Source organism: Streptomyces monticola (genome assembly GCF_042665355.1).
GTDB classification, from domain to species: domain Bacteria; phylum Actinomycetota; class Actinomycetes; order Streptomycetales; family Streptomycetaceae; genus Streptomyces; species Streptomyces monticola.
Map to the genome: position 1 here is coordinate 115344 of NZ_JBHTCF010000012.1, position 57671 is coordinate 173014.

At 70.9% G+C, this 57671-nt stretch carries 50 protein-coding genes and 1 pseudogene (2 of these 51 cut by a window edge); 10 read left to right on the forward strand and 41 right to left on the reverse strand.

Translation table 11 applies throughout. The features are described 5' to 3' along the window. The 3 genes in view from ACFQVC_RS25940 to ACFQVC_RS25950 are tightly spaced (at most 40 nt apart) and all read left to right on the forward strand, a layout consistent with a single transcriptional unit that may run on beyond the window. A protein-coding gene (locus ACFQVC_RS25940; RefSeq protein WP_381835207.1) for an ATP-dependent DNA ligase crosses the window boundary here: on the forward strand, positions 1-1456 show its 3' portion. The gene continues 98 nt to the left of window position 1, outside the view; only the last 1456 of its 1554 coding nucleotides appear in the window; its start codon lies off the left edge, out of view; its stop codon occupies positions 1454-1456. Between the two features lie 40 nt (positions 1457-1496). Next, a complete protein-coding gene (locus ACFQVC_RS25945) occupies positions 1497-2894 on the forward strand; it encodes a type I glutamate--ammonia ligase (RefSeq protein WP_381834921.1) in 1398 nt (465 codons plus the stop codon). A 1-nt stretch (position 2895) separates the two neighbouring features. After that, positions 2896-4062 (forward strand): amidohydrolase family protein, encoded by a 1167-nt coding sequence (locus ACFQVC_RS25950; protein ID WP_381834923.1) that lies wholly within the window; start codon positions 2896-2898, stop codon positions 4060-4062. 30 nt (positions 4063-4092) lie between these two features. Here the strand turns inward: ACFQVC_RS25950 and ACFQVC_RS25955 are convergent, their stop codons facing one another. Together ACFQVC_RS25955 and rpe are read right to left on the reverse strand one after the other, a co-directional pair. Next, complete coding sequence (locus ACFQVC_RS25955; RefSeq protein ID WP_381834925.1) at positions 4093-5139, reverse strand: sugar-binding transcriptional regulator; 1047 nt, start codon at positions 5137-5139, stop codon at positions 4093-4095. Between the two features lie 164 nt (positions 5140-5303). After that, positions 5304-5990: a ribulose-phosphate 3-epimerase gene (gene rpe, locus ACFQVC_RS25960; protein ID WP_381834927.1), complete on the reverse strand. Its 687-nt coding sequence runs from the start codon at positions 5988-5990 to the stop codon at positions 5304-5306. A 189-nt stretch (positions 5991-6179) separates the two neighbouring features. Between rpe and ACFQVC_RS25965 the strand changes: the two genes are divergently transcribed. Then, the gene (locus tag ACFQVC_RS25965) at positions 6180-6566 is read left to right on the forward strand and encodes a hypothetical protein (protein ID WP_381834929.1); all 387 of its coding nucleotides are present in this window, start codon (positions 6180-6182) and stop codon (positions 6564-6566) included. Positions 6567-6600: 34 nt separating this feature from the next. Here the strand turns inward: ACFQVC_RS25965 and ACFQVC_RS25970 are convergent, their stop codons facing one another. After that, the gene (locus ACFQVC_RS25970) at positions 6601-8031 is read right to left on the reverse strand and encodes an RsmB/NOP family class I SAM-dependent RNA methyltransferase (RefSeq protein WP_381834931.1); all 1431 of its coding nucleotides are present in this window, start codon (positions 8029-8031) and stop codon (positions 6601-6603) included. Positions 8032-8329: 298 nt separating this feature from the next. Beyond that, positions 8330-9262, reverse strand: coding sequence for a methionyl-tRNA formyltransferase (fmt, locus tag ACFQVC_RS25975; protein WP_381834933.1), 933 nt, complete (start codon positions 9260-9262; stop codon positions 8330-8332). Between the two features lie 270 nt (positions 9263-9532). Here fmt and ACFQVC_RS25980 point away from each other — a divergent pair, with 270 nt between their 5' ends. Continuing rightward, entirely contained in the window at positions 9533-10072 is a 540-nt protein-coding gene (locus tag ACFQVC_RS25980; RefSeq protein ID WP_381834935.1) for a hypothetical protein, read from the forward strand. Positions 10073-10400: 328 nt separating this feature from the next. On the opposite strand, the gene ACFQVC_RS25985 is transcribed toward ACFQVC_RS25980, so the two are convergent. The 16 genes from ACFQVC_RS25985 to pyrR all read right to left on the reverse strand — a co-directional run bounded on the left by ACFQVC_RS25985 (position 10401) and on the right by pyrR (position 29048). After that, positions 10401-12557 (reverse strand): primosomal protein N', encoded by a 2157-nt coding sequence (locus ACFQVC_RS25985; protein WP_381834937.1) that lies wholly within the window; start codon positions 12555-12557, stop codon positions 10401-10403. Between the two features lie 140 nt (positions 12558-12697). Continuing rightward, on the reverse strand, positions 12698-13906 hold the full coding sequence (gene metK, locus ACFQVC_RS25990; RefSeq protein WP_381834939.1) for a methionine adenosyltransferase: 1209 nt from the start codon (positions 13904-13906) through the stop codon (positions 12698-12700). Positions 13907-14146: 240 nt separating this feature from the next. Continuing rightward, on the reverse strand, positions 14147-15427 hold the full coding sequence (coaBC, locus tag ACFQVC_RS25995; protein ID WP_381834941.1) for a bifunctional phosphopantothenoylcysteine decarboxylase/phosphopantothenate--cysteine ligase CoaBC: 1281 nt from the start codon (positions 15425-15427) through the stop codon (positions 14147-14149). Positions 15428-15505: 78 nt separating this feature from the next. Then, on the reverse strand, positions 15506-15778 hold the full coding sequence (gene rpoZ / locus ACFQVC_RS26000; protein WP_005319902.1) for a DNA-directed RNA polymerase subunit omega: 273 nt from the start codon (positions 15776-15778) through the stop codon (positions 15506-15508). Between the two features lie 28 nt (positions 15779-15806). Next, positions 15807-16364: a guanylate kinase gene (gmk, locus tag ACFQVC_RS26005; protein ID WP_381834944.1), complete on the reverse strand. Its 558-nt coding sequence runs from the start codon at positions 16362-16364 to the stop codon at positions 15807-15809. Between the two features lie 38 nt (positions 16365-16402). Then, positions 16403-16726, reverse strand: a complete 324-nt coding sequence (locus tag ACFQVC_RS26010) for an integration host factor (protein WP_005319887.1) — start codon at positions 16724-16726, stop codon at positions 16403-16405. Positions 16727-16991: 265 nt separating this feature from the next. Then, positions 16992-17990 (reverse strand): dihydroorotate dehydrogenase, encoded by a 999-nt coding sequence (locus ACFQVC_RS26015; protein WP_381834946.1) that lies wholly within the window; start codon positions 17988-17990, stop codon positions 16992-16994. Beyond that, positions 17987-18859: a dihydroorotate dehydrogenase electron transfer subunit gene (locus tag ACFQVC_RS26020; protein ID WP_381834948.1), complete on the reverse strand. Its 873-nt coding sequence runs from the start codon at positions 18857-18859 to the stop codon at positions 17987-17989. Before ACFQVC_RS26020 ends, ACFQVC_RS26015 begins: the two co-directional genes overlap by 4 nt. Positions 18860-19069: 210 nt before the next feature. After that, on the reverse strand, positions 19070-19915 hold the full coding sequence (pyrF, locus tag ACFQVC_RS26025) for an orotidine-5'-phosphate decarboxylase (protein ID WP_381834950.1): 846 nt from the start codon (positions 19913-19915) through the stop codon (positions 19070-19072). After that, complete coding sequence (locus tag ACFQVC_RS26030) at positions 19912-21024, reverse strand: quinone-dependent dihydroorotate dehydrogenase (protein WP_381834952.1); 1113 nt, start codon at positions 21022-21024, stop codon at positions 19912-19914. The genes pyrF and ACFQVC_RS26030 overlap by 4 nt, the downstream gene beginning before the upstream one ends. Before the next feature lie 64 nt (positions 21025-21088). Next, entirely contained in the window at positions 21089-24397 is a 3309-nt protein-coding gene (carB, locus tag ACFQVC_RS26035) for a carbamoyl-phosphate synthase large subunit (RefSeq protein ID WP_381834954.1), read from the reverse strand. Then, positions 24390-25544 carry a glutamine-hydrolyzing carbamoyl-phosphate synthase small subunit gene (gene carA / locus ACFQVC_RS26040; protein WP_381834956.1) on the reverse strand — a complete coding sequence of 385 codons (1155 nt, stop codon included), beginning with the start codon at positions 25542-25544 and terminating at the stop codon, positions 24390-24392. Before carA ends, carB begins: the two co-directional genes overlap by 8 nt. After that, positions 25541-26110: a PH-like domain-containing protein gene (locus ACFQVC_RS26045; RefSeq protein WP_381834958.1), complete on the reverse strand. Its 570-nt coding sequence runs from the start codon at positions 26108-26110 to the stop codon at positions 25541-25543. Before ACFQVC_RS26045 ends, carA begins: the two co-directional genes overlap by 4 nt. After that, positions 26107-27393, reverse strand: a complete 1287-nt coding sequence (locus tag ACFQVC_RS26050; RefSeq protein ID WP_381834960.1) for a dihydroorotase — start codon at positions 27391-27393, stop codon at positions 26107-26109. The genes ACFQVC_RS26045 and ACFQVC_RS26050 overlap by 4 nt, the downstream gene beginning before the upstream one ends. Before the next feature lie 2 nt (positions 27394-27395). Further along, complete coding sequence (locus ACFQVC_RS26055) at positions 27396-28376, reverse strand: aspartate carbamoyltransferase catalytic subunit (protein ID WP_381834962.1); 981 nt, start codon at positions 28374-28376, stop codon at positions 27396-27398. Positions 28377-28469: 93 nt separating this feature from the next. After that, positions 28470-29048: a bifunctional pyr operon transcriptional regulator/uracil phosphoribosyltransferase PyrR gene (gene pyrR / locus ACFQVC_RS26060; RefSeq protein ID WP_381834964.1), complete on the reverse strand. Its 579-nt coding sequence runs from the start codon at positions 29046-29048 to the stop codon at positions 28470-28472. Between the two features lie 196 nt (positions 29049-29244). On the opposite strand from pyrR, the gene bldD reads away from it, so the two are divergent. Beyond that, the gene (gene bldD, locus ACFQVC_RS26065) at positions 29245-29745 is read left to right on the forward strand and encodes a transcriptional regulator BldD (RefSeq protein WP_030278578.1); all 501 of its coding nucleotides are present in this window, start codon (positions 29245-29247) and stop codon (positions 29743-29745) included. A gap of 250 nt (positions 29746-29995) precedes the next feature. Here the strand turns inward: bldD and nusB are convergent, their stop codons facing one another. The 13 genes from nusB to ACFQVC_RS26130 all read right to left on the reverse strand — a co-directional run bounded on the left by nusB (position 29996) and on the right by ACFQVC_RS26130 (position 42997). Then, positions 29996-30430, reverse strand: a complete 435-nt coding sequence (gene nusB / locus ACFQVC_RS26070; protein ID WP_381834967.1) for a transcription antitermination factor NusB — start codon at positions 30428-30430, stop codon at positions 29996-29998. A 2-nt stretch (positions 30431-30432) separates the two neighbouring features. Continuing rightward, on the reverse strand, positions 30433-30999 hold the full coding sequence (gene efp, locus ACFQVC_RS26075; RefSeq protein WP_381834969.1) for an elongation factor P: 567 nt from the start codon (positions 30997-30999) through the stop codon (positions 30433-30435). 52 nt (positions 31000-31051) lie between these two features. Continuing rightward, entirely contained in the window at positions 31052-32158 is a 1107-nt protein-coding gene (locus ACFQVC_RS26080; RefSeq protein ID WP_381834971.1) for an aminopeptidase P family protein, read from the reverse strand. A gap of 224 nt (positions 32159-32382) precedes the next feature. Next, on the reverse strand, positions 32383-33264 hold the full coding sequence (locus tag ACFQVC_RS26085) for a Pro-rich N-terminal domain-containing protein (RefSeq protein ID WP_381834973.1): 882 nt from the start codon (positions 33262-33264) through the stop codon (positions 32383-32385). A gap of 239 nt (positions 33265-33503) precedes the next feature. Next, entirely contained in the window at positions 33504-34589 is a 1086-nt protein-coding gene (gene aroB, locus ACFQVC_RS26090; RefSeq protein WP_381834975.1) for a 3-dehydroquinate synthase, read from the reverse strand. Next, complete coding sequence (locus ACFQVC_RS26095) at positions 34586-35101, reverse strand: shikimate kinase (RefSeq protein ID WP_381834977.1); 516 nt, start codon at positions 35099-35101, stop codon at positions 34586-34588. Before ACFQVC_RS26095 ends, aroB begins: the two co-directional genes overlap by 4 nt. Continuing rightward, positions 35098-36282 carry a chorismate synthase gene (gene aroC / locus ACFQVC_RS26100; RefSeq protein WP_381834979.1) on the reverse strand — a complete coding sequence of 395 codons (1185 nt, stop codon included), beginning with the start codon at positions 36280-36282 and terminating at the stop codon, positions 35098-35100. The genes ACFQVC_RS26095 and aroC overlap by 4 nt, the downstream gene beginning before the upstream one ends. Before the next feature lie 241 nt (positions 36283-36523). After that, entirely contained in the window at positions 36524-37354 is an 831-nt protein-coding gene (locus ACFQVC_RS26105; protein ID WP_381834980.1) for a shikimate dehydrogenase, read from the reverse strand. Then, positions 37351-38964 (reverse strand): endolytic transglycosylase MltG, encoded by a 1614-nt coding sequence (mltG, locus tag ACFQVC_RS26110; protein ID WP_381834981.1) that lies wholly within the window; start codon positions 38962-38964, stop codon positions 37351-37353. Before mltG ends, ACFQVC_RS26105 begins: the two co-directional genes overlap by 4 nt. A 125-nt stretch (positions 38965-39089) precedes the next feature. Further along, positions 39090-39566 (reverse strand): Holliday junction resolvase RuvX, encoded by a 477-nt coding sequence (gene ruvX, locus ACFQVC_RS26115; RefSeq protein WP_381834982.1) that lies wholly within the window; start codon positions 39564-39566, stop codon positions 39090-39092. Next, positions 39566-42235, reverse strand: coding sequence for an alanine--tRNA ligase (gene alaS, locus ACFQVC_RS26120; protein WP_381834984.1), 2670 nt, complete (start codon positions 42233-42235; stop codon positions 39566-39568). The genes ruvX and alaS overlap by 1 nt, the downstream gene beginning before the upstream one ends. After that, entirely contained in the window at positions 42235-42555 is a 321-nt protein-coding gene (locus tag ACFQVC_RS26125) for a DUF6167 family protein (RefSeq protein WP_381834986.1), read from the reverse strand. Before ACFQVC_RS26125 ends, alaS begins: the two co-directional genes overlap by 1 nt. 7 nt (positions 42556-42562) lie before the next feature. Then, positions 42563-42997 (reverse strand): DUF948 domain-containing protein, encoded by a 435-nt coding sequence (locus ACFQVC_RS26130; protein ID WP_381834988.1) that lies wholly within the window; start codon positions 42995-42997, stop codon positions 42563-42565. A 156-nt stretch (positions 42998-43153) separates the two neighbouring features. Here ACFQVC_RS26130 and ACFQVC_RS26135 point away from each other — a divergent pair, with 156 nt between their 5' ends. Further along, a complete protein-coding gene (locus ACFQVC_RS26135; protein ID WP_381834990.1) occupies positions 43154-45352 on the forward strand; it encodes an ATP-binding protein in 2199 nt (732 codons plus the stop codon). A gap of 27 nt (positions 45353-45379) precedes the next feature. On the opposite strand, the gene rpsD is transcribed toward ACFQVC_RS26135, so the two are convergent. Beyond that, positions 45380-45994, reverse strand: coding sequence for a 30S ribosomal protein S4 (gene rpsD / locus ACFQVC_RS26140; protein ID WP_381834992.1), 615 nt, complete (start codon positions 45992-45994; stop codon positions 45380-45382). Between the two features lie 191 nt (positions 45995-46185). Here rpsD and ACFQVC_RS26145 point away from each other — a divergent pair, with 191 nt between their 5' ends. After that, on the forward strand, positions 46186-46875 hold the full coding sequence (locus ACFQVC_RS26145; protein WP_381834994.1) for a DUF2470 domain-containing protein: 690 nt from the start codon (positions 46186-46188) through the stop codon (positions 46873-46875). An 18-nt stretch (positions 46876-46893) separates the two neighbouring features. Here ACFQVC_RS26145 and ACFQVC_RS26150 read toward each other — a convergent pair whose 3' ends face one another. From ACFQVC_RS26150 to ACFQVC_RS26170, 5 genes and pseudogenes are all read right to left on the reverse strand, one after another. Further along, positions 46894-47682 carry an HNH endonuclease family protein gene (locus ACFQVC_RS26150; RefSeq protein ID WP_381834996.1) on the reverse strand — a complete coding sequence of 263 codons (789 nt, stop codon included), beginning with the start codon at positions 47680-47682 and terminating at the stop codon, positions 46894-46896. Between the two features lie 235 nt (positions 47683-47917). Next, a pseudogene (locus ACFQVC_RS26155) lies at positions 47918-49276 on the reverse strand (replication-associated recombination protein A); the annotation flags it as partial. Positions 49277-49344: 68 nt separating this feature from the next. Next, on the reverse strand, positions 49345-49977 hold the full coding sequence (locus ACFQVC_RS26160; RefSeq protein WP_381834998.1) for a vitamin K epoxide reductase family protein: 633 nt from the start codon (positions 49975-49977) through the stop codon (positions 49345-49347). A 119-nt stretch (positions 49978-50096) separates the two neighbouring features. Continuing rightward, positions 50097-51359, reverse strand: a complete 1263-nt coding sequence (gene hisS, locus ACFQVC_RS26165) for a histidine--tRNA ligase (protein ID WP_381835000.1) — start codon at positions 51357-51359, stop codon at positions 50097-50099. 13 nt (positions 51360-51372) lie between these two features. Then, positions 51373-52089 carry an MBL fold metallo-hydrolase gene (locus ACFQVC_RS26170; RefSeq protein WP_381835002.1) on the reverse strand — a complete coding sequence of 239 codons (717 nt, stop codon included), beginning with the start codon at positions 52087-52089 and terminating at the stop codon, positions 51373-51375. 191 nt (positions 52090-52280) lie between these two features. Here ACFQVC_RS26170 and ACFQVC_RS26175 point away from each other — a divergent pair, with 191 nt between their 5' ends. Both ACFQVC_RS26175 and ACFQVC_RS26180 read left to right on the forward strand, forming a co-directional pair. Continuing rightward, positions 52281-53063, forward strand: a complete 783-nt coding sequence (locus tag ACFQVC_RS26175; protein WP_381835004.1) for a peptidylprolyl isomerase — start codon at positions 52281-52283, stop codon at positions 53061-53063. A 141-nt stretch (positions 53064-53204) separates the two neighbouring features. Further along, a complete protein-coding gene (locus ACFQVC_RS26180) occupies positions 53205-54437 on the forward strand; it encodes a DUF349 domain-containing protein (RefSeq protein ID WP_381835006.1) in 1233 nt (410 codons plus the stop codon). Between the two features lie 77 nt (positions 54438-54514). On the opposite strand, the gene ACFQVC_RS26185 is transcribed toward ACFQVC_RS26180, so the two are convergent. Continuing rightward, on the reverse strand, positions 54515-57118 hold the full coding sequence (locus ACFQVC_RS26185) for a RelA/SpoT family protein (RefSeq protein WP_381835008.1): 2604 nt from the start codon (positions 57116-57118) through the stop codon (positions 54515-54517). A gap of 169 nt (positions 57119-57287) precedes the next feature. Then, positions 57288-57671 carry the 3' portion of an adenine phosphoribosyltransferase gene (locus ACFQVC_RS26190; RefSeq protein ID WP_381835010.1) on the reverse strand. 156 nt of this gene lie beyond the right edge of the window, so the window shows 384 of its 540 coding nt (coding positions 157-540); the start codon falls outside the window, past its right edge; it ends in the stop codon at positions 57288-57290.

Below are 57671 nucleotides of genomic sequence, written 5' to 3' on the forward strand. Positions count from 1 at the left end.
GACGCCGGACGAAGCACCCCTGGTGGTCAGCTACCTCTCGGGCCGCCTGCCGCAGCGCAAAATCGGCGTCGGCTGGAGCTCCCTCAGACAGCCCCCGCCCCCGGCCGCCGAACCGACCATCCACGTACGCGAGCTGCACGAGACCTTCGACCGGATCGCCGCCGTCACGGGCAAGGGCGCACAGGGCGAGCGCAAACGCCTCCTCCACGATCTGCTCGCTGCCGCCACCGAGGACGAACAGCGGTTCCTGTCCGGGCTGCTGAGCGGAGAACTGCGCCAGGGCGCCCTGGACGCCATCGCCGCCGAGGGCCTGGCCGCGGCGGTCGGCGCCGAGCCCGCAGCCGTACGCCGGGCGGTGATGCTGGCGGGGCGTCTGGACGTCGTGGCGCAGGCCCTGACCGCGCAGGGGGTCGCGGCGCTCGACTCCTTCCGGCTCGACGTGGGGCGGCCGGTGCTCCCGATGCTCGCGAAGACCGCGAAGGACGTGGACGAGGCCCTCGACATGGTGGGCCCGTGCGCGGTGGAGGAGAAACTCGACGGGATCCGGGTGCAGGTGCACCGCAGCGGCGACGAGGTGCGGATCTTCACCCGCACCCTGGACGAGATCACCGCAAGACTGCCCGAAGTCGTGGCGGCGGCAAGGGAGTTGACCGCACAGCGGGCGGTGCTCGACGGGGAGGTGATCGCCTTGGACGACACGGGGCGGCCGCGGCCCTTCCAGGACATCGCGGGGCGCGTGGGCTCCCGGCTCGACGTGGCCGGCGCGCAGGCCTCACTGCCGCTGTTTCCGGTCTTCTTCGACCTGCTCTCCGTGGACGGCCGTGAGCTGCTCGACCTGCCGGCGCGCGAGCGGCACGCGGAGCTGGCCCGGATCGCACCGGAGCCACGCCGCGTGCGCCGTTGCCCGGTCGAGGACCCCGAGGATCCCCAACTCAGGGAGCAGGCGCGGACGTTCGCGGAACAGACGCTGGAACGCGGCCACGAGGGCGTGGTCGTCAAGGGTCTGGACGCACCGTACAGCGCCGGGCGCAGAGGCGCGTCGTGGGTGAAGGTGAAGCCCGTGCACACCTTGGACCTGGTGGTCCTGGCGGCCGAGTGGGGGCACGGCAGGCGCACCGGGAAACTGTCCAATCTGCATCTGGGCGCGCGCCGCGCCGACGGTTCCTTCGCCATGCTGGGCAAGACGTTCAAGGGCCTGACGGACGCGCTGCTGACCTGGCAGACGGAGCGCCTGCAGGAGCTGGCGGCCGACGGGGAGGGCACCGGGACCGACGCCGAGTGGGTGGTGCGGGTACGGCCCGAGCTCGTGGTAGAGGTGGCGTTCGACGGAGTGCAGCGCTCACCGCGCTATCCGGAGGGCGTGACGCTGCGCTTCGCGCGCGTGGTGCGCTACCGCGAGGACAAGACGGCCGCGCAGGCCGACACGGTCGAGACGGTGCTCGCCCTGCTGCGCTGACCACGCGAGCGGAGGGGCGGCCCCAACCGGGGAGGAAAGCATGGCCAGTTCACAGGAGACCGCAGAAGCCACCCTCGCGAAGGGCACGTCGGGCCCCGTGCCATCGGACCCCTTGCCGTCGGGCCCCGTGCCATCGGACCCGGCCCTTGCGGACCTCGCGCGGCGTGGTGTCCACGGCGTCGCCCTGACGTGGGTCGACAACGCCGGCATCGCCCGGGTGAAAGCGGTGCCCCTGGCCCGGCTCACGCACGCCGCGAAGCGCGGGGTCGGGATGTCACCCGTCTTCGACGTCTATCTGGTCGACGACTCCATGACCGCCACCCAGTACACGGGCGGCCCCGACGGCGATCTGCGGCTCGTACCGGATCTGCAGCGCCTCACCGTCCTGGCCGCGCAGCCCGGCTGGGCCTGGGCTCCCGTCGACCGCTTCGACCAGCGGGGCCGCCCCTACCCGGGCTGCCAGCGGCAGTTCGCCCGCCGGATGACCGAACGCGCCGCCGCCCGCGGCCTCGAGCTGCGGATGGGCTTCGAGACGGAGTGGGTGGTGCGCCGGGAAGGAGAGCCCGCGTGCCGGGGCCCGGCGTACGGCATGACGCGCGTCGTCGAGCTCTCGGCGTACACGGACGCCGTGCTGTCCGCCCTGGTCGCCCAGGGCCTGGACGTCCTGCAGATCCATCCCGAGTACACACCGGGGCAGTTCGAGGTGTCGGTGGCGCCCACCGACCCCGTGGGGGCGGCCGACCAAGCGGTCCTCGTACGGGAGACCATCCGCGCGGTCTCCCTGGCGCACGGACTGACGCCGGCGTTCGGCCCGGTGGTGGATCCGGGCGGCGTCGGCAACGGCCGGCATCTGCACCTGAGCCTGTGGCGGGACGGCCGCAATGTGCTGGCGGGCGGCGATGGCCCCTTCGGCCTGACGGCACCGGGCGAGGCCTTTCTTTCGGGAGTGCTCACTGCGCTCCCCGCCCTCCTCGCCGTCGGCGCCCCTTCCCCCGCGAGCTATCTGCGCCTGGAACCCTCCCGCTGGGCCGGCGCGTACCAGTGCTGGGGGCTCGAGAACCGCGAAGCCGCCCTCCGCTTCATCACCGGCGCCCCGGACGAGCAGCCGTCGGCGGCCAATGCCGAGGTGAAGTGCTTCGATCCGGCGGCCAATCCGTATCTCGTGGTCGGCTCGGTGATCGCGGCCGGGCTCGCCGCCCCGGACACGGACGCCACCCTGCCGTCGCCGGTCTCCGGGGACCCGGTGCACCAGGACCAGCCTCGACTGCCCACTTCCCTGCCGCGGTCCCTGGACCACTTCGGCTCCTCGCCCGTACTGCGCGAGGCGATGGGCGACGAGCTGTTCGAGGCGTTCGCCGCGGTGCGCGCGGCGGAGGCCGAGCTGTTCGACGGCGCCTCCCCCGAGGAACTGGCCGCCGCGACCAGGGAGCGCTACTGACATGGGCCCGCAGCCCGCGCCCCTTCCGGAGCTGCGTCTCGTCGACCACCACTGCCACGGAGTGCTGCGCACCCACCCCGACCGCACGGCCTTCGAGGCGCTCCTGACCGAGTCCGACGCACCCGCCGCCCCCGGCACGACGTTCTTCGACACCCAACTGGGCTTCGCCGTACGCCGGTTGTGCCCGCCGCTGCTCGGCCTCGACCCGCACTGCGCGCCGGAGCCGTATCTGGCGCGGCGCCGCGAACTGGGTGCCGAGGAGAGCGGCAGGCGGCTGCTGCGAGCGGCCGGGATCGCCGAGTTCCTGGTGGACACCGGCCTGCCGGGCGACCTCACGGAACCCCGGGAACTCGCGGCGCTCGGCGGCGGCCGGGCGCGCGAGATCGTCCGCCTGGAACACCTCGCCGAGCGGTGTGCCGACGGCATCGCCGACACCGACGACACCGCCGACACCGCCGCCCCGGAACGCTTCGTCACCGCCCTGGCCACCGGAATCCGGTCGGCCGCCCGCACGGCGGCCGGCTTCAAGTCGGTCGCCGCCTACCGGCACGGCCTGCATCTGGACCCCGACGAACCGCACCGTGACGAGGTACTGCGGGCGGCCGCCCACTGGCTCGACGGCCGCAGCACAGGCACCCGCCTGGGCGACCCCGTACTCCTGCGTCATCTGCTCTGGTCGGCGGCGCGCACCGGGCTTCCGCTGCAGCTGCACACCGGCTTCGGCGACCCTGATCTGCGTCTGCAGCACAGCGACCCGCTGCTCCTGACGGACTTCATCAAGGCGGTGCGCCCCACCGGCTGCACCCTGGTCCTGCTGCACGGCTACCCGTTCCACCGCAACGCGGGCTATCTCGCCCACGTCTTCCCGCATGTCTACGCGGACGTGGGTCTCGCCCTCACCCACACCGGCGCCCGCGCCACCGCCGTACTCGCCGAACTCCTCGAACTCACCCCGTTCGGCAAGCTCCTGTTCTCCACGGACGGCTACGGCCTGCCGGAGCTGTACGTCGTGGGGGCGCACCTCTTCCGCGAGGCGCTGGCGGAGCTGACCACGGCCCTGGTGGCCTCGGGCGCCTGGTCACGGCCGGACGCGGACCGGGTCGCGAACATGATCGCCTCGGGCAACGCACAGCGCGTCTACGGCACGACCGCGACCGCGACCGCCTAGACGGCACCGAGGCGCCGCGCACCCGAGGTCTCAGGGCCCGTCCGGGTCCGCCCGGTCGAGGGCGGGCCTGGGCGCGGTCCCGGCCGCGAGGAGATAGTCCGCCGCGGCGGTGTCCGTGACCAGGCTGGTCACGAGCCCGGACCGCAGGACGGCGTCGATCGCGCCGGCCTTGCGCTGTCCGCCCGCGATGGCGACGACTTCGGGGATCCGCCGCAGCCGGTCCGCCTCGACCGTGATGCACCGCTCGCCCAGGTCGCGCCCGACCCGCCGCCCGTCGGAGTCGAAGAGGTGCGCGGACATCTCGGCGGCGACACCGAGCGAGGCGTAGTGCGCGCGCTCCTCGTCCGTCAGCATGTCGTGCACGGTCGAGATGCCCGGCTCCCAGGAGCCGATGGACACCGCGGCCACGGTGACCTTGTCGAAGTACTCGAAGGCCCGCGCGATACCCGTCTGGTTGCGCAGGGCGGCGGCCGTCGCCGGGTCGGGCAGCAGCATCGGCGCGTAGATCGGGTGCGCCTCACCGCCGGAGACCTGTGCGGCCCGGCGGACCGCCTCGACGGAGCCGCGCTCGGCGGTCCCGGCGTCGTAGACACCGGTGAGCTGTACGACGGTGCAGGGCGGCAGGCGGTCGAGCGCCGCCGCCATGTGGATGGTGGAGCGGCCCCAGGCGAGGCCGAGCACATCGCCCTCGGTGACGAGCTCGCCGAGCAGATCGGCGGCCACCTCTCCGAGGTTCTCCGGGTCGGGCGACTCCTCGACGGCCTGCGCGGGCGACTCCACGACGACCGCGTGCCGCAGTCCGTAGCGGGCCCGCAGGCGGTCGGAGCGCTCGGCGTCGAGTTCGGCGGGGACGCGGATCTCGATCCGTACGAGATCCCGTTCCAAGGCGGTCTCCAGGACCCGCGCGACCTTGAAGCGGCTGACGCCGAACTCCTCCGCGATCTGGATCTTGGATTTGCCCTCGAGATAGAAGCGGCGGGCCATGGCCGCCGCCTGCACCAGCTCAGCGGGTCCCATCCGCAGGGCCGGCCTCCCCGCTGACATGCCAGTCACGGCGCTCTCCTCACTGCTGTTCACAAGCTCTGCTGTTCACAAGCGGTTGTTCACACGGCTGTGGTTCACAAGTTCACTCATCGGCTCGCCGTTCATCCTTGCAGATCCGGCGGTGCTTGATCAGTCCTGCCGGACCCCGTTCATCTGCCGGTGGCGCACAGGACGCGTGGGCGGTGGCCCCCGGTGGTTCAGTGCGCGCAGGCCCAGGCCGCGCCGGCGGTGGTCTGCTCGGCCTTGGCCCGCAGGGCGCGCACCGCATCGGCCGGGTCGTCCTTGCCGTAGACGGCGGAGCCCGCGACGAAGACATCGGCGCCGGCTTCGGCACACCGCTCGATGGTGGAGTCCGAGACACCGCCGTCGACCTGCAGCCACAGCTCAAGACCGTGCTTGGAGATCAGCTCCCGGGTCCTGCGGATCTTGGGCAGCATGATGTCGAGGAAGGCCTGACCGCCGAAGCCGGGCTCCACGGTCATGATCAGCAGCATGTCCAGCTCGGGCAGCAGATCCTCGTACGGCTCGATCGGGGTCGCGGGCTTGAGCGCCATGGAGGCCCTGGCGCCCTTGGCACGGATCTCCCTGGCCAGGCGCACGGGCGCGGCGGCGGCCTCGGCGTGGAAGGTCACGGAGCCGGCCCCCGCTTCGACGTACTGCGGCGCCCAGCGATCGGGGTCCTCGATCATCAGATGGCAGTCCAGGGGCGTGTCCGTCGCACGGCTCAGGGACTCTACGATCGGCACCCCGAGCGTCAGATTCGGCACGAAGTGGTTGTCCATCACGTCGACGTGGAGCCAGTCGGCACCTTCGACGGCCTTCGCCTCCTCCGCGAGGCGGGCGAAGTCGGCGGACAGGATGCTGGGGTTGATCTGAACTGCCATGCCCCAAGCCTGCCATGCCCGGCGCCGGTTGCCGTCCTTGTACCGTGCACCCACCCCGCCCCGGAGCCGCTGCCCCGGCGTCGCGGCCGGCACCGGGAGGCTGCCCGGGAGCGGCCTCCCGGCGCCCTTGTAGGCTCGCGTGGAACCGGGCACGGGGCAGTCCGTCCGGTCACGTCTCGGGAGGTACACGTGGCTGAATTCGTCATCATCGGCATCGGCGGACTCATCGTCCTCGGCATCATCGCCGTCGTAGTGGTCGCCGTGGTGCTGGCGACCCGCCGCAATCGCACGCAGACGCCGGGGCCCACGATGATGCCTCCGCCGGGCCAGCCCCCGATGGGTCAGCCCTCCATGGGTCAGCCCCCCATGGGCCAGCCCTCCATGGGGCAGCCCTCCATGGGGCAGCCCTCCATGGGGCAGCCGTACCAGCAGCTCCAGTACCCGCCGATGCCTCAGCCCGGCGGACAGCCCCAGCAGAACCCGTACACGCAGGACCCCGGCCAGTACGGCCAGCAGCCTCAGCAACCCCAGCAGCCGCCCCACCCGCCGCAGCAGCAGCCGCACCAGGGCCAGTAGCAGCCCCACTGCCGCTGCCCCGTGGCGGCTACGCCTACCGCGTGCGCCGCAGCACCGCCAGATACATCGCGTCGGTGCCGTGCAGATGCGGCCACAGCTGGACGTCGGGCCCGTCGCCGAGCGCGGGCACGCCCGGCAACAGCGGCCGTGCGTCGACGAGTTCGGCGCCGCCCTGCTTCTTCAGTACGTCATCCACCACGGCGCGCGTCTCGGCCAGATGCGGCGAGCACGTGGCGTAGCCGACGACTCCCCCGACGCGTACCGCCTTCAACGCCTCCCGCAGCAGGCCGCGTTGCAGCGGGGCGAAACCGTCCAGGTCATCGGGGCGGCGCCGCCAGCGGGCCTCGGGGCGGCGGCGCAGCGCGCCGAGGCCGGTGCAGGGCACGTCCATCAGGACACGGTCGAAGGTGCCGGGCCGCCAGGGCGGCCGGGTGCCGTCGGCGGCGATCACCTGGTAGGAGCCGGGGTTGCCGTCCAGCGCCTGGGCGACGAGACCGGCGCGGTGCGGCTGCTTCTCGGACGCCAGCAGCATCGCGCCCCGCTGGGCGGCGAGCCCGGCGAGCATCGCGGCCTTTCCGCCGGGGCCCGCGCAGCCGTCGAGCCAGCGTGCGTCGGAGCCTTCGACGGGCGCGTTGGCGAGGGCCAGCGCCACCAGCTGGCTGCCCTCGTCCTGCACTCCGGCCCGCCCCTCGCGCACCGCTTCGAGGGCTCCGGGCTCGCCGCCTTCGGTGAGCCGCACGGCATACGGCGACCAGCGGCCGGGCAGCGCGGTGTCCTCGGCGAGCCCGTCGAGGAGCTCGTCGGCGGTGATACGGCCCGGGCGGGCTACGAGGGTGACCTCGGGCCGCTCGTTGTCGGCCTCGAGCAGATCCTCGATACCGGCCCGGCCGCCGCCGAGCGAGTCCCACAGCGCGGACACCACCCAGCGCGGGTGCGAGTGCACGACGGCCAGGTGGTCCTCGGGATCCTCGTCGTACGGCGGCGCGACCTTCTCGAGCCAGCCGTCGAGGTCATGGGCCGCGACCTTCCGCAGGACCGCGTTGACGAACTTGGCCCGCCCGTCGCCGAGTACGACCCGGGCGAGCTCCACACTCGCGGACACCGCGGCGTGGGTGGGGATACGGGTGCCGAGCAGCTGGTGCGCGCCGAGGCTCAGCACGTCCAGGACCGGCGGGTCGACCTCGCGCAGCGGCCGGTCGATACAGGCCGCGATGATCGCGTCGTAGGTGCCCTGGCGGCGCAGCGTGCCGTACACGAGCTCGGTGGCGAGCGCGGCGTCACGGCTGTCGAACTCACCTTTTTCGCGCGCCTTGCGCAGCAGCGGCGGCAGCACGAGATTCGCGTAGGCATCCCGCTCGTCCACCGCCCGCAAGGCCTCGAAGGCAAGGATCCGCACGGGGTCCTTCTGCGGACGGCGGTAGGGCTTGGCGGGCTTACGGGGACGTCGACGAGGCTGCTCGTTCACGAAAAAGGTGCTCCGGATCTGGGATGACGTGCCTCCCAAGCCTACGCGCCCCTCCCCCACCAGACCTTCCGGCCCCGCAGTCCCCCGGAGTGCGGTTCGTCGCGCCCCAAAGGGGCGCGGGGCTGTGCCGATATGCGGCTCCGCCCCGCGCCGAGAGCTTGAGGGAGCGACCGGTTCGTCGCGCCCCAGAGGGGCGCGGGGAACTGCGCGACCAGCCACGACGCACCCGCAGACGCCCTACCGGACACAGCCCCGGCATAGCCGCACTCAGCGGGCGACGGGAAGATCCCGGCTGGACCTACACCCCAAGAACCTCGCCGGAGGCGATCCGCACGCCACGAGCCCAATCCGCCCCCCGCATAGGCTTCTTGCCCTGCGGCTGCACCCACAGCAGCTCGATGGCGTGGGAGCCCGTCCCCACGTACACGTTGTTCTTCCCGGCGGCGAGGGCCCCGGGCGCGAGATCGGTCCGGTCGGGCACCGGCGACGCGGCCACCAGCTTCAGACGCTCGCCGCGGAACACGGTCCAGGCCCCCGGCGCGGGCGTGCAGCCGCGCACCACACGGTCCACGCGCAGGGCGGGCGCCGCCCAGTCGACCTGGGCGTCCTCGACGGTGATCTTCGGCGCGAGGCTGACGCCGTCGACAGGCTGAGGCACGGCCTTCAGGGAGCCGTCCTCGATGCCGTCCATGGTCGCGGCGAGCAGCCCGGAGCCCGCGAAGGCCAGCCGGGTCAGCAGGTCACCGCTGGTGTCGGTGGGCCGCACCTGCTCGGTGACCGTGCCGAACACGGGCCCGGAGTCGAGCCCTTCCTCGATCTGGAAGGTGGACGCACCGGTGATCTCGTCGCCCGCCATGATCGAGTGCTGCACGGGCGCCGCACCGCGCCAGGCGGGCAGCAGCGAGAAGTGCAGATTGACCCAGCCACGCGCCGGCACATCGAGCGCGACCCGCGGCAGCAGCGCGCCGTACGCCACCACCGGGCAGCAGTCGGGGCCGATCTCCCGCAGCCGCGCCAGGAAGTCCTCGTCACGCGGCCGGCGGGGCTTGAGCACCTCGATCCCGGCCTCCTCGGCCCGCTGCGCGACCGGACTCGCGACCAGCCTGCGACCGCGTCCCGCGGGCGCGTCGGGCCGGGTGACGACGGCCGCCACCTCATGCCGGTCGGAGGCGATCAGGGCATCCAGGGCGGGAACGGCGACCTCGGGGGTGCCTGCGAAGACCAGCTTCATAGGTGGGCGACTGCCTCTCGGGCGGGGTACGTGACGAGCAGCGCACCAGTCTATGGGCCGCCCGCCGGGCGCGGCATACGCCTGTGGACAACGGTGCCTCCGGGGGCGTACGAGCGGCCGTGCGCCCTGCGCATATGCGCATACGCCCCTGCACCGTGACCACATCGACGGGTGGCGCGTTGGTCAAGAAGGAGTTGACCTCAACGGGTCGACGACACGGGCCGCACATGCGGCCCGATCCTTTTCAACGCCGGTTCGAGAGGCTTGTTCATGGCCGACCACGCAACCCACGACGCCCAGGCACGGGCCAGCCTGCACCTGCTGGTGCGGGACATCGAGCGGGTCCGCCGGCAGGTGGACGCGCTGCGCACCCTCACCGCCCAGTTGGGGAATGTCTACCGGCCGCGCCGGTCAGGGCCCTCCACGGGCTTCGTCGTGTACGGACGCGCGCCCGCCCCGACCGTCCGCCTCGCCCAGGAACTGCGGGACAGCGTCGAGACCCTGGTCACGGCCGCCGTGGACTTCGACCGCTCCCTCGGCTTCTCCTGGGACGCGGTGGGCTCGGCGCTCGGGGTCACCAAGCAGGCGGTGCACCGCAGGTACGGAGCCCGCCGGGCCACGACCCAGGCGGCCGCGGAGGCGGAGCGCGCCACGGAGACCGCGGGCACCCGGGCCGCGGTGCCCGTCGGTTCCCCCGGACTGCCGTCGGTGCCCGCCGCCCGCTCCATGCCGACCCAGCCGACCGCGGGCAGCCCAGGTCTGCGCGACGAAGCGCGTCCGGGCGCCTTCCCCGGCCCCCGCAACGGCTGATCCGACGCGAGCTCCCGCGCAGCAGTAACGCCGACGCTGCTGCAAGGGGCTCGCCGCCCCGTGAATGCCCCCGCTTCCACCCCCAGGGCGGGGGCATTCGCACGCGCGCACGGGCGCGAGTCCACGCCCAACTGCCGCGAGAACAACCGCGTACCGCACAATCGCGAGCCCCCGAGCCCCCGAGCCCCCGGGACCGCCAGACCGCCAGAGCGCCAGAGCGCCAGAGCAACCGGAAGCCGCTGAGAACCGTAAAAGCAACCGGAAGCCGCTCAGAACCGCCAGACCACAAGTGCGGCCGCGTACCGCAAAACTGAGCGAGCGCCGGGGGCTATCCGATGTCCGGCGGATCCACCCTGACCCGCACCACATCCCCCTCGCTGCGCCCCGCCCGGGCCATCCGCGCCGCCTGCGCCGTCTTCAGGGCGCCCGCGAGGGCGGCCCCGCTGCCGGGCGGCACCCGTACCAGGACCCGCTCCCACTGCTCGCCGGGCGGCGGAGCGCCAGGCCTGCGGGGCCTGCCCGGCTCCGTCACCGGTACGGACACAGGGCCCAACACCTCGGCGTCGCCGGGGAGTTCGGCCGCCGCGAGAAACTCCGCGAGCGCTTCGGGCCGGGCCGACACCGCCGCCATCCGGGACACCGGCGGGAAGCCGAGCTCGGCCCGCTCGGCGAGTTCGCGCACCGCGTGCCCTGCCGGATCCCAGCGCACCAGGGCCTGCACGGGCCGCAGGGTCGGCTCGGCGACGACCACCACGGTGCCGCCCGCGCCCTGCGGACGTACCAGCGAGGCGGCACCGAGCCAGCGCCGCAGGGCGTCCTCACCGGCACGCAGGTCGGGGCGGCCGAGCATGGCCCAGCCGTCGAGCAGCAGGGCCGCCGCGTACCCGCCGTCGGCGACGGGTTCGGCGCCCGGGGTGGAGACGACGAGGGCGGGAGCGTCGGGCACCGTGTCGAGCACCTGCTCGCGTCCCGAAGTCCGCACCGGCACCGCGGGAAAGGCCCGCCCCAGCTCCTCCGCGGTACGCCGCGCGCCCACGATCTGGGCCCGCAGCCGGAAGCCGCCGCACTCGCCGCAGTGCCACTCGCTCTCCCCCTGCCCGCACCACGCGCAGTGCAGCGGCCCGGCGTCCTGCGCCTCGAGGGGGCCGGCGCAGTGCCGGCAACGGGCGGGCTCACGGCAGCGCTCGCAGGCGAGCCGCGGTACGTAGCCACGCCTGGGCACCTGGACGAGGACCGGGCCGTTCCGCAGCCCGTCGCGCACGGCCTGCCAGGCGAGGCTGGGCAGCCGCGCGGCGCGCGCCGCCTCGTCGCGCGCCAGGTCGCCGTCGCCGACGGTCCGCACGAGGGGCGCGGCGCCGCGCACCTGCTCACGGTCGGCGGCCAGGGGCAGCGCCCAGCCGCTCTCGACCAGCTGCGCGGCCTCCACGGTGCAGCTCCAACTCCCGAGGAGAAAGGCGCACTTGTCGTGGGCGGCGCGCAGCAGCAGCACATCGCGCGCGTGCGGCTGGGGGGCGTGCGGTTCGCTGTGGCTGCCGTCGCCGTCGTCCCAGATCGCGACGAGTCCCAGATTCTGCACGGGCGCGAACATGGCGGCCCGGGTGCCCACCACGGCGCGCACGGACCCGCGCCGCACGGCCAGCCATTCGCGGTAGCGCTTCTCGGGGCCTGCGTCGGCGGTCAGGAGCGCGTGCCGCCCCTCTCCGAGCAGCGCCGTCAGGGCGGCGTCCACGCGCGCGGCGGCCCGTCCGTCGGGCACGACGACCAGGGCGCCACGGCCTGAGGCGAGCGTGGCCTGGACGGCGCGCGCCAGCTCATCGGCCCACTGCGGGCCCGGCAGCGCGTTCCACACGGCGCGCGGCGCACCCCCCTGCGCCAGCGCCTCGACGAAGGCCACGCCCCGCCCATAGCGCGCCCAGCTCCCGGCCTCAGGAGCGGGTGGCGCGGGCAGCGGCTCGGGCGAGGGCTTCTTCTCCGCCCGGGCGTTACGCGGCGGAATGGCCAGCTGCAGCACATCGGCGAGGCTCCCCGCGTACCGGTCGGCGACGGCGCGTGCGAGCCCGAGCAGCTCGGGGCTCAACACCGGCTCGGGCGAGACGACTTGGGCCAGCGCGGCCAGCGGCCCCGAATAGTCCGAGTCCGCGAGCCGCTCGATCACAAACCCGCTGATGAGCCCGCCGCCCTCGCGCCGCCCTCCGTGCACCTGATGCCGTCCGGCCCCGAACCGCACCCGCACCCGCACACCCGGCTGCGCGTCGGCGTCCAGCTCCTCAGGCACCGCGTAGTCGAAATACCGGTCGAGGTGCAGCACACCCTTGTCGACAAGCACCCGCGCGACCGGCAACTCCCCGGCCAGCGCGGCCCCCCGCCAGGTCCGCGGCTTCGCCCGCGGCACCTTGGCCTTGCGCACCGTCTCCCGAATGAGCGCGAGCTGCTCCGGCGCCGCGTCCTCCGCGTCACCGGGCTCCTGCTCGTTCTGGCTGCTCACAGCCAAATTCCTATCAGACCCCACCGACAACCAACCCGCCCAAGCCCTCTGAGCGGCGGTCCGCGAGCGGCGCAAACGCCGAGGCCCGGCTCCCCCAAAAAAGGGAACCGGGCCTCCAACTACCCGGAGAGCCGCCGGACTTAGAGCCCCGCAGCCTTCCGCAGTGCGTCCACGCGGTCCGTCTTCTCCCAGGTGAAGTCCGCGAGGCCGCGGCCGAAGTGGCCGTACGCCGCGGTCTGGGAGTAGATCGGGCGGAGCAGGTCGAGGTCGCGGATGATCGCGGCCGGGCGCAGGTCGAAGACCTGGGAGATGGCCTGCTCGATCTTCTCGACGTCCACCGTGGCGGTGCCGAAGGTCTCCACGAACAGGCCCACCGGCTCGGCCTTGCCGATCGCGTAGGCGACCTGGACCTCGCAGCGGGCGGCGAGACCCGCGGCCACGACGTTCTTGGCGACCCAGCGCATGGCGTAGGCGGCCGAGCGGTCGACCTTGGACGGGTCCTTGCCGGAGAAGGCGCCGCCGCCGTGGCGGGCCATACCGCCGTAGGTGTCGATGATGATCTTGCGGCCGGTCAGGCCCGCGTCACCCATCGGGCCGCCGATCTCGAAGCGACCGGTCGGGTTGACCAGGAGGCGGTAGCCCTCGGTCTCCAGCTTGATGCCGTCGTCCAGGAGCGCCTTGAGCTCCGGCTCGACCACGAACTCGCGGATGTCGGGCGCGAGCAGAGAGTCCAGGTCGATGTCGCTCGCGTGCTGCGAGGAGACCACGACGGTGTCGAGGCGGACCGCCTTGTCGCCGTCGTACTCGATGGTGACCTGGGTCTTACCGTCCGGGCGCAGATACGGGATCGTGCCGTTCTTGCGGACCTCGGACAGCCGGCTGGAGAGCCGGTGGGCCAGGTGGATCGGCAGCGGCATCAGCTCGGGCGTCTCGTCCGACGCGTAGCCGAACATCAGGCCCTGGTCGCCCGCGCCCTGCTTGTCCAGCTCGTCCTCGTCGCCCTCGACCCGCTTCTCGTACGCGGTGTCGACACCCTGCGCGATGTCCGGGGACTGCGCTCCGATGGAGACGGAGACGCCGCAGGAGGCGCCGTCGAAGCCCTTCTTCGACGAGTCGTAACCGATCTCGAGGATCTTGTCGCGCACCAGCTGCGCGATCGGCGCGTACGCCTTGGTCGTGACCTCACCGGCGACGTGCACCTGGCCGGTGGTGATCAGCGTCTCCACGGCGACCCGGGACGTCGGGTCCTCACGCAGAAGCGCATCGAGAATGGTGTCGCTGATCTGGTCAGCGATCTTGTCGGGGTGGCCCTCGGTCACAGACTCCGAGGTGAACAGACGACGGGACACAACGCTCCCTGGGGTTGCAGCGGCTGCTGGCTGATCATTGGCGGACCGGCCGGGAGCTGCGCCCGGCGTCGTTCCACAACCAGTTTATCGGTCGCCTCCGGCCACTGGACCACGCGTCTCGTTTGCTGGATGCCCAGTGACCTGCGGCACTGCATTCTGCGATACGAAGATAGGGCTCCACTAGAGGGCCTGTGACCGAATTCCTGGGGTTTGAGGCGCCCGATGGAGCGAAAGTTACATTCAGGCGAGGCGGCGGGAAACAAGGTTCCACACGATGTCCGCAAGTGCTTCCTTCGGACCGTGCGGTACGGGCGTCTCGGAACCGTCGGATCCGAGCACCACCGCTTCGTTCTCCTCGGCTCCGAAGGTCTTGCGCTCCCCGACCTCGTTGACGACCAGGAGATCGCAGCCCTTGCGCTCCAGCTTGGCCCGCCCGTTGGCCAGTACGTCATCGGTCTCCGCGGCGAAACCCACGACGACCTGACCGGCTCGGGGCCGGTCCCCGGCGATCTCGGCGAGGATGTCGGGGTTACGGACCAGGGTGATCGGCTCGGGCTCCAGGCCGTCCTTCTTCTTGATCTTTCCGGCGGCGTATGTCGCCGGGCGGAAGTCGGCGACGGCCGCGGCCATGACCACGGCGTCGGCGTCGGCGGCGGCCTTCAGGACGGCTTCGCGCAGCTGTACGGCGGTGCCCACCGGGACGACGTCGACGCCCGCGGGGTCCGGCAGCGCGGCGTTGGCGGCGATCAGCGTGACCCGGGCGCCGCGCGCCGCCGCGGTGCGGGCGAGCGCGTAGCCCTGCTTGCCGGAGGAGCGGTTGCCGAGGAAACGGACGGGGTCGAGGGGCTCACGGGTACCGCCCGCGCTGACCACCACGTGACGGCCCGCGAGATCGGCCTCGGCGCCTCCCCCGGCGAGCACCCGGCGGCACACCTCGAAGATCTCGCCGGGCTCGGGCAGCCGGCCCTTGCCGGTGTCCACACCGGTGAGGCGGCCGACGGCGGGCTCGATGACGACGGCGCCCCTGCGGCGCAGCGTCGTGACGTTCTCCTGCGTGGCCGGGTGCTCCCACATCTCGGTGTGCATGGCGGGTGCGAAGACCACCGGACAGCGGGCCGTGAGCAGGGTGTTCGTCAGCAGGTCGTCGGCGAGGCCATGGGCGGCCTTGGCGAGCATGTCGGCGGTGGCGGGGGCCACCACCACCAGGTCGGCGCCCTGCCCGATGCGGACGTGCGGGACCTCGTGGACATCGGACCAGACCTCGGTGGAGACGGGGTGGCCGGAGAGCGCGGACCAGGTGGCGGCGCCGACGAAGTGCAGCGCGGACTCGGTGGGCACGACGCGTACGTCATGACCGGACTCGGTGAGCCGCCGCAGCAGCTCGCACGCCTTGTAGGCGGCGATCCCGCCGCTGACCCCCAGAACGACCTTCGGCTTACGGCCCTTCTCCACTGCGCCCACTGCCTCGTCCACTACCTCTCCCCTGCTGGCGAACCGTACGTACCGAACCGTACGTCCCATGACACACCACAGGCCCGGCAGATGCTCTGCCGGGCCTGTGGTGAAAGAACTGGTGATTCCCGCTGAATTACCCGTCGATTACTGGGCCGGGCCCTCGATGGCCTCGGAGGTCAGCAGGCCTGCGTTGATCTCACGCAGGGCGATCGAGAGCGGCTTCTCGTGGACGTGGGTGTCCACCAGCGGACCGACGTACTCGAGGAGGCCCTCGCCGAGCTGCGAGTAGTACGCGTTGATCTGGCGGGCACGCTTGGCCGCGTAGATCACCAGGCTGTACTTCGAGTCGGTGGCTTCGAGGAGCTCGTCGATCGGCGGGTTGATGATGCCCTCGGGCGCGGTGATGGAAGAGGACACGCTCTACCTTCCGAAAGATGGGAAAAGATCAGACAACGTCCATCAAGGCTAGCAGCTCACGCGCCACGTCCTCGACGGAGGTGTTGACAAGGGTCGTATCGAACTCCGACTCGGCCGCGAGCTCCACCTGCGCCGCCGCGAGACGGCGCTCGATGACCTCGGGGGCCTCGGTACCGCGGCCGGTGAGCCGGCGCACCAGCTCGTCCCAGCTGGGCGGAGCCAGGAAGACCAGCTGGGCCTCCGGCATCGACTCCCGGACCAGACGGGCGCCCTGCAGATCGATCTCGAGCAGGACGGGCTCGCCCTTCTCCAGACGTTCGAGGACGGCGCCGCGCGGAGTGCCGTAGCGGTTGCCCGCGAATTCGGCCCACTCAAGCAGCTCGCCATTGGCGATCAGCTTGTCCATCTCCTCGTCGGTGACGAAGAAATACTGCACGCCGTGCCTCTCCCCGGGGCGCGGCTTGCGAGTGGTGGCCGATACCGAGAGCCAGACCTCGGGGTGTTCCTTGCGCATATGAGCGACGACCGTGCTCTTGCCGACCCCCGAGGGGCCGGAGAGCACGGTCAGCCGCGGACGTTCACTCATGCAGCGATTATCCAGGTTCTCAGGAGTGCCTGAGACCGTCAGGCGGCGCCGCCGCCGAACTCGCGCTCCAGGGAAGCGATCTGGTTGGAGCCGAGACCGCGCACCCGCCGGCTCTCGGAGATGCCGAGACGCTCCATGATCTGCTTGGCGCGGACCTTGCCGACGCCGGGCAGCGACTCGAGGAGGGCGGAGACCTTCATCTTGCCGATGACGTCATTCTCCTGACCCTGCTTGATGACCTCGTGAAGGGAGGCGCCGGAGTGCTTGAGTCGATTCTTGACCTCGGCCCGCTCCCGGCGAGCCGCGGCGGCCTTTTCGAGCGCGGCTGCGCGCTGTTCAGGGGTAAGGGGCGGAAGAGCCACGCCTACGTCACCTCGGTTGTCGAACTGTCGGATACGGACCGGTGAGGAACCTAGTCGCCCCACACCTGGGGAGCAACGAGCAACGCGCTTGCCCGTGCACTCTCGACGGAGACTAGCGGCCTGGACCGCCGGAGTCAGCGAGAACAGCGGAAAAGTCCTGGTCAGCCTCCGCTGAACTATACATATCTGGCATTTCGACCATGATTTGGGTCCCGAGTTGGCCGGGAGCCGGTCACAAAGCGCCTCCGCACATGCCGGATAAACGTCAAGACAGCCTCTGTGCGAGTCCGATGGCGTCTCTGAAAGAGCCGATCGACCGTTCCGCGAGCGCCGCGCGCAGCTCTTCGAGTACGCGGACGGGGGCCGAGGGGTCGTTGAAGATCGCCGTGCCCACGGCGACGCCCGAAGCGCCGGCGAGCACGAACTCCAGGGCGTCGCGGCCGGAGGCGATGCCGCCCATGCCGAGGATCGGCACCTCGCGCACCGCGCCGGACCGCATCGCCGCGTACACCTGGTACACGCAGCGCACCGCGACCGGTCTCACCGCCGGCCCCGAGAGGCCGCCGGTGACGCCCGCGAGGGCGGGGCGCAGGGTGTCGGTGTCGATGGCCGTGCCGAGGAGCGTGTTGATCATCGAGAGGCCATCGGCGCCCGCCTCCGTGCAGGCCGCGGCGATGTCGGCGATCGAGGTGACGTCGGGGGTGAGCTTGGCGTATACGGGCAGCGCCGGGTCGGCCGCGGCGCGGACCGCCTTGATCACGTCGTACGAGGAGACCGGGTCGCAGGCGAAGACGAGGCCGCGGTTGGCGACGTTGGGGCAGGAGATATTGGCCTCGATGCCCACGACGGCCGGCTGTCCGGCCAGACGGGCCGCGGCCTCGGCGAACTCCTCGGTGCGCTCCCCCGCCACCGACACCAGGACGCGGGCGCCGCGCTCGGCGAGCCACGGCAGCTCGTGCTCCACGAAGTGGTCGATGCCGGAGCCCTGCAGACCGATGGAGTTCAGCATGCCGCTGGGTGTCTCGGCCATCCTCGGGGTGGGCCGGCCCGAGCGCGGATACGGCATGATCGTCTTGGTCGTGACGGTGCCGAGCGCGGACAACGGCAGGAACCGGTCGAGTTCACGCCCGTAGCCCGCGCATCCCGAGGCGGTGCTCACGGGGTTGGGCAGCGTCACGGTCGCGCCGAGCGGGGCCGACATGTCGACATCGTGGGGTGCCAGTCCGGACGCGGGCCGGGGCGCGGGCCGGGGTGTGGACGTCATCGGGCCGCCTCCGTGGAGCTGTTGGTGTGCGGGGTCATGGCGGCGGCGCCCTCCAGGTCGGGCGGCAGCTTGCCCGCGTCCGCCCAGCGCACCTTCGTACCGTCGAAGACCGGGCCCGAGGTGCACGAGCGAAGGAAGCGTGTGGTCCCGTCGTCCCCCACGACCGGCAGGACACAGGTCATACAGACCCCGATGCCGCAGGCCATGGCCTCCTCGACGGCGGTGTGGCTGCGGGCTCCCGCGGCTGTGGCGAGCGCGGTGACGGCGCGCAGCATGCCCATGGGGCCGCAGGAGTGGACCTCGGTCGCGTCGAGGGCACGGAGCATGGCGGGCAGCGGGTCCGTGACGACGCCCTGTTCACCGTACGACCCGTCGTCGGTGACGACCGCGACGTGTGGCGTGAGGGCGCGGGCCAGATCGACTCCGAAGAGGCGGTCTGCGGTCGCGGCTCCCAGTACGAAGCCGACGCGGCCTCCGCGCGCGAGGATGCGCTCGGCGAGCGCGAACATCGGGGCGCTGCCGTAGCCGCCCGCGACCAGGACCGCCGCGACGGGCCCGGCGGGGAGCGGGAAGGGCGTGCCGAGCGGGGCGACCAGGTCGACGGTGTCGCCGGGGCGGTGCCGGGCGAGCGCTCTGGTGCCCCTGCCGTGCTCGGCGAAGACCAGCTCGAGGGTGTCCGCCGCCGGGTCGGCGCGGTGGATGGAGAAGGCGCGGCGCAGCAGCGTCGCGGAGTCGCGCCCGCCGATCGCCAGGGCGGCGAAGTGGCCGGGTGCGGCGTCCGCGGCGGCTCCGCCCGCGCGCAGGAGCAGGCGGTGGTAGGCGCCTGCGGGGGTGAGGGCGAGGATCTCGGCGGGGGTCTGGACCGGCACAGGGGGCTCCCTGGACGCGACGGGTTACGGGCCCCTTGATCCATCATCGGGCACGGGTACGGCCGTGCCCGGGCGCGAAGGTCCTGTACGGGTGCGCGAAGGTCCCCTTCCCCGGCCCTGTCGCCGGAAGGTCCTCTTCCCCGGCCCCGTCGCCGGAGGAGCAGGCAGATCGGCCCCTCCGGCGATGGCGGCAGTGGAGGCGTGACGGCCCTACGCCGCGGCGACCGCCGTCCGCACCTCGTCCGCGAACCGCTGCGCCGCGTCACGGAGACCCGCCACGTCCGGCCCGTGCCGCAGCACGCCCCGGCTCACGTTCGGTACGACGTTGCGTACGACGGAACCGAAGACCCGGGGCAGATCCGCCGGGGTCGCGCCCTGTGCCCCGATGCCGGGGGCGAGCAGCGGGCCGTTGATGTCCAGGTCGTACGAGGAGAGATCGCCGAGGGTCGCGCCGACTACCGCGCCGAAGGAGCCCATGGGCTCGGCCCCCGCGTTCTCCGCCGCGAGGTGGGCCAGCATCGTGGCGCCCACCGAGCGGCCGTCCACGCGCACCGCGTGCTGTACCTCGGCGCCCTCCGGGTTGGAGGTCAGGGCGAGCACGAAGAGGCCCGCGCCGCTCTCGCGCGCCAGGTCGACGGCGGGCTTGAGGGAGCCGTAGCCGAGGTAGGGCGACACGGTCAGGGCGTCCGAGAACAGCGGGGAGTCCTTGCGCAGGAAGGTCTCCGCGTACGCCGCCATCGTCGAGCCGATGTCACCGCGCTTGGCGTCCATGACGACCAGCGCGCCCGCGGCCCTGGCCTGCTCGACCGACTTCTCCAGTACGGCGATACCGCGCGAGCCGAAGCGCTCGAAGAAGGCCGACTGCGGCTTGAACACGGCCACCCGCTCGCCGAGCGCCTCGACGACGGTGCGCGAGAAGCGCTCCAGGCCGTCGACGGTGTCGGGCAGGCCCCAGGAGTCGAGCAGGGCCGCGTGCGGGTCGATGCCGACGCACAGCGGGCCGCGCTCGTCCATGACGCGGCGGAGCCGGGTGCCGAAGGACTCGGGTGTGCTCATGCTGCGGCCTTCTTCCTGACGTCGGCGCCGACGGCCTCGGCGAGGGTGGCGTACGGGCTGTTGTTCAGACGGGCCGCGAGGCCCTTGTGCATCGCGCGCATCCAGAAGGGCCCCTCGTAGATGAAGGCGCTGTAGCCCTGGACCAGGGTCGCTCCGGCGAGGATGCGCTGCCAGGCGTCCTCGGCGTTCTCGATGCCGCCGACGCCGACGAGCGTGATGTCGTCGCCCACGCGCGCGTAGAGGCGGCGCAGGACCTCCAGGGAGCGCTCCTTGAGGGGCGCTCCGGAGAGCCCTCCGGTCTCCTGCACGAGGGCCGGGTCCGACTGCAGGCCGAGGCCCTCGCGCGCGATGGTGGTGTTGGTGGCGATGATGCCGTCCAGGCCGAGTTCCACGGCGAGGTCGGCGACCGCGTCGATGTCCTCGTCCGCGAGGTCGGGGGCGATCTTCACCAGGAGCGGTACGCGGCGGCCGTCGACGCTGCGGTCCGCGGCCTCTCGTACGGCCGTGAGGAGCGGGCGCAGGGATTCGGTCGCCTGGAGGTTGCGCAGCCCCGGGGTGTTCGGGGACGACACGTTCACGACGAGGTAGTCGGCGTAACGGGCAAGCCGCTCCGCCGACTTGACGTAGTCGGCGGTCGCCTCCTCCTCGGGTACGACCTTGGTCTTGCCGATGTTGACGCCGACCGTGGTCCGGAAAACCGCCTTCCGCGCGGCGAGGCGTTCGGCGACGGCGGCGGAGCCCTCGTTGTTGAAGCCCATGCGGTTGATCAGGGCGCGGTCCTGCACCAGGCGGAAGAGGCGCTTCTTCGGGTTGCCGGGCTGCGGCTCGCCCGTGACCGTGCCGATCTCGATGTGGTCGAAGCCGAGCATCGTCATGCCGTCGACGGCCACGGCGTTCTTGTCGAACCCGGCGGCGAGCCCGAAGGGGCCGTGCATGCGCAGGCCGAGCGCCTCGGTGCGCAGTTCCTTGTGGCGGGGCGCGAGGGCCGCGGCGACGAAGGTGCGCAGGACCGGGATACGGGCGGCGAGCCGGATCCAGCGGAAGGCCAGGTAGTGGGCCTGCTCCGGGTCCATGCGCTTGAAGACGAGCTGGAAGAAGAGTTTGTACATCTCAAGTCCTCGGTGGGCCTCATGAAGAGGGGGACACCGTTTCCGGTGTCCCCCTCGTGGGCTGCTAGTCGCGAGCCGCGGTCAGGTGTTCCGCGTGTTCCTGCAGTGAACGCACGCCCACGTCACCGTGGTTGAGCGCGTCGATGCCCTGGACGGCGGCGGCGAGCGCCTGCACCGTCGTCAGGCACGGCACGGAGCGCGCCACGGCCGCCGTGCGGATGTCGTAGCCGTCGAGACGGCCGCCGGTGCCGTAGGGGGTGTTGACGATCAGGTCGACCCCGCCCTCGTGGATCAGCTGGACGATCGTCTTCTCGCCGTTCGGGCCCTCGCCCTCGGACTGCTTGCGCACGATCGTGGCGTTGATGCCGTTGCGCTTGAGCACCTCGGCCGTACCGGAGGTGGCGAGCAACTCGAAGCCGTGGGCGACGAGTTCACGCGCCGGGAAGATCATCGAGCGCTTGTCCCGGTTGGCGACCGAGATGAACGCCCGGCCCTTGGTGGGCAGCGGGCCGTACGCACCGGCCTGCGACTTGGCGTACGCCGTGCCGAAGACCGAGTCGATGCCCATGACCTCGCCGGTGGAACGCATCTCCGGGCCGAGGACCGTGTCGACGCCGCGGCCGTGGATGTCACGGAAGCGCGACCACGGCATGACGGCCTCCTTGACGGAGATCGGCGCGTCCATGGGGAGCGTGCCGCCGTCGCCCGTCGCCGGCAGCAGACCCTCCGCCCGCAGCTCGGCGATGGTCGCGCCGAGCGAGATCCGGGCGGCGGCCTTCGCCAGCGGCACCGCGGTCGCCTTCGAGGTGAAGGGGACGGTGCGCGAGGCACGCGGGTTCGCCTCGAGGACGTAGAGGATGTCGCCGGCCATCGCGAACTGGATGTTGATCAGTCCGCGGACGCCGACTCCCTTGGCGATGCCCTCGGTCGAGGCACGCAGGCGCTTGATGTCGAAGCCGCCGAGGGTGATCGGGGGCAGCGCGCACGCCGAGTCGCCGGAGTGGATACCGGCCTCCTCGATGTGCTCCATGACGCCGCCGAGGTAGAGCTCCTCGCCGTCGTAGAGCGCGTCGACGTCGATCTCGATGGCGTCGTCGAGAAAGCGGTCGACGAGGACCGGCCGCGAGGGGCTGATCTCGGTCGACTCCTCGATGTACGCGGACAGGCGGGCCTCGTCGTAGACGATCTCCATGCCGCGGCCGCCAAGGACGTACGACGGGCGTACGAGCACCGGGTAGCCGATCTCGTCGGCGATCGTCTTCGCCTCCGCGAACGTCGTGGCCGTGCCGTGCTTGGGCGCCGGAAGACCGGCCTCCGCCAGCACCCGGCCGAAGGCACCGCGGTCCTCGGCGGCGTGAATGGCCTCGGGCGAAGTGCCCACGACCGGGACGCCGTTGTCCTTGAGCGCCTGCGACAGACCGAGCGGGGTCTGGCCGCCGAGCTGCACGACGACACCGGCGAGCGGGCCCGCCTGCTGCTCGGCGTGCACGATCTCCAGGACGTCCTCGAGGGTGAGCGGCTCGAAGTAGAGCCGATCGGAGGTGTCGTAGTCCGTGGAGACGGTCTCGGGGTTGCAGTTGACCATCACGGTCTCGTAGCCCGCGTCGCTGAGCGCGAACGAGGCGTGGACGCAGGAGTAGTCGAACTCGATGCCCTGGCCGATCCGGTTCGGGCCCGAGCCCAGGATGATCACCGCGGGCTTCTCGCGCTTGGCGACCTCGGTCTCCTCGTCGTACGAGGAGTAGAAGTACGGGGTCTTGGCGGCGAATTCGGCGGCGCAGGTGTCGACCGTCTTGTAGACCGGGCGTACCCCGAGCGCGTGCCGGACCTCGCGCACGACGTCCTCGCGCAGGCCGCGGATCTCGGCGATCTGGTGGTCCGAGAAGCCGTGCCGCTTGGCCTCGGCGAGCAGATCGGCGTCCAGGCGCTCGGCGCCGGCCAGCTCGTCCGCGACCTCCTTGATGAGGAAGAGCTGGTCCACGAACCAGGGGTCGATCTTCGTGTAGTCGAAGATCTCCTGCGGCGTCGCACCGGCCCGGATGGCCTCCATGACGGTGTTGATACGGCCGTCGGTGGGCCGCACGGACGCTTCGAGGAGCTCCTTCTTGTCGCCGGTCTCCCCGGTGAAGGAGAACTGCGAGCCCTTCTTCTCCAGGGAGCGCAGCGCCTTCTGGAACGCCTCGGTGAAGTTACGGCCGATCGCCATGGCCTCGCCCACCGACTTCATGGTGGTGGTGAGGGTGTTGTCGGCGGACGGGAACTTCTCGAACGCGAACCGCGGCGCCTTGACCACGACGTAGTCGAGCGTCGGCTCGAAGGAGGCCGGGGTCTTCTCGGTGATGTCGTTCGGGATCTCGTCCAGCGTGTAGCCGACGGCCAGCTTGGCGGCGATCTTGGCGATCGGGAAGCCGGTGGCCTTCGAGGCGAGCGCCGAGGAACGCGACACACGCGGGTTCATCTCGATCACGATGACGCGGCCGTCGACCGGGTCGATCGCGAACTGGATGTTGCAGCCGCCGGTGTCGACACCGACCTCGCGGATGATCGCGATGCCCACGTCACGCAGCCGCTGGTACTCGCGGTCGGTCAGCGTCATCGCCGGGGCCACGGTGATCGAGTCGCCGGTGTGCACGCCCATCGGGTCGAAGTTCTCGATGGAGCAGACGACCACGACGTTGTCGTTCTTGTCGCGCATCAGCTCCAGCTCGTACTCCTTCCAGCCGAGGATGGACTCCTCGAGGAGCACCTCGGTGGTCGGCGAGAGCGTGAGGCCCTGTCCGGCGATCCGGCGCAGCTCCTCCTCGTCGTGTGCGAAGCCGGAGCCTGCGCCGCCCATGGTGAACGAGGGGCGGACGACGACGGGGTAGCCGCCGAGCTCCTCGACGCCCTTGAGGACGTCGTCCATGGAGTGGCAGATGTAGGAGCGGGCGGACTCGCCGTGCCCGATCTTCTTGTTGACCTCTTCGACGACGTCCTTGAAGAGGTCGCGGTCCTCGCCCTTGTTGATCGCCTCGACGTTGGCGCCGATGAGCTCGACGCCGTACTTCTCGAGAACGCCCTGCTCGTGCATGGAGATCGCCGTGTTGAGGGCCGTCTGACCGCCCAGAGTCGGCAGCAGGGCGTCCGGGCGCTCCTTGGCGATGATCTTCTCGACGAACTCCGGGGTGATCGGCTCGACGTACGTGGCGTCGGCGATCTCCGGGTCGGTCATGATCGTCGCCGGGTTGGAGTTGACCAGGATGACCCGCAGGCCCTCGGCCTTCAGGACACGGCAGGCCTGGGTGCCGGAGTAGTCGAACTCGGCGGCCTGGCCGATGACGATCGGGCCGGAGCCGATGACCAGGACGGACTGGATATCGGTGCGCTTAGGCACGCTCGGCCTCCATCAGGGATACGAAGCGGTCGAAGAGGTACGCGGCGTCGTGCGGGCCCGCGGCCGCCTCGGGGTGGTACTGGACGGAGAAGGCCGGCTGGTCGAGCAGCTGCAGGCCCTCCACGACCTGGTCGTTCAGGCATACGTGGGAGACCTCGGCCCGCCCGTAGGGGGTCTCGCTCACCTTGTCGAGGGGCGCGTCGACGGCGAAGCCGTGGTTGTGCGCGGTGACCTCGACCTTGCCGGTGGTGCGGTCCTGCACCGGCTGGTTGATGCCGCGGTGGCCGTACTTCAGCTTGAAGGTGCCGAAGCCGAGCGCGCGGCCCAGGATCTGGTTGCCGAAGCAGATGCCGAAGAGCGGTGTCTTGCGCTCCAGGACGCCCTGCATCACGGACACGGGATGGTCGGCGGTGGCCGGGTCACCCGGGCCGTTGGAGAAGAACACCCCGTCCGGGTTGACGGCGTACACATCCTCGACCGTCGCCGTGGCCGGAAGCACATGCACCTCGATGCCGCGCTCGGCCATGCGGTGCGGGGTCATGCCCTTGATGCCCAGGTCGACGGCGGCGACGGTGAACCGCTTCTCGCCGATCGCGGGGACGACGTACGCCTCCTTGGTGGCGACCTCCGCCGACAGGTTGGCGCCCTTCATCTGCGGGGCCTCCTGCACCCGGGCAAGCAGCGACGCGTCATCCGCGACCGCCTCGCCGGAGAAGATGCCGACGCGCATGGCGCCGCGCTCGCGCAGGTGCCGGGTCAGGGCGCGCGTGTCGACACCGGAGATACCGACGACGCCCTGCTTGGCGAGCTCCTCGTCGAGGGAGCGCTTGGCGCGCCAGTTGGAGGAGACCCGGGCGGGGTCGCGCACGACATAGCCGGCGACCCAGATCTGCCCGGACTCGGGGTCCTCGTCGTTGACGCCGGTGTTGCCGACGTGCGGAGCGGTCATGACGACGACCTGCCGGTGGTACGACGGGTCGGTCAGGGTCTCCTGGTAGCCGGTCATGCCGGTGGAGAACACGGCCTCGCCGAAGGTCTCCCCCACGGCCCCGTAGGCACGGCCGCGGAAGATGCGGCCGTCCTCCAGGACGAGTACGGCGGGAGCTGCTTTCTTTGGAGAAGCGGTTCCCCTGGTGGAGGTCGTCATCGTGCGGCGCCTTCCGTCGTTTCGTTGGTGTTCATGGAGTTGACCGCCTCGACCCAGGCCGCGTGCTCGGCGGCCCGGTCGGAGCGGAAGCCGGAGTCGAGCAGCTTGTCGCCGTGCGCCCAAGTGACGACGAGCAGCCCGCCTTCGGCGAGTACCTTGCCCGCGATGCCCTTGTCGAGCCGGGCCTCGCGCAGTGCGGCCGCGGGGACGAAGAAGTCGGCGGCCCCGGGGCGTACGACGCTCAGACCCTCGTCCGTGAGCGTCAGCTCGACCCGGCTGCGGGTGCCCAGGCCATGGGCCACGATCCGGTCGAGCCACTGCCCGGCGGTCGTGGAGCCGTGGTAGCGGCCGCTCAGCTCAAGTTTCGCCGGGCCGGTGCTTTCCGGCACGGCGGGCAGCTCGGGCAGATCGCCCTGGAGCGTGCCCCGCCATTTCCAGCCCTGGCGCATCAGCCAGTAGACGAGCGCCACGAAGAGCGCCAGGCCCACGAGCCAGCCGACGCGCGCGGCCCAGTCCGTCACTTCCGCCGACTTCTGTTCGGCGGCGAAAATCCAAGGTGTGCTCACGCCAGCTTCCCGTCGATGACCGTGGCCCGGCCCCGCAGGAAGGTGTGGGTGACACGACCCGGCAGCTCACGGCCCTCGTACGGGGTGTTGCGGCTGCGGGAGGCGAAGCCCGCGGGGTCCACGGCTCCACGGTAAGCCGGATCGACCAGGGTGAGGTTGGCGGGCTCACCCTCCGAGACGGGGCGGCCGTGGCCTTCGAGGCGGCCGATCTTCGCCGGGTTGACGGACATCCGCTCGGCGACGCCCGCCCAGTCGAGAAGGCCGGTGTCGACCATCGTCTGCTGGACGACGGACAGCGCGGTCTCCAGGCCGACCATGCCCATGGCGGCGGCGGCCCACTCGCAGTCCTTGTCCTCGCGCGGGTGCGGGGCGTGGTCGGTGGCGACGATGTCGATGGTGCCGTCGGCGAGCGCCTCGCGCAGGGCCATGACATCGGCCTCGGTGCGCAGCGGCGGGTTGACCTTGTAGACGGGGTTGTACGAGCGCACCAGCTCGTCGGTGAGGAGCAGGTGGTGCGGGGTCACCTCGGCGGTGACGTCGATGCCCTTGGACTTGGCCCAGCGCACGATCTCGACCGAGCCGGCGGTGGACAGGTGGCAGATGTGCACCCGGGAGCCGACATGGGCGGCGAGCAGCACATCGCGCGCGATGATCGACTCTTCGGCGACGGCGGGCCAGCCGCCCAGGCCGAGCTCGGCGGAGACGGTGCCCTCGTTCATCTGGGCGCCCTCCGTGAGGCGCGGCTCCTGCGCGTGCTGGGCGACGACTCCGTCGAAGGCCTTCACGTACTCCAGGGCCCGGCGCATGATCACGGCGTCGTCGACGCACTTGCCGTCGTCGGAGAAGACCATGACCCCGGCCGCGGAGTCGTGCATGGCGCCCAGCTCGGCGAGCTGTTTGCCCTCGAGGCCGACGGTGACGGCGCCGACCGGCTGCACATCGCAGTAGCCGGACTCGCGGCCGAGCCGCCAGACCTGCTCGACGACGCCCGCCGTGTCGGCGACCGGGAAGGTGTTGGCCATGGCGTGCACGGCGGTCCAGCCACCACGGGCGGCGGCCTTGGTGCCGGTCAGGACCGTCTCGGAGTCCTCACGGCCCGGCTCGCGCAGATGCGTGTGCAGATCGACGAGGCCCGGCAGCAGGATCTGGCCCCCGGCCTCGACGACGGTCGCGCCCTCGGCGCTCAGACCCGTGCCGACGGCCTCGATGGTCTCGCCGTCGATCAGTACGTCCTGCGCCTCGCCACCCAGGACCTTGGCACCACGGATAAGGATCTTGCTCATGGTTACTTGCTCTCCTCGGAACGGGCATGGGTGACGGCGGGCTCGTTGCCGCCCAGAAGCAGATAGAGGACGGCCATGCGCGTGTGGACGCCGTTGGCGACCTGCTCGATGGCCGTGCAGCGCTGGGAGTCGGCGACCTCGGCGGTGATCTCCATACCGCGGACCATCGGCCCGGGGTGCATCACGATGGCGTGCTCGGGCATCTTCGCCATGCGGTCGCCGTCGAGGCCGTAGCGGCGCGCGTACTCACGCTCGGTGGGGAAGAAGGCGGCGTTCATCCGCTCCCGCTGCACGCGCAGCATCATCACCGCGTCGGACTTCGACAGCACCTGGTCCAGGTCGTACGAGACCTCGCAGGGCCAGTTCTCGACGCCGACGGGCACCAGCGTGGGCGGCGCGACGAGGGTGACCTCGGCGCCGAGGGTGTGCAGCAGGTCGACGTTGGAGCGGGCGACCCGGCTGTGCAGGACGTCACCGACGACGGTGATCCGCTTGCCGCCGAGGTCCTGGCCGAGCCCGGCGTCGGGCCCGATGAGCCGGCGGCGCATGGTGAAGGCGTCGAGCAGGGCCTGAGTGGGGTGCTGGTGGGTGCCGTCACCGGCGTTGATCACGGCGGCGTCGATCCACCCGGAGGTGGCGAGCCGGTAGGGAGCGCCGGAGGCGCCGTGCCGGATGACCACGGCGTCCACGCCCATGGCCTCCAGGGTCTGCGCGGTGTCCTTCAGGGACTCGCCCTTGGAGACCGACGAGCCCTTGGCGGCGAAGTTGATCACGTCGGCGGAGAGCCGCTTCTCGGCGGCCTCGAAGGAGATCCGGGTACGGGTCGAGTCCTCGAAGAAGAGGTTCACGACGGTACGTCCGCGCAGGGCGGGAAGCTTCTTGATCGGCCGGTCCGCGACCCGGGCCATCTCCTCGGCGGTGTCGAGGATCAGGACGGCGTCGTCGCGGGAGAGGTCGGCGGCCGAGATGAGGTGACGCATCATCTGTCAGGCTCCGTAAGGAAGTTCAGAACTTTTCGGGCATGAGGGCGCGCGGCTGCGCACTCGGGGACGTACAGGAGTGACGTCGGAGTGCGGCTACTGCTCGCCCGCCGGGGCGGTCTGCTTGTCACCGAGCAGCACGGTGTCGCGACCGTCCTCCTCGGCGAGCTGGACCTTGACCGTCTCCCGCAGCGACGTGGGGAGGTTCTTGCCGACGTAGTCGGCACGGATGGGGAGTTCGCGGTGACCGCGGTCCACCAGAACCGCGAGCTGCACGGCACGAGGGCGCCCGATGTCGTTCAGGGCGTCGAGTGCGGCCCGGATGGTGCGCCCGGAGAACAGCACGTCGTCGACGAGCACGACAAGGCTGCCGTCGATGCCCTCCGCCGGGATCGTGGTGCGGGCGAGCGCACGCGGCGGGTGCATCCGCAGGTCGTCGCGGTACATGGTGATGTCGAGGGAGCCGACCGGAATGGCTCGTCCGGTGATCTCTTCGAGCTTGGCGGCGAGCCGGTCGGCGAGAAAGACGCCTCGAGTCGGAATGCCGAGAAGCACCACATCGTCTGCGCCCTTGGCGCGTTCGACGATTTCGTGGGCGATACGGGTCAATACCCTTGCGATGTCGGGGCCTTCGAGAACGGGCCTCGCGACTTCGGAACTGTTATTCGCGTCCATACGAAACGGACCTCCTTCTCCGCCTCACGGGACGGACCTTAAAGGACGTCGAGATTGCGCTTGCCATCCTAACAGCAGCGACAACACCGCAGTTCACGGCCCCTCCAAGGGGGCGGTACGGACCTTTCGGCTTGACGCAGGCAAGTAACGCTGCGTAACCTCACAGTGAGTCACCAGTCTTCGTCCGGGGAGCTATATGTCCAGCGAATACGCCAAACAGCTCGGGGCCAAGCTCCGGGCCATCCGCACCCAGCAGGGCCTTTCCCTCCACGGTGTCGAGGAGAAGTCCCAGGGACGCTGGAAGGCGGTAGTGGTCGGGTCGTACGAGCGCGGCGATCGTGCCGTGACCGTGCAGCGCCTCGCCGAGCTGGCGGACTTCTACGGCGTTCCCGTCCAGGAGCTGCTGCCGGGCACCACCCCGGGCGGCGCCGCCGAGCCGCCGCCGAAGCTGGTTCTCGACCTGGAGCGGCTGGCCCACGTCCCGCAGGAGAAGGCGGGCCCCCTGCAGCGGTATGCGGCGACGATCCAGTCGCAGCGCGGTGACTACAACGGCAAGGTGCTCTCGATCCGCCAGGACGACCTGCGCACCCTCGCCGTGATCTACGACCAGTCCCCCTCGGTCCTCACCGAGCAGCTGATCAGCTGGGGCGTCCTGGACGCGGACGCGCGCCGCGCGGTGGCTCACGACGACCTCTGAGCCGCCTGAGAACTGAGCAGAAACGTGCCGCCGGGGGCGGCCGGGAGCCCTGAGCTCCCGGCCGCCCCCGGCGCCTTACACGTCCACTCAGGGATTCCCCGCCCCTCGCTCCTCAGCTGCCCCGGCCGGCGCACCGGCACAGGCCTTGGCCAAGGCAAGGGCGAGAGCACACCTCCGGTCCGGGCATGACGAAGGGCCCGCGGCGCTGTACGCGCTGCGGGCCCTTCGTCATGGCGGCTTGCGTGGCCTGTCAGGCCTCGTCCCGGCGCAGGGTCGGCTTGAGGTCCTTCAGGCGGCCCAGGAGGCCGTTCACGAAGGCCGGCGACTCGTCGGTGGAGAACTCCTTGGCGAGCTGCACGGCCTCGTCGAGGACGACGGCGTCGGGCGTCGCGTCCTCCCAGATCAGCTCGTAGGCACCGAGCCGCAGGATGTTCCGGTCGACGACCGGCATCCGGTCGAGGGTCCAGTCCACCGCGTACTGGGAGATGAGCTCGTCGATCCGGGCGGCTTTCTCGGCGTACCCCTCGACCAGCTGCATGGTGTACTCACTGACCGGCGGCTGCCGGGTGTCGGTCCGCGCGTGCCGCACCCAGTCGGCGAGCACCGTCAGGACGTCGGTACCGCGCTGGTCGGCCTCGAAGAGGATCTGGAAGGCGCGCTTGCGGGCCGTATTACGGGCAGCCACGGTTAGCTGTTCACCCGGCCGAGGTAGTCGCTCGTGCGGGTGTCGACCTTGATCTTCTCGCCGGTGGTGATGAAGAGCGGCACGCTGATCTGGTGGCCGGTCTCCAGGGTGGCGGGCTTGGTGCCACCGGTGGAGCGGTCGCCCTGCACGCCGGGCTCGGTCTCCTGGATCACGAGCTCGACGGCGGCCGGCAGCTCCACGTAGAGCACCTCACCCTCGTGCTGCGCGACGGAGGCGGTGAAGCCCTCGATCAGGAAGTTCGCGGCGTCGCCGACGGCCTTCTTGTCGACGTGGAGCTGGTCGTAGGTCTCCATGTCCATGAAGACGAAGTAGTCGCCGTCCATGTACGAGAACTGCATGTCGCGCTTGTCGACAGTGGCCGTCTCGACCTTGACACCGGCGTTGAAGGTCTTGTCGACCACCTTGCCGGAGAGCACGTTCTTGAGCTTGGTGCGCACGAAAGCCGGGCCCTTGCCGGGCTTGACGTGCTGGAACTCGACGACGGACCAGAGCTGGCCCCCGTCGAGCTTGAGCACCATGCCGTTCTTGAGGTCGTTCGTGGAAGCCACGGTTGCGGAATCTCCTGGACTGAAGCTGGTGGGACCACGAAGGCCGTACGCGCTAGAGCGCGAGCAGCTCCTTGGTCGTAATGGTGAGTAGCTCGGGTCCGCCGTCCGCCTCGGGGCGTACGACGAGCGTGTCATCGATCCGGACACCGCCCCGGCCCGGGAGGTGGACCCCCGGTTCGACGGTGACCGGCACACAAGCGTCCAGTTTACCCATGGCGCCGGGCGCCAACTGAGGGTCCTCGTCGATTTCGAGTCCGACACCGTGCCCGGTGGCCGGAGGGAGCCCGTCCGCATAGCCCGCCGCGTCCAGGACGGAGCGTGCCGCGTGGTCCACCTCGCGGTACTCGACGCCGGGTGCGAGCGCCTCACGGCCCGCTCGCTGGGCGGCGAAGACCAGGTCGTAGAGCTCGATCTGCCAGTCCGCCGGCGTCGTGCCGATCACGAAGGTGCGGCCGATCTCGCTGCGGTAGCCGCGGTAGGAGGCGCCGAGGCATACGGAGAGGAAGTCCCCTTCCTCCACGCGCCGGTCCGACGGACGGTGGCCGCCACGGCCGGAGTTGACGCCCGCACCCACCGAGGTCGCGAAGGCGGGCCCGTCGGCACCGTGGTCGACCAGACGGCGCTCCAGCTCCAGGGCCAGATGCCGCTCGGTACGGCCGACGAGGATCGATTCGAGCAGCTCGCCGAGTGCCTGGTCGGCGATCTCCGCGGCGATCCGCAGACAGGAGATCTCCTCGTCGTCCTTGACCAGGCGCAGCTGCTCCACGGCACAGCCCAGATCGGCCAGGCGCAGCCGGGGGGCGACGGAGGCGAGGGCGCGATGGCGGGCGACGGTCAGATGGTGTTCCTCGACGGCGAGCGAGTCGGCGCCCTGCCCCGCGGCCAGGTCGGCGGCGGCGACGGCGGCGTCCGCGCCGGCGGAGCCGAGCACCTGCACCCGCAGTGCCTCGTCGGCCCGGCCCTCGGTCGGCTCGCCCGTGGGCAGACTGCGGCACAGGAGCAGGTCGTCGCGCGGCCCGAGCAGGAGCACGGCGCCACCGGGCGCCGCTCCCGCGAGATAGCGGACGTTGGCGGGGCGGGAGACGACCGCGGCCGCGCTGCCGCCGGTCGTGCACTGCTCCCTGAGCCGCTCTCTGCGGGCCGCGTACACCTCTGACATGAGCCGAGCGTACGAGCGGTGGAGCGGAAGGGCCGGTTCAGCGCGTCCGACCGGGCGGCGGGGGGGAACGGCCGTGCGGTCAGCGGGCCTCTGGTGGCGCTGGTGGCGGTGGGGTCACCGGCCCGGTGGGCGGTGGGGTCACCGGCCCTGTGGGCGGTGGGGTCACCGGCCCTGTGGGCGGCGGTGCGGCAGCCCGGTGCCCGGCGGAGGCGCCGCGGGCCGGGCTACCACTGCGGCGGGCTCGCGATGGAGCGGGCGAGGACGTCGTCCAGGACGCGGGCCGTGGTCGGCACGTCGTAGTTGGAGTTGTCGATGATCGGCAGGCCCGAGCCGTACCAGCCGGCCATGCGGCCGTGGATACGGGCCACTTCCTCGTTCGTGAGGCGGCGGTTGCCGCTGCGCTGGGCGTTCCGCTCGAGGACGATCTCCAGGCCGGGGAGCAGCACCACGGGAAGCAGGCCGGGGCCCACGTGCCGCTTCCAGCCGCCGAGGCCGACGACCGGGCGGTCGGGGAAGACCGCGTCGTCCAGGATGCAGGAGATGCCGTTCGCCAGGAAGTTCCGGGCGGCGAAGCCGCAGGTGCGGCGGGCCAGACGGTACTGCGCCTCCGAGTTGTCGTTCCAGCCGGACTGCGGGTCGGCGAAGCCGGAGCGGACCCACTCGCGGACGTCATCGAGGCTGATGTGGGCCGTCGGCACCCCGCGGTGCTCCGCCCAGTACTTGGCGACGGAAGTCTTGCCCGCGCCGGCCGGGCCGATGAGCAGCACCGCGAGGGTGGTCGCGCCCGTGTCGCCCTGGGCCGCGCCGGGCGGCGGGCTCGGTACGGCGACGGGACCGCCCGGGGGCAGCTGGATATGCCCCGTGGTCTCGGTGACGGGCGGCGGCGCCGGGGCGTGCTGCTGGGGCGCCGGTCCGTTGAACCCGGGGGCGTGCGGTGCGGGCGGGGAGCCCGCGGGGTGCGGGGGGCCCTGGTGGGGCGCGGGCCCGCCCGGATGGGGTGCGGGGCCCGCGGGCCCCGGGTGGTGTGCGGCCGGGGACCAGCCGGTGGCCGGTCCGTGCCCCGGCTGATGGGGCGGCGGCAGCGGATTCCCCACTGCGTGCTGCATCCGGTGCCACTCCGTCTCGTACAGGCAACTGGCGCTGGTCGGGCGCTCGTAGAGCTCTTGTCGGGCTCGGGCGGAACCTCGGCGCCCGGGTCCCTACCGAACGGTACCGTCCCCGGCCGCCGTTGTGTGAACGGCCGGGGACGGCCACAAGTGCCCGGGCTCCCGGGCGGGTTGATCGTACGCACCCAGGTCGGGACAGGCCCCCCAGGTCGGGCGGTACCGGGACAGGCCGTCCCGGGTCAGGCGGAGACTTCGCCGTAGGCCGCGAGGAGGACCGTCGGGTCGGGGCCCTCGAGGACGGTGGGCTTGGCCAGGCCGTCCAGGACGATGAAGCGCAGCAGGTCGCCGCGGGACTTCTTGTCGACCTTCATGTTCTCCAGGAGCTTGGGCCACTGGTCGCCCCGGTAGGACAGCGGCAGGCCCACCGACTCCAGGACGGTGCGGTGGCGCTCGGCGGTGGCTTCGTCGAGCCGCCCGGCGAGCCGGCCGAGTTCGGCCGCGAACATCATGCCCACCGAGACCGCGGCGCCGTGACGCCACTTGTAGCGCTCGTTCTTCTCGATCGCGTGCCCAAGGGTGTGGCCGTAGTTGAGGATCTCCCGGCGGCCGGCCTCCTTGAGGTCACCGGACACCACTTCGGCCTTGACGCGGATGGACCGCTCGATCAGCTCGGCGGTGTGCGGCCCCGCGGGGGTGCGGGCGGCCTGCGGGTCGGCCTCGATCAGATCCAGGATCACCGGGTCGGCGATGAAGCCGGCCTTGATGACCTCCGCGAGCCCGGAGACGTAGTCGTGGACCCCCAGCGAGTCCAGGGCGGCGAGGTCGCACAGCACCCCGGCCGGCGGATGGAAGGCGCCCACGAGGTTCTTGCCCTCGGCGGTGTTGATACCGGTCTTGCCGCCGACCGCCGCGTCCACCATGGCGAGCACGGTGGTGGGCACCGCCACCCAGCGCACCCCGCGCAGCCAGGTCGCGGCCACGAACCCGGCGACGTCGGTGGTGGCGCCGCCGCCGACCCCGACCACCACGTCGGTGCGGGTGAATCCGGACTGGCCGAGGGCCTTCCAGCAGTACGCGGCGACCTCGGCGGTCTTGGCCTCCTCGGCGTTGGGCACCTGGATGGCGATGGCCTCGTAGCCCTGCACGGCCAGATCCGCGCGCAGCGCCTCACCGGTCTCGGCCAGCGCCTCGGGGTGGATCACCGCGACCCGCTTGGCCTTGTCACCGATCAACGCGCCGAGTTCGCCCAGGAGTTGGCGGCCGACGAGCACCTCGTAGGGGTCGCTGCCGCCGACGGGGATACGCGTCACCTGCTGCTCGGTCATGCTTCCTTCAACTCCAGTGCGTCGAGGACCGCTTGCGTGACCTCTTCGGGGGTGCGGCCGTCGGTGGCGACGACGACGCGCGCGGCATCGGTGTACAGGTGGCGGCGGGCCTCCATCAGCTCGCGCCACTGCCTGCGCGGATTGACGGCGAGCAGCGGGCGCGCGGCGTTCAGGCCGGTGCGCTTGACCGCTTCTTCGACGTCCATCGACAGATAGACGACGGCGTGGTCGGCGAGCAGCGCACGGGTGCCTTCGTCGAGGATGGCGCCGCCGCCCAGGGCAAGCACCCCGGTGTGCTCGGCGACGGCGGCGCGCACCGCCTGCCGCTCGAGCTCACGGAAGTGGGGCTCGCCCTCCTCGATGAAGATGTCGGCGATGGACCGGCCCTGGGCCGCCACGATGTCGGCGTCGGTGTCCCGGAAGCCGGTGCCGAGGCGCTCGGCGAGCAGCTCGCCCACGGTCGTCTTGCCCACGCCCATCGGTCCGACGAGGACGATCTGCGGGGCGGTCACCGGATGTGCAGGTTGTCGAGGTACGACTGCACGTTGCGGCGGGTCTCGGGCACGCTGTCGCCCCCGAACTTCTCCGCCACGGCATCAGCGACGACCAGCGCGACCATGGCCTCGGCCACGATCCCGGCGGCCGGCACCGCGCACACATCCGACCGCTGGTGATGCGCCTTGGCGGCCTCACCGGTGGTCACATCGATGGTGGCGAGGGCCCTCGGCACGGTCGCGATCGGCTTCATCGCGGCCCGTACGCGCAGCAGTTCACCCGTCGTCAGACCGCCCTCGGTTCCGCCCGAGCGGCCGGAGGCACGCTTGACGCCGTCGTCGGTGGCCACGATCTCGTCGTGCGCCTTGGAGCCCGGCACCCGCGCCAGCTCGAATCCGTCGCCGACCTCGACACCCTTGATCGCCTGGATGCCCATGAGGGCCGCCGCAAGGCGGGCGTCCAGACGCCGGTCCCAGTGCACATGCGAGCCGAGGCCCACCGGCACCCCGTACGCGAGGACCTCGACCACACCACCCAGGGTGTCGCCGTCCTTGTGTGCCTGGTCGATCTCGGCGACCATCGCCTTCGACGCGTCCGCGTCGAGGCAGCGCACCGGATCCGCGTCCAGCTTCTCCACGTCGGAGGGCTTGGGATAGACGCCGTAGGGAGCCTTGGCCGCGGCCAGCTCCACCACGTGGGAGACGATCTCGATCCCGGCCGTCTCCTTCAGATACGACCGGGCCACCGCACCGAGCGCCACTCGCGCCGCGGTCTCCCGCGCGCTCGCCCGCTCCAGGACCGGCCGTGCCTCGTCGAAGCCGTACTTCTGCATACCGGCCAGATCCGCGTGCCCGGGACGCGGCCGGGTCAGCGGGGCGTTACGGGCCAGCTCGGCCAGCTCCGCGGGATCCACCGGATCCGCGGCCATGACCTGCTCCCACTTGGGCCACTCCGTGTTGCCCACCATCACCGCGACCGGAGAGCCCATGGTCAGACCGTGGCGCACCCCGCCGAGGAAGGTGACCTCGTCCTTCTCGAATTTCATCCGCGCACCGCGGCCATATCCCAGACGCCGCCTGGCCAACGCGTCCGCCACCATCTCCGTGGTGACCGGCACGCCGGCCGGCAGACCCTCAAGGGTCGCGACGAGTGCGGGCCCGTGCGACTCTCCCGCGGTCAGCCAACGCAACCTGCTCAACGGTGTGCTCCTCATGCTCGCGCCTGGTTCTGGCGACGGCGCGACCGGGTGCGCGGCCCTGGCCCGCCTGCCTAGATCCTCCCATGCCCCCGGCCGCACCCCGGCCGCCGGTCCAGCAGGCGGACGCCCGGCCGGACCCGGCGACGCCGGAGGGAGCCCGTGAAGGAGGGGGCAGGGCCGAAGCACGAACTGCAAAGGGGCGCGGAGCCGCGGGGGTCCTGCCGGACGTCCCGCGGAGCGCTCAGCGTGCCGCCAGCGCCCGCTCCCCCGCCGTGCGCATCGCGTCGAGCGGCGCCGGGGAACACCCCGTCATCTGCTCCACCTGCAGCACCGCCTGGTGCACCAGCAGGTCGAGGCCGCTCACCACGGCCCCGCCGAACATCGACCAGCGCGCGGCGAGCTCGGTGGGCCAGGGGTCGTACAGCACGTCGAAGAGCGCGCCGGGACGCTCCGGCACGGCCTTGGCCAGGTCGTCCGTCGCACCCGCCGGAGTGGTCGCGATGACCAGCGGCGCCCCGAAGGCGGCCTTCGCGTCGTCCCAGTGGGCGGTGCGCACGGCCACGTCGAGCCGCTCGCCCCACTGCTTCATCTCGGCGGCACGCGCCTCACTGCGTACATACGCCGTGATCTCGCCCGTGCAGATCCGTGCGAGCGCCGCGAGGGCGGACGATGCGGTCGCGCCCGCGCCCAGGATCGCGGCCGACTCGACCTCTTCGATACCGCGTTCGCGCAGCGCCGCGACCATGCCGGGAATATCGGTGTTGTCGCCGCGGAGTCGCCCGTCGGCGCCGAAGACGACGGTGTTGACCGCCTCGACGGACGCCGCTGTCTCACTGACCTCGTCGAGCAGCGGGATCACGGCCCGCTTGAGCGGCATGGTCAGGGAAAGGCCCGCCCACTCGGGGCCGAGCCCTTCGAGAAAGCCGGGCAGCGCCGCCTCGTCGGTCTCGAACCGGTCGTACGACCACTCCCCCAGGCCCAGCTCCGCGTAGGCGGCGCGGTGCAGCACCGGGGACAAGGAGTGCGCGATCGGGGAGCCGAGCACGGCGGCCCGGCGCTTGCTGACGCTCATTGTCCGTTCTGTTCCTGCAGGTACTTCTCGCGGTTGCGGTTCTGCTCCTCGTTCGTCTCCGCGAAGAGCGTCTTGTCCTCGCTGACCGAGACGAAGTAGTACCAGTTGCCCTTGGCCGGGTTGAGCGCCGCCTTGATGGCCTCCGCACCCGGGTTGCTGATCGGCCCGGGCGGCAGGCCCTTGATCTTGTACGTGTTGTACGGGTCGTCGAGCTTGCGCAGCTGATCGACCGATCCGGTCGCCAACTCGGACTTCCCGCGCAGGTAGTTGACCGTCGAGTCGAAGTCGAGCAGCCCGTACGTCTCGGTGTTGTTCGGCTTCAGACGGTTGTAGACGACCGTCGCGACCTTCTCGAAGTCGTGCTTGTACTTGCCCTCGGCCTGGACGAGGCTCGCGACCGTGACCAGCTGCAGCGGGTTCTTCAGGTGCAGGTCGGCGGCCTTGCCCTCGAGGTTGTAGTCCTCGTATTCGGAGTTGGCCGTAGCGACCATCTTCTTGAGTACGTCCGCGGGCTTCTGCCCCTTGGCCACGGGGTAGCTGGACGGGAACAGGAAGCCTTCCAACGGGTCCTTGACGTCGTTGGTGATGTTCTTCGTCGCCCAGCCGGGCAGTCCGAGGTCCTTCCAGTGGTCCTTGGCGTACTTCTCGGTGGTGCCCTTGTCCACTTCGAGGCGCTTGTCGATCTCCTCGTAGACCCAGGCGTTGCGCCGGCCCTCGGCGATGATGAGGTTGTTGCGGCTCTTCGGGTCGAGCATCTGCTCCACCGCGGCGTCCGCCGACATCTCCTTCTCGAGCGAGTAGACGCCCGCCTGGATCGTCAGGCCCTTGGGGTGCTTGCCCTGGGCGCTGACGAAGGCGTCGGCGCTCTTGACGACGCCGGCCTGCTCCAGCTTGTTGCCGATGACGTATCCCCCGGCGCCCTTGGGGATGTCGACCGTGACCTTCTCGCCGTTGCCGTCGCCCGAGTAGTCCTCGGCCGAGCCGAAACGGTCTTGGTAGAACTGATAGCCGAAGTACCCGACGCCGCCGATGCCGCCCGCGAAGACCAGCGTCACGACCAGGCAGGCGCAGCCGCTTCGGCGCTTCTTCTGGCCTTTGCCGCGGCGGTCCTTGCGGCCGCCGCCGCGGCGGGACGCACGCGGGTGCTCGCCCTCGTCGTAGTCATCGTCGTCATCGCCGCCGGCGAAGAAGGCGTGCTCCCGGTCGTTGGGGCCCGGGTCCCAGTCGGTCTCCCGCTCCGGGGGCGCCTCATGACGGCGGCCCGGAGGCTGCGGAGGCGGATAGGCGTCGGGGTTGCCGTACGCGTCGGGGCGTTCTCCGCCGCCATACGTGGCGGGCTGGCCGCCATACGGGTCGGCGTACGGGTCATAGGCCTGCTGCTGGCCCGTGTCCCAGCCGCCGTTGAAGTCGTGCTGCGGATAGCCGGCCTGGTGACCGCCGCCGTACTGAGGCTGCTGGTGGGGGTGGTGCGGCTGCTGCGGGTAGTGCTGCTGGCCGCCGTACGGACCCTGGCCGCTGGCGGCCTGCTGTCCTCCCCATCCCTGGTCCCCGTACAACGGGTCATTGGGATGCCACGGTTCGGAGCCTGGGCCCCGGCCATACTCAGTCATCGATCCCCTACGAGCCGCGAGGCGGTGGCCGCCGAGCACTGGTACCCATGAACCGGTCCGCCTCTTCTGCTGTGCGGCGACTGTTCGAACGCCACCGCATCGCGCGGAACGTTACCGTATCGCGATCAGATGACCACTTCGACGCCCTCGCCCGGGGCTTTACCTGACGCCCGTTCGGACTCCAGAGCGTTCTGAAGGATGACCACTGCGGCAGCCTGGTCGATGACGGATCGGCCCTTTTTGGACTTCACGCCCGAGGCGCGCAGTCCCTGACTGGCCGTCACTGTGGTCATCCTCTCGTCCACAAGGCGCACCGGAACGGGTGCGATGCCGCGCGCGAGCTCCTGCGCGAAGCCCCGCACCTTGGCCGCTGCCGGGCCCTCGCCCCCGTTGAGGGAGCGCGGGAGTCCGACGACGACCTCGATCGGCTCGTACTCGTCGACGAGTCGCTTCAGGCGCCGGTGGGCCGCCGGGACATCGCGTCCCGGCACGGTCTCCACCGGGGTGGCGAGGATCCCGTCGGGGTCGCACGAGGCGACCCCGATCCGGGCGTCCCCGACATCGATCGCGAGGCGCCGCCCGCGACGGATCTCCACGGTCATCAGGCGGTCTCGGCCACGAGGCGCTCGACGGCGGCCACGGCGTCACCGATGGCATCCGGGTTCTGGCCGCCGCCCTGCGCGACGTCGGGCTTGCCGCCACCGCCGCCGCCGAGGGTCTTGGCCGCGGTGCGCACCAGGTCGCCGGCCTTGAGGCCGCGCTCGCGGGCGGCCTCGTTGGTGGCGATGACGGTGAGCGGGCGGCCGTTGGCGGTGGTGAAGAGGGCCACCACGGCCGGGCGGTCGGCGGGGATACGGCCGCGCACGTCGAGGACCAGCTTGCGCAGGTCGTCGGCGGCGGTGCCGTCCGGGACCTGACCGGTGGCCAGGGCGACGCCCCGTACGTCCTTGGCACCCTGGGCGAGACCGGCGGCCGCCTGCAGCACCTTCTCGGCACGGAACTTCTCGATCTCCTTCTCGGCGTCCTTGAGCTTGCCGAGCATGGCGGAGATCTTCTCGGGCAGTTCCTCCGGACGTCCCTTGACCAGCTCCTGGAGCTGGGCGACGACCGTGTGCTCCTTGGCGAGGAAGTTGTACGCGTCCACGCCGACCAGGGCCTCGATACGCCGTACGCCGGAGCCGATCGAGGACTCTCCGAGGAGCTTCACCAGGCCGAGCTGGGCGGTGTTGTGGACGTGCGTACCGCCGCAGAGCTCCTTGGAGAAGTCGCCGATGGTGACGACGCGCACGCGCTCGCCGTACTTCTCGCCGAACTCCGCGATGGCGCCCTGCTTCTTGGCCTCGTCGATGCTCATGACCTCGGCCTGGACGTCGAGTTCACGGGTCAGGATCTCGTTGATCTTCTGCTCGACATCCGTCATCACGGCCGTGGGCACGGCGGACGGCGAACCGAAGTCGAAGCGGAAGCGGCCGGGCTGGTTCTCGGAGCCGGCCTGGGCGGCCGTCGGGCCGAGTGCGTCGCGCAGCGCCTGGTGCGTGAGGTGCGTGGCGCTGTGGGCACGGGCGATGGCGCGGCGGCGGTGGACGTCGATGGTGGCCTGCGCGCCGGCGCCGACGGTGATCTCGCCGACCTGGACGACGCCCTTGTGGACGTAGACACCGGGGACCGGCTTCTGGCAGTCGCGGACCTCGACGACGGCGCCGTTGTCCAGCTTGATGCGGCCGGTGTCGCCGATCTGGCCGCCGCCCTCGGCGTAGAAGGGGGTGCGGTCGAGGACGACCTCGACCTCGTCGCCCTCGGTCGCGGCGGGCGAGGAGACACCGTCGACGAGGATGCCGACGATGCGCGACTCGCCCTCGGTGGAGGTGTAGCCGATGAAGTCCGTGGCGCCGGCGGCATCGGCGATCTCGCGGTAGGCGCCCATGTCGGCGTGGCCGGTCTTCTTGGCCTTGGCGTCGGCCTTGGCGCGCTCGCGCTGCTCCTTCATCAGGCGCCGGAAGCCGTCCTCGTCCACGGACAGGCCCTGCTCGGCGGCCATCTCCAGGGTGAGGTCGATCGGAAAGCCCCAGGTGTCGTGGAGCAGGAACGCCTTGTCGCCGGGGAGCACCGAGGAGCCCGCGGACTTGGTCTCGGTGACCGCGGTGTCGAGGATGTTGGTGCCGGCCTTCAGGGTCTTGAGGAAGGCGTTCTCCTCGGCGAGGGCGACGGTCTCGATCCGCTTGCGGTCGGTGAGGAGCTCCGGGTACTGCAGGCCCATCGTCTCGATCACCACGTCGAACAGGTCCTTGGCGACGGGACCGGTGGCGCCGAGCAGACGCATGTTGCGGATGGCGCGGCGCATGATGCGGCGCAGCACATAGCCACGGCCCTCGTTGCCCGGCGTGACGCCGTCGCCGATGAGCATCGTGGACGTACGGATGTGGTCGGCGACCACGCGCAGGGAGACGTCGGAGCCGCGCTCGGCGCCGTAGCGGACGCCGGTGAGCTCGGTGGCCTTGTCCATGACGACGCGCAGGGTGTCCGTCTCGTACATGTTCTGTACGTCCTGCAGGATCATGGCGAGGCGCTCGAGTCCGAGGCCGGTGTCGATGTTCTTCGACGGCAGCTCACCGAGGATCGGGAAGTCCTCCTTCCCGTCGCCGGCGCCGCGCTCGAACTGCATGAAGACCAGGTTCCAGATCTCCACGTAGCGCTCGTCGTTGACGGCAGGGCCGCCCTCTTCGCCGAACTCGGGGCCCCGGTCGTAGTTGATCTCGGAGCAGGGGCCGCAGGGGCCGGGGACGCCCATGGACCAGAAGTTGTCCTTCTTGCCCAGGCGCTGGATGCGCTCGGCCGGCACGCCGATCTTGTCGCGCCAGATCTGCTCGGCCTCGTCGTCGTCGAGGTAGACCGTGATCCACAGACGCTCGGGGTCGAGGCCGTAACCGCCGTCCTCCTGCGAGCTGGTGAGCAGCTCCCAGGCGAACTCGATGGCGCCTTCCTTGAAGTAGTCGCCGAAGGAGAAGTTGCCGCACATCTGGAAGAACGTGCCGTGGCGCGTGGTCTTGCCGACCTCTTCGATGTCCGGCGTACGCACGCACTTCTGCACGCTGGTGACGCGCGGGGCGGGCGGCTTGGTCTCGCCGAGGAAGTAGGGCTTGAAGGGCACCATTCCCGCGGGAACGAGCAGCAGTGTCGGGTCGTCTGCAATCAGCGACGCCGACGGCACGACCTTGTGCCCACGCTCTTCGAAGAAGCGCAGCCAGCGGCGGCGGATTTCAGCCGACTCCATCAGTGGTCCTCATTCCGGTTGTACGTGTACTTCGGGTAGGTGCGGTTCTCGATCGCGGCGATCCGGCGCTGCGGCGGGAGTTCGGGGGCGTCCTGGTCGTTCAGGCCCAGGGCGTCCCCCAGTTCGGCTTCCCGCTGGGCCATGCCGTCACGGACGTCGACGGCGAAGTCCTTGAGCCGGTGGCCGGCGTCGATCGCCTTGTTCGCAGCCGTGGCCGCGAGGCTTTCGGGGGTCAGCTGCTTGAGTTTGCGGTTGACCTTGGTGGTGGCCCACACACCGGCGGCCGCGCCCGCGGTGAACCAGAACGTACGGCGGAACATCGCAGCGTCAGTCCTTCTTCCGCTTCCCCCGGCGCGCGGCGGGCACGGTGCGCCCCACGATCACGGTACGACGGGAGGGCTTGGGCGGCACGTCTTCCTTGTTACGGCTGATGGCCCGGCGCACGCCGTAGCCGAACGCCGCGACCTTGACCAGCGGGCCGCCGAACGTCGAGGCGACGGTGGTGGACAGGGCCGACGCGTTGGACGTGACCTCCTGGACGTCCGTCGCGATGGCGTCGACGCGGTTGAGCTGGGTCTGCGCGGAGCGGACCGTCGCGGACGCGTCGGCGAGCAGCGGTACGGCCTGTTCGGTCACGTCCGCCACCAGTTTGGTGGTCGCCTTGAGCGTCTGGGCCAGCCTCACCAGGGCCACTGCGAGGAAGGAGACCAGGATCGCCCAGAAGACGGCCACCAGGATCCCGGCCACCTCTCCACCGGTCACGCTGCACCGCTCCCTGCTCGTTCGGGGCTCATCAAAAGTCGTTGTCCGACCTTATCGCGCCGGGCCTCGGACTCCGCACCGCATTACCGTCTGCCGGGCCTGAGTTGCAAGGTGCGATTGTACGGACCGCTTACGGATGGGTACGCTCCGTTCTCCATGCGACGCACTCAGCCATCAGAGCCGGGCGGCCCGCCGGGCAACCTCCCTCAGGAGCTCAACTCCTTTGTGGGGCGCGCCGCCGAACTCGACGACCTGGACGCCCTGCTCACCGAGGCGCGCCTGGTGACCGTGGTGGGCGTGGGCGGTGTCGGCAAGAGCAGACTCGCACTGCGGGCCGCGGGCCGTACCGGGTGGCGCCGGCGGGACGGCGTATGGCTGGTGGAGCTGTCCGCGGTCAGCAAGGCGGAACTGGTCGAATACACCCTCCTGGAGTCCCTCGGCCTCACCGACCACACGGGCCGCCCGCCGCGCACCGTCCTCGTGGAGCAGCTCGCCGAGCGCCAACTCCTGCTCGTCCTGGACGGGTTCGAGCATCTGGTGGACGCGTGCGCCGGGCTCGTACGGGAACTGCTGCGGCGCTGCCCGGGTCTCCGGGTGCTCGCCACCGGACGCAGGCCCCTGACCGTGGAGGGCGAGTGCATCGTGCCGCTCTCGCCGCTGCCGGCGCCCGACGCGGCCACGCTGTTCGCCGAGCGGGCGGCGGGAACCCTGCCCGGCTTCACACTCGGCGACGACAACCGGGCCGACGTGGTCGAGCTCTGCCGGCACCTGGACGGGATCCCTCTCGCCGTGGAGCTGGCCGCCGGGCGGCTCGGAGCGCTGTCGCCCGCGCAGCTCCTGGCCCGGATCGACGACCGTTTCCGGATGCTGAAGGGCGGCAGCCGGGGGGCGCTGCCGCGTCACCAGACGCTGCGTACCGCGATCGGCTGGAGCCATGAGCTGTGCTCGGCCGACGAGCGGCTGCTGTGGGCGCGGCTCTCGGTGTTCTCCGGCCAGTTCGACCTGGAGGCCGCCGAGTACGTCTGCGGCGGGCACGGACTCGCGGCCGAGGACGTCCTCGATGTGCTCGGCGAACTTCTCGCGCAGTCGGTGGTGGTACGCGAGGACAGCGCGTCCGGGGTGCGCTATCGGATCCTCGACACGGTGCGGGCGTACGGCGCGGAGTGGCTGGAGGCGGCGGGCGACGCGGCGCGGATGCGGCGGCGGCACCGCGACTGGTTCATGGGGCTCGCGACCTGGTGCGAGCTGGACTGGTTCTCGCCCCGCCAGGCGGAGGTGGCCGCCCTCATCGAGAGCGAACTGCCCAATCTGCGCAGCGCCCTCGAGTACTGCATGACCGAGCCGGGCGAAGCACATCTGGGCCGGTATCTGGCGGGCACCCTGTGGTTCTACTGGGTGGGCTGCGGGCGTCTGTCGGAGGGGCGGCACTGGCTGGACCGCAGCATCGAACCGGGCGGCCACGACGAGGACCGGGGCGAGTACACGGAGTCCCGGCTCAAGGCGCTGTGGGTGCTCGGCTATGTCGCGATCCTGCAGGGCGACACGGTGGCGGCCCTCGCGGCCCTGACCGAGTGCCGCGAGGAGGCCGAGAGCACGGACAACGCCACGGCCGTCGCGTACGCCGTGCACCGCACCGGCTGTCTGGCCCTGATCTCCGACGACATGGAGCGCGCCGAGCGCCTCCTGCGCGAGGCCCTGGAGCGTTACCGGGAGCTCGGCGAGCTCAACAGCAATGTGCTCATGGGCCAGGTCGAACTGGCCATGTCCCTTGTCTTCCAGGGGGACTTGGCGGGCGCCCTGCTGCTGTGCGAGGACGTCGACGAGATCTGCCGGGAGCGCGGCGAGCGCTGGACCCGGGCCTATGCGCTGTATGTCCTCGCCTACGCGGCGTGGACGCGCGGCGAGCATGACAGCGCGCGGGAGCTCCTGCGCGAGTGCATCCGTATCGACCACACCTTCCACGATCTGGTCGGTCTGGTGCTCTCCCTCGAACTGCTCGCCCTGGTGACCGCGAGCGAGGGCGATCCGGCCGAGGCCGCGGTGCTGCAGGGCGCCGCCGAGCCGCTGTGGGACTCGGTGGGTCTGCCGCTGTTCGGCTCGGGCTATTTCAGCGCGCCGCGGGCCCTCTGCCGGCAGCAGGCAGGGGAGGTGCTGGGCCGGGAGCGGTACGCGCGCTGCGTACAGGAAGGACAGGCCCTCACCCTGGACGCGGCGGTGGAGCGCGCCCTCGCGCGTGGCCCGCGGTCGGCGCCACCCGCCGGCACTCCGCACATCGCACCGCAGAGGTCCACCGCCCCGGAAACCCGAAAGCCCGCCGGCTCCCCCACCAGTAACGGCGGGGAAGCGGCGGGCTGAACGCGCTGGGTCGCTACGCCTGCTGGATCAGCGGGCGTAGTACTCGACGACGAGCTGCTCGTCGCAGATGACCGGGATTTCCTTGCGGTTCGGGTCACGGTCCAGGCGGAAGGCCAGGGCCTTCAGGTTCACCTGGAGGTAGCGCGGGGTCTCGCCGTCGGTGTCGTAGCCACCCTCGCGAGCAACCTGGAAGGGGTGCTTCTCGCGGCTGCGCTCGCGGACGGTCACGACGTCGTCGGGACGGACGCGGAAGGACGGCTTGTCGACCTTCTTGCCGTTGACCTCGATGTGGCCGTGGACGACCATCTGGCGGGCCTGGTAGATGGTGCGGGCGATGCCCGAACGCAGGACCAGAGCGTCGAGGCGGCGCTCGAGCTCGATGATCAGGGCCTCACCGGTCTTGCCCTGCACCTTGCTGGCGCGCTCGTAGGCGCGGACCAGCTGGCGCTCGGAAACGTCGTACTGCGCACGCAGACGCTGCTTCTCGAGCAGACGGACCTTGTAGTCCGAGTTCTGCTTGCGGCCGCGGCCGTGCTCGCCCGGCGGGTAGGGACGGGCCTCGAAGTACTTGACGGCCTTCGGCGTCAGCGCAATGCCGAGCGCACGAGACTTCTTGACCTTGGGACGCGACTGGTTAGGCACGTTCTCCAGACCTCCGAAATAGGTTAGGTTAGGCTCACCTTACTAAGGGAGATCGCATGTCTCGCCGTGGGAACACCAGTCACGTCACGGACAGCACAGGAAACACCGACGCCAACCCAAGGGGCATCGATATGACGGAGGTCCGATCAGATCGTGGTCAGCCGCGTCCCAGCGGGCTTGAAACCATCCGGATGCCGTCAGCAGCCGAACGCACACGAACTCTCGTACAGAGTACATGCTCCGGAGTGCTGCTCTCGCCCGGGGCCGAGGGCACCCGCCCGGACCAGCTCATCGCCGACGAGCGGACCGTGGGACCCGAGGGCGACGTGTTCCTCGTGTTCCCGGCGGACTCCCCCGTCGTACGGGCCGCGACCCACGCGCAGGACGACGAGCTGCCCGCCGTGCTGGAGATCACAGATGTCGCACCCGTCTCCGTACCCAACCGTATCCGGGGCCGGGTCTGGCTCTCCGGCTGGCTGACGCAGGTGCCCGGCATGGCCGAGCCGGGGCGGATGATGCTGCGCCTCGAGGTCGGCGAGGCCTCGGTCGACGACCTGTGGGGCGCGGCGGGCGTGGAGCCCGAGGACTTCGCCCGCGCCGCCGCCGATCCGCTGGCCCTGCACGAGGCGGAGCTGCTCCAGCATCTGCACTCCGCCCACACCGACCAGATGCAGCTGCTCACCGCGCTGCTCGGGGACCGTGCGGCCGCGCCCGGCAGGGCGGTGCCGGTGGCGCTCGACCGCTTCGGACTGCGGGTGCGCTTCGTCGGCGAGCGGGCCGGGAGCACCTTCGACGCGCGCTTCGACTTTCCCGAGCCGGTACGGGACGTGAACGGTCTGCGGCGTGCCATGCACCGGCTCTTCGAGGCCGCGTCCCACTGAATCACCGTTCCCCCGCCCCTACTTGGGGCAGGTGGCCAGCATGTCCTGCAACGCGAGCTTCTCGGGCGCCGTCACCGTCAGCTTGTACTTGGCCTTGATGCCGGTCCAGCGGCGGGCGTACTCGCACCAGTAGGCCTGCCGCGGCTTCCACTTGTCGGGGGTCTGGCTGCTCTTGTCGGTGTTGGCCTGCTTGTCGACGGCGAGCAGGACGTCGAGGTCGTTCGCGTAGTTCAGGCGCTGCTGCGGGGTCCAGGCCCAGGCGCCGGCCCGCCAGGCGGCGCCGAGCGCGACGATGTGGTCGGTCTCGATCTGCGAGGCCCGGCGGTAGTAGTAGGGCAGCTCCTTGCCCGTGTACGGGTCCTGGAGCTTGCCGGAGATCACCACGCAGGCGTTGCGGTCGCCCTCGCGCAGATCCTTCAGATCACGGCGCAGTACGTCGTCCCGGGTGTCACAGCCGTTGCGCCCGCCCGGTACATCCACCTCGTCGGACCAGGTCTCGCCGAACTCGGCGCGCTTGTACGACTCCCAGTTCTTGCCCCATGCCACCTCCAGCTTGGCCAGCTGGTCGCGGGCCGTCGCCGGATTCGGCGGGAAACCCTTGCTTGCCGGCTCCGGGGAGGGCACCGGCGTGGGCTTCGGGGTCGGCTTGGGCGCGGGCGGGGTGGCCCCCGGGGAGACCGTCGTGTCCGGCGGCACGCTGAAACGGGCGTCGGCGCGCTCCACCTGCAGCGGGGTGCACGCCGTGAGCAGCGTGGCCGCCGAGAGCAGGGCGGTGGCCGCTGCCCCTGCGGCTGCTCTCGCTCCCATGGCCCCGAGCGTAGGCGCGGGCGGTGAGCACCGCCCGTCGGCCGGGCGGCGCCTACTCCTCTTCGGCCGGGGTTTCCGGCTCGGGCTTGGACTTGGACTTGGGCCCGGCGGCGGACCTGGGCTCGGGCTTCTGATCCGTCCTGGGCTCCGCCGCGGACCCGGTGTCCGGCTCAGTCCTGGGCTCTGGCTGCTTGCGGGGCTCCGCCTTCGGCTCCTTGCGCTGCTCGGCCTGCGGCTCCCTGCGCATCTCGCCCGACAGGCGCTCGCGCACCCGGTCCGCCACGTCGGCGTACCGGGCCTCCGCGCCGTAACGCGTGGGTTGGTAGTAACGCCGGCCGTGGATGGCGTCCGGGGCGTACTGCTGGGCCGCGATGCCGCCCGGGACGTCGTGCGGATAGACATAGCCCTGGGCGTGGCCGAGCTTGGCTGCGCCCTTGTAGTGCCCGTCGCGCAGATGCGGGGGCACCGGGCCGGCCAGGCCCTTGCGTACGTCCTCCATGGCGGCGCCGATGGCCGTCGTCGCGGAGTTGGACTTGGCCGCCAGGGCGAGGGCGATGGTGGCGTGGCTGAGGGTGAGCGCCGCCTCCGGGAAGCCGATCATGGCGACGGCCTGCGCGGCGGCGACCGCGGTGGGCAGCGCCGTCGGGTCGGCGAGGCCGATGTCCTCGCTCGCGGAGATCATCAGGCGGCGGGCGATGAACCTCGGGTCCTCGCCGGCCTCGATCATCCGGGCCAGATAGTGCAGCGCCGCGTCCACGTCCGAGCCGCGGATGGACTTGATCAGGGCACTCGCCACGTCATAGTGCTGGTCGCCGTCCCTGTCGTACTTCACCGCCGCCCGGTCGACCGACTCCTCGAGGGTCTGCAGGGTGATCTCCTGCTCGCCCTTGGACAGGGCCGAGCCGGCGCCCGCCTCCAGGGCGGTGAGCGCGCGCCGGGCGTCGCCCCCGGCGATACGCAGCAGATGCGCCTCGGAGTCGGCGGGCAGGGTGACGGCGCCGCCGAGGCCGCGCTCCTCTTCGATCGCCCGGTGGAGCAGCCCCCGCAAGTCGTCGTCCGTGAGCGGTTCGAGGGTGAGCAGCAGGGATCGGGACAGGAGAGGGGAGATCACCGAGAAGTACGGGTTCTCCGTCGTGGCCGCGATCAGGGTGACCCAGCGGTTCTCGACGGCGGGCAGCAGAGAGTCCTGCTGGGCCTTGCTGAAGCGGTGGATCTCGTCCAGGAAGAGGACGGTCTCCTTGCCGAAGCCGCCGGTGGCGCGGCGGGCGCCTTCGATGACCGCGCGCACCTCCTTGACGCCGGCGGTGATCGCGGAGAGCTCCACGAAGCGTTTGTTGGTCGCCTTGGAGACGACATACGCCAAGGTCGTCTTGCCGGTGCCGGGCGGGCCCCAGAGGATGACCGACGACGGTCCCGCCGGGCCTCCGCCGCCCTCTCCGACCAGTCGGCGCAGCGGCGATCCGGGCTTCAGCAGATGCTGCTGGCCCACGACTTCGTCGAGGACGCGCGGGCGCATCCGGACGGCCAGAGGGCTGCTTGCCGGATCCTTTTCCTGGCGGTCTTCGGCTGCGGCGGTAAACAGGTCGGGCTCCACGTTCAGAACCCTATGTCACGCCACTGACAACGCTCCGGGCGCAGCCGGTCGGTCGGTGACCCCGCAGGTCAGCTGGTCCAGAAGTCCCACCAGCGGGTCAGGATCAGCATGCCGATGACCCCGATGTGCAGCACGGGCAGGACCCAGCTGAACTCGTCGAAGAATCCGCGCAGCCAGCCCGGCGCCGCGAGCAGTCCCTTGCGGACGTTGTGCGCGGTGACGTACCAGAACATGACGATGGTGGCGGCCCAGGCCAGGCAGCACCACAGGCACAGCGAGTTGATGTTGTACAGGGACTGGTACATCAGCCAGGTGCAGAAGCCGACGCCGAAGAGCATGCCGGCGTTCAGGGTCAGCCAGTACCAGCGCGGGAAGCGGGCACGGCCGATGAGGCTCATGCCGACGCAGATCACGATGCCGTACGTGACGAGGCCCAGCATCGGGTTGGGGAACCCGAAGGCCGAGGCCTGGTCGCTCTTCATGATGTTGCCGCAGGAGACCACCGGGTTGAGGCTGCAGCCCGGCGTGAAGTTGGGGTCCTCGAGCAGCTTGAACTTGTCCAGGGTGATGACCCAGGACGCGAGCAGCCCGGCCGCGCCCGTGATGACGAGGAGCAGCGCGAGCGCACGGCTGGCACCGACCGTCCTCGTGGAGTCGGTCTCTTCCTGGCCGGAGGAGACGTCAGCCGCTGTCGTCGTCATATCGCCGTACCGTCGTTCCGTCGTCGAAGGGCCTGTGGGCAGGGCCATTCTGCACCAAGGGGGAGCAATGGCGCGGGGCCGGGCACAAAGTGCCCGGCCCCTTGCGATCGCTTTCGGCGTCAGGCCAGCTTGGCGCCGAGCTCCGCGACGATCGCGTCCACCGCGACCGCGCTCTGCTCGCCGGACTCCATGTCCTTGAGCTGGACGACGCCCTCGGCGAGATCGCGCTCGCCGGCGACGAGGGTGTAGCGCGCGCCGCTGCGGTTGGCGTTCTTCATGGCCCCCTTGAGGCCCTTGCCGCCATAGCTGAAGTCCGCCGCCACGCCCGCCTTGCGCAGCTCGGTGACCACGCCGAACAGCACCCGGCGCGCCTCCTCGCCGAGCGGCACCGCGAACACGCTGGTGGCGGCGGGCAGTTCGAGCTCCACGCCCTCCGCCTCCAGGGCCAGGACCGTACGGTCGACGCCGAGCGCCCAGCCGACGGACGGCAGCGAGGGGCCGCCGATCATCTCGGACAGGCCGTCGTAACGGCCGCCGCCGCCCACCGCGGACTGCGAGCCCAGGCCGTCGTGCACGAACTCGAAGGTGGTGCGGGTGTAGTAGTCGAGGCCGCGCACCAGCTTCTCGTCGTCCTCGAAGGCCACGCCCGCGGCGGAGATCAGCGCACGGACCTCCTCGTGGTACGCCTTGCACGCATCGCACAGGTAGTCACGCAGCATCGGCGCGCCCACCAGCTGCTTCTGCACATCGGGCCGCTTGTCGTCGAGGACCCGCAGCGGGTTGATGTCGATCCGGCGCCGGGTCTCCTCGTCCAGGTCGAGACCGCGCAGGAAGCCCTGCAGTGCCTCGCGGTAGACGGGGCGGCACTCCTTGTCGCCCAGGGAGTTGAGCAGGATGCGGAAGTTCCGCAGGCCGAGCGAGCGGTACGCCTGGTCGGCCAGGATGATCAACTCGGCGTCGAGTGCCGGGTCCTCGGCTCCGATCGCCTCGGCGCCGACCTGCGAGAAGTGGCGGTAACGGCCCTTCTGCGGACGCTCGTAGCGGTAGTACGAGCCGGAGTACCAGAGCTTGACCGGGAGGTTGCCTACCTTGTGCAGGTTGGCCTCCAGGGCGGCGCGCAGCACGGAGGCGGTGCCCTCCGGGCGCAGCGCGAGCTTGTCGCCGCCCTTGGTCTCGAAGGCGTACATCTCCTTGGTCACGATGTCGGTGGACTCACCGACGCCGCGTGCGAACAGCTCGACGTTCTCGAAGCCGGGCGTCTCGACGTAGCCGTAGCCGGAGTTCTTGAGGGGCGCGGAGATGGCGTCGCGTACGGCGAGGTACTTGGCGCTCTCCGGCGGGATCAGGTCGTACGTGCCCTTGGGGGCCTTGAAGGTGCTCACGGGTTTTCTCTCGTCACATTCCTCGTCGGGGAGCCCTGGGCGCGCTGCTCCCCTGGCGGTTCGCGGCCACCTGCTGCAGATACGGGTTGGTGGCGCGCTCCTGGCCGATGGTCGTCTGGGGACCGTGTCCGGACAGCACCACGGTCGAGTCGTCGAGCGGCAGGCACACCCGGCCCAGCGACTCCAGCATGTCGTCCATGTCGCCGCCGGGCAGGTCGGTGCGTCCGATGGAGCCGGCGAAGAGCAGATCGCCCGAGAAGAACACGGACGGGATGTCCGCCGCCTCGGGCATCTGGAAGGTCACCGACCCCTTCGTATGCCCCGGTGCGTGGGCGACGGAGAAGTCGAGGCCGGCCAGGCGCAGCGCGGCGCCGTCGGTCAGCTCCTGCACGTCGTCCGGTTCCCCCACGGTCAGCTCGCCCATCAGCGGCATGCCGATGGAACGGCCGAGCGCCTTCTCGGGGTCGCTCATCATGTACCGGTCCTCGGGGTGGATCCAGGCGGGAACGTCATGCGCTCCGCAGACCGGGACGACCGAGGCGACATGGTCGATATGGCCATGGGTCAGGACGACGGCGACGGGCTTGAGCCGATGCTTCTTGAGTGCTTCCTCGACGCCCTCGGTGGCCTGGTGGCCCGGGTCGATGATCACGCACTCCTCGCCTGCGGCGGGGGCGACCAGATAGCAGTTGGTCCCCCAGGCCCCGGCGGGGAACCCGGCAATCAGCACGTTCGTCCTTAAAGGTGGTCCGACGGGAATCGCGGCGGATCGCTGTTCGGACGGCCGTACGGACAGCGATGACGCCAGATCGCAATACACGCAGCCTACCGGCGCGGCTCGCCACACAGCTAACCCATATACGGTACGGGGCAAGCTCAGGCGGTCAGGACCGTTCACGAGACGTACGAGGAGAAGACCCGGTGGTCAGCAGCGATCAGCGGCGGCGTCAGCTCGCCCGGGAGAAGTTCGCCCGCCAGCAGGAGCGGCGCGAATCCGCACGCAGCAAGGCACGGCGGCGTAACGCGATCATCGCCACCACGCTGGTGGTGGTCCTGGCGGCGAGCGGTGGAGCCGTCGCGGCCGGCGCCTTCAAGAGCGAGGAGCCCAAGGATCCGGCGAGCGCCCCGGAGCCCTCGTCGTCGCCGAGCTCGTCGCCCGAGCCGAAGATGGCGATCGACAAGAAGGCGAAGTACACCTTCGGCCTGGAGACGAGCCAGGGCGACATCGCCATCGCGATGGACGCGGCGAAGACCCCGCACACCGTCAACTCCTTCAAGCACCTTGCCGACAAGGGGTTCTTCGACAAGACCAAGTGCCACCGCCTCACCACCCAGGGCATTTTCGTGCTGCAGTGCGGTGACCCGGAGGGCACCGGCGCGGGCGGTCCCGGCTACACACTCCCGGACGAAGACCTCAAGTCCCTCGGCAAGCCCGGCAAGGACGGCGCGGTGACCTACCCGGCGGGCACCGTGGCCATGGCCAACACCGGCCAGCCGCACACCGGCGGCAGCCAGTTCTTCCTGGTCTACAAGGACTCCAAACTCCCGCCGCAGTACACCGCGTTCGGGAAGATGGACGACAAGGGCCTGAAGGCTGTCAAGGACGTCGCCGACGCCGGTGTCGGCAAGGGTGGTCAGGCGCCCACGGACGGGCCGCCGAAGAAGGCCGTCACCGTCGAAAAAGCAACGGTAAAGAAGGATTGATTCGCTAGCCCCGGATGCGGACAGCCGCCCTGCTCGTCGCCTATGTTGGCGTTGTGCAGGGCGCCGTGTGCGGTTGCTCTGAAGAAACTGTGGACGATGCCCCGGGGGACCCCCGCGCAGGCATCATGTGGAGGAGGCGCTGTGAGCAGCGACCCGTGGGGCCGCGTCGACGAGGCGGGGACCGTGTACGTGCGTACGGCCGACGGAAGCGAGCGAGTCGTCGGCTCGTGGCAGGCAGGCTCCCCTGACGAAGCCCTTGCCTACTTCAAGCGCAAGTACGACGGCCTGGTCGTCGAGATCGGCCTCCTCGAGCGCCGGGTGCAGACGACCGATCTGTCCGCCAAGGACGCGACGACGGCCATCGAGCATCTGCGGGAGCAGGTCACCGACGCCCACGCGGTGGGTGACCTGGACGCCCTCGGCAAGCGGCTCGACAAGCTGGTCGAGACCGTCGAGGCCCGCCGCGAGGAGCGCAAGGCCCAGAAGGCCAAGCAGACCGATGAGGCCAGGCACTCCAAGGAGGCCCTGGTCGCCGAGGCCGAGGAGCTGGCCCAGAGCGAGCAGTGGCGGGCCGCGGGCGAGCGGCTGCGCGCCCTTGTGGACACCTGGAAGGGTCTGCCGCGCCTGGACCGCAAGTCGGACGACGAGCTGTGGCACCGCTTCTCGCACGCCCGCTCCGCCTTCTCCAAGCGCCGCAAGGCCCACTTCGCCTCCCTCGACGCGCAGCGCGAAGAGGCCCGCAAGGCCAAGGAGAAGCTGGTCGCGGAGGCCGAGTCGCTGTCGAACTCCACGGAGTGGGGCCCGACGGCCGCCCGCTACCGCGAGTTGATGTCCGAGTGGAAGGCCGTGGGCCGCGCGCAGCGCGAGCACGAGGACGACCTGTGGAACCGCTTCCGCGGCGCCCAGGACATCTTCTTCACGGCCCGCAGCTCGGTCTTCGCCGAGCGCGACGCCGAGCAGGCGGAGAACCTCAAGCTCAAGGAGGCGCTCGCCGACGAGGCCGAGCAGATCCTGCCGGTGACGGATCTGAAGGCGGCCCGCGCCGCGTTCCGCAACGTCAACGAGCGCTGGGAGGCCATCGGCCACGTACCTCGCGACGCGCGGCCCAAGGTCGAGGGCCGGATGCACGCCGTGGAGCGGGCCATCCAGGAGTCCGAGGAAGCCGAGTGGCGGCGCACCAACCCGGAGGCACGCGCGCGTGCCGAGGGGCTGACGGGCCAGCTGCAGGCGGCCGTTGACAAGCTGCAGGGTCAGATCGAGACGGCCCGCGCCGCGGGCAACAACGCCAAGGCGGACAAGCTCCAGAAGGAGCTCGACGGCCGTCAGGCGCTGCTCGACCAGGCGCTGAAGGGCCTGCAGGAGTTCGGCGGCTGAGCCCGACGGTTCACCGATACGCCGGAGGGGCTCCCGTACTTGACGTACGGGAGCCCCTCCGGCGTATGCGCTGAACGCTACGGCCTGCGGGCCGATGTCACGCGGTACACGTCGTACACACCCTCAACTCCCCTGACGGCCTTGAGTACATGGCCCAGGTGCTTGGGGTCGCCCATCTCGAAGGTGAAGCGCGAGGTGGCCACCCGGTCGCGGGAGGTCTGCACGGCCGCCGACAGGATGTTGACGTGCTGGTCGGACAGGACGCGGGTGACATCGGACAGGAGCCGCGAGCGGTCCAGGGCCTCGACCTGGATGGCGACCAGGAAGACCGATGACTGCGTGGGCGCCCACTCGACTTCGAGGATGCGCTCGGGCTGCTGCGAGAGCGAGTCCACGTTCACACAGTCCGCACGGTGCACGGAGACGCCGCTGCCGCGCGTGACGAAGCCGATGATGGGGTCGCCGGGCACGGGCGTACAGCAGCGGGCCAGCTTGACCCAGACGTCCTCGACGCCCTTGACCATGACGCCCGGGTCGGCGTTGGCACGGCGCTTGCTGCGGCCGCGTACCGGGGCCGAGGTCTCGGCGATGTCCTCATTGGCCTCGTCCGCGCCGCCGAGGGCCTGCACCAGCTTCTGTACGACGTTCTGCGCGGCGACATGGCCCTCGCCGATCGCGGCGTACAGCGAGGAGATGTCCGGGTAGCGCATCTCGTGGGCGAGCGTGACGAGCGAGTCGCCGGTGAGGATGCGCTGGATCGGCAGGTTCTGCTTGCGCATCGCACGGGCGATGGCGTCCTTGCCCTGCTCGATGGCCTCGTCCCGGCGCTCCTTGGAGAACCAGGCCCGGATCTTGTTGCGCGCCCGGGGCGACTTGACGAAGCCCAGCCAGTCACGGGACGGGCCGGCTCCCGGCGCCTTGGAGGTGAAGACCTCCACCAAGTCGCCGTTGTCCAGGGTCGATTCGAGCGGTACGAGTCGGCCGTTGACCCGTGCTCCTATGGTGCGGTGGCCCACCTCCGTGTGCACCGCGTAGGAGAAGTCCACGGGTGTGGCACCGGCCGGCAGCGCTATGACGTCGCCCTTCGGGGTGAAGACGAACACCTCGTTGCGCGACAGGTCGAAGCGCAGGGACTCCAGGAACTCCCCGGGGTCCTCCGTCTCCTTCTGCCAGTCGAGGAGCTGCCGCAGCCACGCCATGTCGTTGAGGTGGTCGTCCTTGCCGGTCTTCTTCGGCACATCGGTGCGGATCTTGGAGGCACCGGCGACGGCCTCCTGCTTGTACTTCCAGTGCGCGGCGATGCCGTACTCCGCGCGGCGGTGCATGTCGAAGGTGCGGATCTGCAGCTCGACAGGCTTGCCGTTGGGGCCGATCACCGTGGTGTGCAGCGACTGGTACATATTGAACTTGGGCATCGCGATGTAGTCCTTGAACCGCCCCGGAACCGGGTTCCAGCGGGCGTGGACGGTGCCCAGTGCCGCGTAGCAGTCGCGGACCGTGTCGACGAGGACGCGGATGCCCACCAGGTCATAGATCTCGGCGAAGTCCCGGCCTCGCACAATCATCTTCTGGTAGACGCTGTAGTAGTGCTTCGGGCGGCCGGTGACGGTGGCCTTGATACGGGCGGCGCGCAGATCTGCCTGGACCTCGTCGGTCACTATGGCCAGATATTCGTCGCGCTTGGGCGCCCGCTCGGCGACGAGCCGCACGATCTCGTCGTACATCTTGGGGTAGAGGATCGCGAAGGCGAGGTCCTCCAGCTCCCACTTGATGGTGTTCATACCCAGGCGGTGGGCGAGCGGCGCGTAGATCTCCAGGGTCTCGCGCGCCTTCTTCTCCTGCTTCTCGCGCTTGAGATAGCGCATGGTGCGCATGTTGTGCAGGCGGTCGGCGAGCTTGATGACCAGGACGCGCGGGTCCTTGGCCATGGCGACGACCATCTTGCGCACGGTCTCGGCCTGCGCGGCCTCGCCGAACTTGACCTTGTCCAGCTTGGTGACGCCGTCGACGAGCAGGGCTACCTGGTCACCGAAGTCACGGCGCAGGGTGTCGAGGCCGTACTCGGTGTCCTCGACGGTGTCGTGCAGGAGACCGGCCATCAGGGTCGACGGGTCCATGCCGAGCTCGGCGAGGATCGTCGTCACCGCGAGCGGGTGCGTGATGTACGGGTCGCCGCTCTTGCGCTTCTGCCCGCGGTGCCAGCGCTCGGCGACCTGGTAGGCCCGCTCGATCTGGCGCAGCGTCGAGGTCTCGATCTTCGGGTCGTTGCTGCGCACTATCCGCAGCAAGGGCTCGAGGACCGGGTTGTACGGGTTGGAGCGCTGCACTCCGAGGCGGGCCAGACGGGCCCGGACGCGGTTCGAGGAGGCGGAGCGCGACTGGCTCGTGGTGGCGGGGCGCATGACGGGGGCCGTGCTCGCGGGGCGCTCGGGAGCAGCGGCGGGCTTGGCGGCCGCGGCGGGCTTGGGAGCCGTGGCGGGCTTGGCGGCCGTGGCGGGCTTGGCCGGGGCGGTGCCCGGCTTGGGCTCGGGACGCGGCTTTTCGGCCATGCGCTCGTTCGGGGACTTGGGAGCCTGCTTCTCGCTGCCGGCGGGCGTGGCAGCGGGCGCCGCGGCCTGTTCGGCCTGGTGGTCGGGCTTGGGCTGTGCGGCGGCGAGTGGCTGACGGGCCTCGTCTGGCAAGAGCGCTCCTCATGCAGGTTCCGGCCCCCCGATCAGGTCCGGACTGCCATGGTATCGATCCCCGGGCTTCCCCTCGTGCCCGACCGTCGACCCTGGGGCCCCACCAGGCACGCCGAAGGCGGGCACCCGGCCTGCGCCAGGGGGCCCGCCTCCGCGTGAAACTGCCGGGTCAGACGGTGAGCAGCGCCTCCAGAGGGGCACCCTTCAGAGCGGGCTCGAGCCGGGGCCTGCCGCCCAGGAAACCGAGCTCCATCAGCACCGCGAGACCGGCCACCTCGGCCCCGGCCCGCCGGATGAGCTGCAGGGAGGCCTCGGCGGTGCCGCCGGTGGCCAGGACGTCGTCGATGACCATGACACGGTCACCCGCGGCCAGGTCCTCGGCGTGCACCTCGATCTCGGCCTGTCCGTACTCCAGCTCGTACGCCTGCGACAGGGTCGCTCCGGGGAGCTTGCCCGCCTTGCGCACCGGGATGAAGCCGATGCCGGCGCGGACCGCGACCGGAGCCGCGAGGATGAAGCCCCGCGCCTCCAAGCCGACGATCTTCGTGGCGCC

Coding starts and splice junctions, on each gene's coding strand:
- gmk (WP_381834944.1), bottom strand. CDS start 16,364: ATGAGTGAACGTCCGCGGCTGACCGTGCTCTCCGGCCCCTCGGGGGTC.
- pyrR (WP_381834964.1), bottom strand. CDS start 29,048: ATGGACGCGAATAACAGTTCCGAAGTCGCGAGGCCCGTTCTCGAAGGC.
- coaBC (WP_381834941.1), bottom strand. CDS start 15,427: ATGGGACGTACGGTTCGGTACGTACGGTTCGCCAGCAGGGGAGAGGTA.
- alaS (WP_381834984.1), bottom strand. CDS start 42,235: ATGGAGTCGGCTGAAATCCGCCGCCGCTGGCTGCGCTTCTTCGAAGAG.
- ACFQVC_RS26145 (WP_381834994.1), top strand. CDS start 46,186: ATGCCGTCAGCAGCCGAACGCACACGAACTCTCGTACAGAGTACATGC.
- ACFQVC_RS26150 (WP_381834996.1), bottom strand. CDS start 47,682: ATGGGAGCGAGAGCAGCCGCAGGGGCAGCGGCCACCGCCCTGCTCTCG.
- aroB (WP_381834975.1), bottom strand. CDS start 34,589: ATGACCGAGCAGCAGGTGACGCGTATCCCCGTCGGCGGCAGCGACCCC.
- ruvX (WP_381834982.1), bottom strand. CDS start 39,566: ATGACCGTGGAGATCCGTCGCGGGCGGCGCCTCGCGATCGATGTCGGG.
- ACFQVC_RS26125 (WP_381834986.1), bottom strand. CDS start 42,555: ATGTTCCGCCGTACGTTCTGGTTCACCGCGGGCGCGGCCGCCGGTGTG.
- bldD (WP_030278578.1), top strand. CDS start 29,245: ATGTCCAGCGAATACGCCAAACAGCTCGGGGCCAAGCTCCGGGCCATC.
- ACFQVC_RS26085 (WP_381834973.1), bottom strand. CDS start 33,264: ATGCAGCACGCAGTGGGGAATCCGCTGCCGCCGCCCCATCAGCCGGGG.
- ACFQVC_RS26160 (WP_381834998.1), bottom strand. CDS start 49,977: ATGACGACGACAGCGGCTGACGTCTCCTCCGGCCAGGAAGAGACCGAC.
- ACFQVC_RS26055 (WP_381834962.1), bottom strand. CDS start 28,376: ATGATGCGTCACCTCATCTCGGCCGCCGACCTCTCCCGCGACGACGCC.
- carA (WP_381834956.1), bottom strand. CDS start 25,544: ATGACGACCTCCACCAGGGGAACCGCTTCTCCAAAGAAAGCAGCTCCC.
- ACFQVC_RS25950 (WP_381834923.1), top strand. CDS start 2,896: ATGGGCCCGCAGCCCGCGCCCCTTCCGGAGCTGCGTCTCGTCGACCAC.
- ACFQVC_RS25945 (WP_381834921.1), top strand. CDS start 1,497: ATGGCCAGTTCACAGGAGACCGCAGAAGCCACCCTCGCGAAGGGCACG.
- ACFQVC_RS26105 (WP_381834980.1), bottom strand. CDS start 37,354: ATGAGCGTCAGCAAGCGCCGGGCCGCCGTGCTCGGCTCCCCGATCGCG.
- ACFQVC_RS25980 (WP_381834935.1), top strand. CDS start 9,533: ATGGCCGACCACGCAACCCACGACGCCCAGGCACGGGCCAGCCTGCAC.
- ACFQVC_RS26015 (WP_381834946.1), bottom strand. CDS start 17,990: ATGACGTCCACACCCCGGCCCGCGCCCCGGCCCGCGTCCGGACTGGCA.
- ACFQVC_RS26080 (WP_381834971.1), bottom strand. CDS start 32,158: ATGTCAGAGGTGTACGCGGCCCGCAGAGAGCGGCTCAGGGAGCAGTGC.
- ACFQVC_RS26050 (WP_381834960.1), bottom strand. CDS start 27,393: ATGAGCAAGATCCTTATCCGTGGTGCCAAGGTCCTGGGTGGCGAGGCG.
- pyrF (WP_381834950.1), bottom strand. CDS start 19,915: ATGAGCACACCCGAGTCCTTCGGCACCCGGCTCCGCCGCGTCATGGAC.
- ACFQVC_RS26030 (WP_381834952.1), bottom strand. CDS start 21,024: ATGTACAAACTCTTCTTCCAGCTCGTCTTCAAGCGCATGGACCCGGAG.
- rpe (WP_381834927.1), bottom strand. CDS start 5,990: ATGGCAGTTCAGATCAACCCCAGCATCCTGTCCGCCGACTTCGCCCGC.
- fmt (WP_381834933.1), bottom strand. CDS start 9,262: ATGAAGCTGGTCTTCGCAGGCACCCCCGAGGTCGCCGTTCCCGCCCTG.
- ACFQVC_RS26135 (WP_381834990.1), top strand. CDS start 43,154: ATGCGACGCACTCAGCCATCAGAGCCGGGCGGCCCGCCGGGCAACCTC.
- mltG (WP_381834981.1), bottom strand. CDS start 38,964: ATGACTGAGTATGGCCGGGGCCCAGGCTCCGAACCGTGGCATCCCAAT.